The organism is Acinetobacter sp. 25-47-122, assembly GCF_056779695.1.
In genome coordinates, this window is sequence record NZ_JBWYIJ010000002.1 from 115,343 (window position 1) to 173,013 (window position 57,671).

General features: G+C 38.6%; 54 protein-coding genes and 1 pseudogene (2 of these 55 running past the window's edge). 27 read left to right on the forward strand and 28 right to left on the reverse strand.

Going from position 1 to position 57,671, the window contains the following annotated elements:
• Positions 1–662 carry the 5' portion of an SDR family oxidoreductase gene (locus AC1M9P_RS02070; RefSeq protein WP_035266478.1) on the reverse strand. It extends 109 nt beyond the left edge of the window, so 662 of the gene's 771 nt are visible here — the first part of the coding sequence; its start codon is at positions 660–662; its stop codon lies beyond the left edge, outside the window.
• 160 nt (positions 663–822) lie between these two features.
• Between AC1M9P_RS02070 and AC1M9P_RS02075 the strand changes: the two genes are divergently transcribed.
• The 9 genes from AC1M9P_RS02075 to AC1M9P_RS02115 all read left to right on the forward strand — a co-directional run bounded on the left by AC1M9P_RS02075 (position 823) and on the right by AC1M9P_RS02115 (position 9,973).
• On the forward strand, positions 823–2,058 hold the full coding sequence (locus AC1M9P_RS02075) for an isochorismate synthase (RefSeq protein ID WP_035266481.1): 1,236 nt from the start codon (positions 823–825) through the stop codon (positions 2,056–2,058).
• Positions 2,055–3,719, forward strand: a complete 1,665-nt coding sequence (locus AC1M9P_RS02080) for a (2,3-dihydroxybenzoyl)adenylate synthase (protein ID WP_481586598.1) — start codon at positions 2,055–2,057, stop codon at positions 3,717–3,719. The genes AC1M9P_RS02075 and AC1M9P_RS02080 overlap by 4 nt, the downstream gene beginning before the upstream one ends.
• 15 nt (positions 3,720–3,734) lie before the next feature.
• The gene (locus AC1M9P_RS02085) at positions 3,735–4,379 is read left to right on the forward strand and encodes an isochorismatase family protein (RefSeq protein ID WP_035266486.1); all 645 of its coding nucleotides are present in this window, start codon (positions 3,735–3,737) and stop codon (positions 4,377–4,379) included.
• Positions 4,380–4,381: 2 nt separating this feature from the next.
• Positions 4,382–4,615, forward strand: a complete 234-nt coding sequence (locus AC1M9P_RS02090; protein ID WP_228133240.1) for a phosphopantetheine-binding protein — start codon at positions 4,382–4,384, stop codon at positions 4,613–4,615.
• A 119-nt stretch (positions 4,616–4,734) separates the two neighbouring features.
• Complete coding sequence (locus AC1M9P_RS02095) at positions 4,735–5,901, forward strand: type III PLP-dependent enzyme (protein ID WP_035266490.1); 1,167 nt, start codon at positions 4,735–4,737, stop codon at positions 5,899–5,901.
• Positions 5,902–6,011: 110 nt separating this feature from the next.
• Positions 6,012–7,079, forward strand: a complete 1,068-nt coding sequence (locus AC1M9P_RS02100) for a 4-phosphoerythronate dehydrogenase (RefSeq protein WP_035266492.1) — start codon at positions 6,012–6,014, stop codon at positions 7,077–7,079.
• Positions 7,076–8,056, forward strand: coding sequence for an EF-P lysine aminoacylase EpmA (gene epmA / locus AC1M9P_RS02105; protein WP_481586599.1), 981 nt, complete (start codon positions 7,076–7,078; stop codon positions 8,054–8,056). Before AC1M9P_RS02100 ends, epmA begins: the two co-directional genes overlap by 4 nt.
• An 84-nt stretch (positions 8,057–8,140) precedes the next feature.
• Entirely contained in the window at positions 8,141–9,325 is a 1,185-nt protein-coding gene (locus tag AC1M9P_RS02110; protein ID WP_481586600.1) for a winged helix-turn-helix domain-containing protein, read from the forward strand.
• A 21-nt stretch (positions 9,326–9,346) separates the two neighbouring features.
• Positions 9,347–9,973 (forward strand): LysE family translocator, encoded by a 627-nt coding sequence (locus AC1M9P_RS02115; RefSeq protein WP_481586601.1) that lies wholly within the window; start codon positions 9,347–9,349, stop codon positions 9,971–9,973.
• A 35-nt stretch (positions 9,974–10,008) separates the two neighbouring features.
• Here the strand turns inward: AC1M9P_RS02115 and AC1M9P_RS02120 are convergent, their stop codons facing one another.
• The 8 genes and pseudogenes from AC1M9P_RS02120 to AC1M9P_RS02155 all read right to left on the reverse strand — a co-directional run bounded on the left by AC1M9P_RS02120 (position 10,009) and on the right by AC1M9P_RS02155 (position 20,881).
• Positions 10,009–11,247 (reverse strand): multifunctional CCA addition/repair protein, encoded by a 1,239-nt coding sequence (locus tag AC1M9P_RS02120; RefSeq protein ID WP_035266499.1) that lies wholly within the window; start codon positions 11,245–11,247, stop codon positions 10,009–10,011.
• Positions 11,248–11,326: 79 nt separating this feature from the next.
• A complete protein-coding gene (locus AC1M9P_RS02125; protein ID WP_035266506.1) occupies positions 11,327–13,606 on the reverse strand; it encodes an NADP-dependent malic enzyme in 2,280 nt (759 codons plus the stop codon).
• A gap of 133 nt (positions 13,607–13,739) precedes the next feature.
• Positions 13,740–16,604, reverse strand: a complete 2,865-nt coding sequence (locus AC1M9P_RS02130; protein WP_035266508.1) for an EAL domain-containing protein — start codon at positions 16,602–16,604, stop codon at positions 13,740–13,742.
• Between the two features lie 168 nt (positions 16,605–16,772).
• Positions 16,773–17,483 (reverse strand): 16S rRNA (uracil(1498)-N(3))-methyltransferase, encoded by a 711-nt coding sequence (locus tag AC1M9P_RS02135; RefSeq protein WP_035266510.1) that lies wholly within the window; start codon positions 17,481–17,483, stop codon positions 16,773–16,775.
• A 100-nt stretch (positions 17,484–17,583) separates the two neighbouring features.
• A complete protein-coding gene (metF, locus tag AC1M9P_RS02140; RefSeq protein ID WP_481586602.1) occupies positions 17,584–18,420 on the reverse strand; it encodes a methylenetetrahydrofolate reductase [NAD(P)H] in 837 nt (278 codons plus the stop codon).
• Between the two features lie 76 nt (positions 18,421–18,496).
• Positions 18,497–19,879, reverse strand: coding sequence for an adenosylhomocysteinase (gene ahcY, locus AC1M9P_RS02145; RefSeq protein ID WP_004814998.1), 1,383 nt, complete (start codon positions 19,877–19,879; stop codon positions 18,497–18,499).
• Between the two features lie 214 nt (positions 19,880–20,093).
• Positions 20,094–20,326, reverse strand: a pseudogene (locus tag AC1M9P_RS02150) (DUF6500 family protein).
• Positions 20,327–20,386: 60 nt separating this feature from the next.
• A complete protein-coding gene (locus tag AC1M9P_RS02155; RefSeq protein ID WP_035266514.1) occupies positions 20,387–20,881 on the reverse strand; it encodes a DUF2938 family protein in 495 nt (164 codons plus the stop codon).
• Positions 20,882–20,952: 71 nt separating this feature from the next.
• Here AC1M9P_RS02155 and AC1M9P_RS02160 point away from each other — a divergent pair, with 71 nt between their 5' ends.
• Both AC1M9P_RS02160 and AC1M9P_RS02165 read left to right on the forward strand, forming a co-directional pair.
• Positions 20,953–21,330: a MerR family transcriptional regulator gene (locus AC1M9P_RS02160; protein ID WP_481586603.1), complete on the forward strand. Its 378-nt coding sequence runs from the start codon at positions 20,953–20,955 to the stop codon at positions 21,328–21,330.
• Positions 21,331–21,414: 84 nt separating this feature from the next.
• Positions 21,415–21,918 carry a cysteine peptidase family C39 domain-containing protein gene (locus AC1M9P_RS02165; RefSeq protein WP_035265646.1) on the forward strand — a complete coding sequence of 168 codons (504 nt, stop codon included), beginning with the start codon at positions 21,415–21,417 and terminating at the stop codon, positions 21,916–21,918.
• A 133-nt stretch (positions 21,919–22,051) separates the two neighbouring features.
• Here AC1M9P_RS02165 and AC1M9P_RS02170 read toward each other — a convergent pair whose 3' ends face one another.
• Positions 22,052–22,564 (reverse strand): tetratricopeptide repeat protein, encoded by a 513-nt coding sequence (locus tag AC1M9P_RS02170; RefSeq protein ID WP_035265647.1) that lies wholly within the window; start codon positions 22,562–22,564, stop codon positions 22,052–22,054.
• Positions 22,565–22,856: 292 nt separating this feature from the next.
• On the opposite strand from AC1M9P_RS02170, the gene AC1M9P_RS02175 reads away from it, so the two are divergent.
• Positions 22,857–24,455 (forward strand): bifunctional 3-(3-hydroxy-phenyl)propionate/3-hydroxycinnamic acid hydroxylase, encoded by a 1,599-nt coding sequence (locus tag AC1M9P_RS02175; protein ID WP_035265649.1) that lies wholly within the window; start codon positions 22,857–22,859, stop codon positions 24,453–24,455.
• 77 nt (positions 24,456–24,532) lie between these two features.
• Here AC1M9P_RS02175 and AC1M9P_RS02180 read toward each other — a convergent pair whose 3' ends face one another.
• From AC1M9P_RS02180 to AC1M9P_RS02195, 4 genes are all read right to left on the reverse strand, one after another.
• Positions 24,533–25,426, reverse strand: a complete 894-nt coding sequence (locus AC1M9P_RS02180; protein ID WP_481586604.1) for a LysR substrate-binding domain-containing protein — start codon at positions 25,424–25,426, stop codon at positions 24,533–24,535.
• 156 nt (positions 25,427–25,582) lie between these two features.
• Complete coding sequence (locus AC1M9P_RS02185) at positions 25,583–25,921, reverse strand: DUF3325 domain-containing protein (RefSeq protein ID WP_481586605.1); 339 nt, start codon at positions 25,919–25,921, stop codon at positions 25,583–25,585.
• Positions 25,922–25,926: 5 nt separating this feature from the next.
• Entirely contained in the window at positions 25,927–27,705 is a 1,779-nt protein-coding gene (locus AC1M9P_RS02190) for a PepSY-associated TM helix domain-containing protein (protein WP_481586606.1), read from the reverse strand.
• Between the two features lie 3 nt (positions 27,706–27,708).
• On the reverse strand, positions 27,709–28,062 hold the full coding sequence (locus AC1M9P_RS02195; RefSeq protein ID WP_035265656.1) for a hypothetical protein: 354 nt from the start codon (positions 28,060–28,062) through the stop codon (positions 27,709–27,711).
• Between the two features lie 163 nt (positions 28,063–28,225).
• Here AC1M9P_RS02195 and rutD point away from each other — a divergent pair, with 163 nt between their 5' ends.
• The 7 genes from rutD (at position 28,226) to AC1M9P_RS02230 (ending at position 34,483) form a co-directional block, all read left to right on the forward strand.
• Positions 28,226–29,020: a pyrimidine utilization protein D gene (gene rutD, locus AC1M9P_RS02200; protein WP_481586607.1), complete on the forward strand. Its 795-nt coding sequence runs from the start codon at positions 28,226–28,228 to the stop codon at positions 29,018–29,020.
• A gap of 301 nt (positions 29,021–29,321) precedes the next feature.
• Positions 29,322–30,434 carry a pyrimidine utilization protein A gene (gene rutA, locus AC1M9P_RS02205; RefSeq protein ID WP_035265660.1) on the forward strand — a complete coding sequence of 371 codons (1,113 nt, stop codon included), beginning with the start codon at positions 29,322–29,324 and terminating at the stop codon, positions 30,432–30,434.
• The gene (gene rutB, locus AC1M9P_RS02210; protein WP_481586608.1) at positions 30,431–31,180 is read left to right on the forward strand and encodes a pyrimidine utilization protein B; all 750 of its coding nucleotides are present in this window, start codon (positions 30,431–30,433) and stop codon (positions 31,178–31,180) included. Before rutA ends, rutB begins: the two co-directional genes overlap by 4 nt.
• A 33-nt stretch (positions 31,181–31,213) precedes the next feature.
• Complete coding sequence (gene rutC / locus AC1M9P_RS02215) at positions 31,214–31,594, forward strand: pyrimidine utilization protein C (protein ID WP_035265663.1); 381 nt, start codon at positions 31,214–31,216, stop codon at positions 31,592–31,594.
• A gap of 70 nt (positions 31,595–31,664) precedes the next feature.
• Positions 31,665–32,204: an NADH-dependent FMN reductase RutF gene (gene rutF, locus AC1M9P_RS02220; protein WP_481586609.1), complete on the forward strand. Its 540-nt coding sequence runs from the start codon at positions 31,665–31,667 to the stop codon at positions 32,202–32,204.
• A gap of 28 nt (positions 32,205–32,232) precedes the next feature.
• Positions 32,233–33,603 (forward strand): pyrimidine utilization transport protein G, encoded by a 1,371-nt coding sequence (rutG, locus tag AC1M9P_RS02225; protein ID WP_481586610.1) that lies wholly within the window; start codon positions 32,233–32,235, stop codon positions 33,601–33,603.
• Between the two features lie 13 nt (positions 33,604–33,616).
• Positions 33,617–34,483 carry an NAD(P)-dependent oxidoreductase gene (locus AC1M9P_RS02230; RefSeq protein WP_481586611.1) on the forward strand — a complete coding sequence of 289 codons (867 nt, stop codon included), beginning with the start codon at positions 33,617–33,619 and terminating at the stop codon, positions 34,481–34,483.
• Positions 34,484–34,555: 72 nt separating this feature from the next.
• Here the strand turns inward: AC1M9P_RS02230 and AC1M9P_RS02235 are convergent, their stop codons facing one another.
• From AC1M9P_RS02235 to lipA, 4 genes are all read right to left on the reverse strand, one after another.
• Entirely contained in the window at positions 34,556–34,939 is a 384-nt protein-coding gene (locus AC1M9P_RS02235; RefSeq protein ID WP_481586612.1) for a carboxymuconolactone decarboxylase family protein, read from the reverse strand.
• Between the two features lie 50 nt (positions 34,940–34,989).
• Complete coding sequence (locus tag AC1M9P_RS02240) at positions 34,990–36,171, reverse strand: thiolase family protein (protein ID WP_481586613.1); 1,182 nt, start codon at positions 36,169–36,171, stop codon at positions 34,990–34,992.
• Between the two features lie 257 nt (positions 36,172–36,428).
• Entirely contained in the window at positions 36,429–38,903 is a 2,475-nt protein-coding gene (locus tag AC1M9P_RS02245) for an acyl-CoA dehydrogenase (protein WP_481586614.1), read from the reverse strand.
• Between the two features lie 282 nt (positions 38,904–39,185).
• Positions 39,186–40,199 carry a lipoyl synthase gene (lipA, locus tag AC1M9P_RS02250; RefSeq protein WP_035265671.1) on the reverse strand — a complete coding sequence of 338 codons (1,014 nt, stop codon included), beginning with the start codon at positions 40,197–40,199 and terminating at the stop codon, positions 39,186–39,188.
• A gap of 210 nt (positions 40,200–40,409) precedes the next feature.
• Here lipA and sthA point away from each other — a divergent pair, with 210 nt between their 5' ends.
• The gene (sthA, locus tag AC1M9P_RS02255; protein ID WP_035265673.1) at positions 40,410–41,825 is read left to right on the forward strand and encodes a Si-specific NAD(P)(+) transhydrogenase; all 1,416 of its coding nucleotides are present in this window, start codon (positions 40,410–40,412) and stop codon (positions 41,823–41,825) included.
• Between the two features lie 74 nt (positions 41,826–41,899).
• Here sthA and chrA read toward each other — a convergent pair whose 3' ends face one another.
• Positions 41,900–43,105, reverse strand: coding sequence for a chromate efflux transporter (chrA, locus tag AC1M9P_RS02260; RefSeq protein WP_481586615.1), 1,206 nt, complete (start codon positions 43,103–43,105; stop codon positions 41,900–41,902).
• Positions 43,106–43,229: 124 nt separating this feature from the next.
• The gene (locus AC1M9P_RS02265; RefSeq protein WP_481586616.1) at positions 43,230–44,093 is read right to left on the reverse strand and encodes a pirin family protein; all 864 of its coding nucleotides are present in this window, start codon (positions 44,091–44,093) and stop codon (positions 43,230–43,232) included.
• A 99-nt stretch (positions 44,094–44,192) separates the two neighbouring features.
• Between AC1M9P_RS02265 and AC1M9P_RS02270 the strand changes: the two genes are divergently transcribed.
• Positions 44,193–45,119: a LysR substrate-binding domain-containing protein gene (locus tag AC1M9P_RS02270; protein ID WP_481586617.1), complete on the forward strand. Its 927-nt coding sequence runs from the start codon at positions 44,193–44,195 to the stop codon at positions 45,117–45,119.
• A 128-nt stretch (positions 45,120–45,247) separates the two neighbouring features.
• On the opposite strand, the gene AC1M9P_RS02275 is transcribed toward AC1M9P_RS02270, so the two are convergent.
• The 5 genes from AC1M9P_RS02275 to map form a co-directional block, all read right to left on the reverse strand.
• A complete protein-coding gene (locus tag AC1M9P_RS02275; protein WP_481586618.1) occupies positions 45,248–46,462 on the reverse strand; it encodes an MFS transporter in 1,215 nt (404 codons plus the stop codon).
• A gap of 140 nt (positions 46,463–46,602) precedes the next feature.
• A complete protein-coding gene (locus AC1M9P_RS02280) occupies positions 46,603–47,754 on the reverse strand; it encodes an OmpW/AlkL family protein (RefSeq protein ID WP_481586619.1) in 1,152 nt (383 codons plus the stop codon).
• A gap of 163 nt (positions 47,755–47,917) precedes the next feature.
• Entirely contained in the window at positions 47,918–48,988 is a 1,071-nt protein-coding gene (locus tag AC1M9P_RS02285) for an OmpW/AlkL family protein (RefSeq protein WP_035265681.1), read from the reverse strand.
• Between the two features lie 233 nt (positions 48,989–49,221).
• Positions 49,222–50,310, reverse strand: coding sequence for an OmpW/AlkL family protein (locus tag AC1M9P_RS02290; protein WP_081403241.1), 1,089 nt, complete (start codon positions 50,308–50,310; stop codon positions 49,222–49,224).
• Positions 50,311–50,574: 264 nt separating this feature from the next.
• Entirely contained in the window at positions 50,575–51,399 is an 825-nt protein-coding gene (gene map / locus AC1M9P_RS02295) for a type I methionyl aminopeptidase (protein ID WP_035265682.1), read from the reverse strand.
• Between the two features lie 209 nt (positions 51,400–51,608).
• Between map and rpsB the strand changes: the two genes are divergently transcribed.
• The 6 genes from rpsB to AC1M9P_RS02325 all read left to right on the forward strand — a co-directional run bounded on the left by rpsB (position 51,609) and on the right by AC1M9P_RS02325 (position 56,035).
• Entirely contained in the window at positions 51,609–52,361 is a 753-nt protein-coding gene (gene rpsB, locus AC1M9P_RS02300; RefSeq protein ID WP_035265684.1) for a 30S ribosomal protein S2, read from the forward strand.
• Positions 52,362–52,501: 140 nt separating this feature from the next.
• On the forward strand, positions 52,502–53,377 hold the full coding sequence (tsf, locus tag AC1M9P_RS02305; RefSeq protein WP_035265686.1) for a translation elongation factor Ts: 876 nt from the start codon (positions 52,502–52,504) through the stop codon (positions 53,375–53,377).
• A 113-nt stretch (positions 53,378–53,490) separates the two neighbouring features.
• Positions 53,491–54,003 carry a DUF3465 domain-containing protein gene (locus AC1M9P_RS02310; protein ID WP_481586620.1) on the forward strand — a complete coding sequence of 171 codons (513 nt, stop codon included), beginning with the start codon at positions 53,491–53,493 and terminating at the stop codon, positions 54,001–54,003.
• 104 nt (positions 54,004–54,107) lie between these two features.
• Positions 54,108–54,923, forward strand: a complete 816-nt coding sequence (locus AC1M9P_RS02315) for an AraC family transcriptional regulator (RefSeq protein ID WP_481586621.1) — start codon at positions 54,108–54,110, stop codon at positions 54,921–54,923.
• 102 nt (positions 54,924–55,025) lie between these two features.
• Complete coding sequence (locus tag AC1M9P_RS02320; protein ID WP_481586622.1) at positions 55,026–55,715, forward strand: AzlC family ABC transporter permease; 690 nt, start codon at positions 55,026–55,028, stop codon at positions 55,713–55,715.
• A gap of 2 nt (positions 55,716–55,717) precedes the next feature.
• Positions 55,718–56,035, forward strand: coding sequence for an AzlD domain-containing protein (locus AC1M9P_RS02325; RefSeq protein WP_481586623.1), 318 nt, complete (start codon positions 55,718–55,720; stop codon positions 56,033–56,035).
• Between the two features lie 49 nt (positions 56,036–56,084).
• On the opposite strand, the gene AC1M9P_RS02330 is transcribed toward AC1M9P_RS02325, so the two are convergent.
• The 3 genes from AC1M9P_RS02330 to mltB form a co-directional block, all read right to left on the reverse strand.
• Positions 56,085–56,528, reverse strand: coding sequence for an Mpo1 family 2-hydroxy fatty acid dioxygenase (locus tag AC1M9P_RS02330; RefSeq protein WP_481586624.1), 444 nt, complete (start codon positions 56,526–56,528; stop codon positions 56,085–56,087).
• 171 nt (positions 56,529–56,699) lie between these two features.
• Entirely contained in the window at positions 56,700–57,311 is a 612-nt protein-coding gene (locus AC1M9P_RS02335; protein WP_035265690.1) for a septal ring lytic transglycosylase RlpA family protein, read from the reverse strand.
• Between the two features lie 283 nt (positions 57,312–57,594).
• Positions 57,595–57,671: the final stretch of a lytic murein transglycosylase B gene (mltB, locus tag AC1M9P_RS02340; protein WP_416202006.1), read on the reverse strand. Its footprint extends 865 nt past the window's final position; the window shows 77 of its 942 coding nt (coding positions 866–942); the start codon falls outside the window, past its right edge — the gene reads right to left on this strand; the stop codon is at positions 57,595–57,597.

Consider the following 57,671-nt stretch of genomic DNA (forward strand, 5'->3'; position numbering starts at 1 on the left):
GCAATCTTTTGCAATGGAATACCATTTCGGAATTGTTCTAGATTTCCGTTGACAATGTTTGCAGGGGGGCGATCCTCAGTCCATAGTTGTTTTTGCATTTGTGTAAGGGTTGAGCCAGGTAAAACTAAGTTACAGCGAATATTGTGAGGCGCGAGTTCCAACGCAAGATTTTTAAAATAGTGACTCACTGTAGCTTTAGTCGTTGCATACAAACCCATATTCATTCTTGGAATGAGGGCTGCATTTGAACTGATGCTCACAATCGCACCTTCTCTTTGAGGAATCATTTGGTGAGCGACCCAACGACTAAGTTCGGCAGGGCCAATGAAATTTATCGACAAATTTTCATGCCATTGTTCAACTGATGTATTTAATAAAGATCCCATTTCTAAGACTCCTACAGCATTCACTAACCCCGTGATCGTGCCTTTAAAAAGTATAGAATTTTCAATGTGCTGAATGATCTCATTGGTCTTACGAATGTCACAGCTGATGTGGTCTAGATGGTTGAGTGATGCTTCAGGAATTAATTTAAAAAGTTCCCATTGATTGATGTCATCAATCCGATCAATTGCGATGACTTGATGATCCTTCTGCAATAGCTGACGACAAATTTCAGCACCAATTCCTCTGGCTGCACCCGTCACGATATATAAACCCATTTAAGTATCCTTTAATTTTATTAACAAATTGAAACGATAATCATTTTCAATTGGGAATAATAATTATTATATTGGTTGCGTTCAACTCCTAGAGGTTGTCCTTTTGTGAATGTTGAAAGTTTGATGCACGCAGTGCGAACAGATAATCGTGAGAACAAATATGTTGCCAATAGAACCGTCAGTTTTTCAAAATATGATAGGCATAAAAAAGGAAGAGTTAATTGAGGAAGATCAACCTGGCTTCGTGTTCGCAACGCCAACGGGGACCATTTCAAGTAAAAAGTTAGTTGAACATATCGAATTTGATCGAGCTTCTCATCTAAATTTTAATCAGCAGCAAGCTCTGTGGCTCGAACAAGCAAAATCTACACTACAAAAAAAAATCGAATTAACAGCGAATAAAGATCTTATTTTGGTCGGGAGCTTGCCTTTTGATCATCGAGATTTACCAGAAATCTCGATTGCGGAAGCAAAAAACACATTTGTAAATGAGCGCATTGATCAATCGGCTCAGTCTTCTCTTAATGATCAAGTGCAAGCGACTCTCATCCCAGCACAAGAGGAATACATTGCTGGTGTCGTTAAATTGGTTGAATTGATGAAGTCATCACCGCTTGAAAAAGCAGTATTGGCTCGGGCAATTGATCTTAAAACCCAACACAAAATTAATATTATTGATTTATTTTACCAGTTGTTGGCTTCTAATCCTGATGGCTACACATTTGCGTTGGCCCAAAACCCAAAACAATCTGGTTGGTTTATGGGGGCAAGTCCAGAGCTTCTCGTTGCGAAGCAAAATGAATATTTGTTTAGCCACCCAGTTGCAGGAACATTAGCACGCCATACAGATCCCACAATGGATCAACAACGAGCTGAAAAATTGCTTGCTTCACAAAAAGATCAGCATGAACACGCCGTGGTCATCGAAGCCATTGCAGATCAACTCTCTCCCTTGTGCAAAACGCTGAATATCCCAAAATCACCTTCACTGATTAAAACCGAGGCGGTTTGGCACTTGGCGACCAAAATTCAGGGAACGTTGAAAGATCCAGAGCAACACATTTTTGATGTGGTCTCAATTCTGCATCCAACACCAGCAGTCTGTGGACAACCAGCACCCATGGCTCGTCAGTTGATTTCGGAACTAGAGCCATTTAACCGTAACCTTTTTGCTGGAACCATGGGGTGGTGTGATGCCAGAGGGAATGGTGCTTGGGCAGTGAATGTACGTTGTGGGCGAATCTTTGAGCATTATGCGCGTCTTTATGCGGGTGCAGGAATTGTTGAAGCTTCACAGCCGACAAGTGAACTGTCTGAAACCATCGTGAAATTTAAAACGATGTTAAATGCATTGGGTTTAGATTCTCAGCACTTAAATCATGGGGGAATAAAATGAATGCAAATGTAAATGACGAGTCTTTACGATGGGATGGCATCGTGCCATATCCAGAAGAATTCGTAGAGCGATACATTCAAAAGGGATATTGGAAAGGACAAACCATTTCTGAGTTTTTTCAAGAATCAGCCCAGAAATTCGTCAATCAAATGGCATTGATTTGTGGTGATCGCCAGTATTCTTATCAAGAGCTGAATCAAAATATTGAACAATTTGCAGTCTTCTTGACTAAACAAGGCTATGGGCTGGCAGATGCTGTTGTGATTCAAATGCCAAATATAGCAGAGTTTTTTATTGCTTATTTTGCAGCTTTGCGGATAGGGATGCGACCAGTCATGAGTTTACCAGCACACCGTCATGCCGAAGTAAGTCATTTTATTCAGCAAACAGATGCCAAATTGTATATCTGTGCAGATAAGCATCTAGGCTTTGATTACAGATCCTTAGCGCAAGAGTGCCAGCGCAGATGTCCGACTTTACAGCAAGTGATTGTCGTTGGTGATGCAGGCGATTTTGATCCTTGGCCGAATCTTCCATCGTTTAAAAATCATATGGTTTCAAAGCCTAAAATAACGGCTCGCCATGTGGCTTTTTTTCAACTTTCAGGGGGCAGTACTGGCACACCGAAACTTATACCAAGAACACATGATGACTATTTGTATAGTGTTCGTGCCAGTGCAGATATTTGTAAACTTCATACAGAAAGCCGTATGCTTATGGTGCTTCCAGTAGCACATAATTTCAGTATGAGTTCGGCTGGTTCATTGGGTCTGTTTTATGCAGGTGGAACACTTGTTTTATCGAAAGATCCTTCTCCCCAAACTGCATTTCCACTCATTGAATCGCACAATATCACGCATGTTGCTCTTGTCCCTGCATTAGCAGCAACATGGGCTGAAGCTGTTCAAAATGGCGCAACAAATATTTTTAAAAAATTAACGGCTTTACAGGTCGGTGGAGCAAGGTTGCCAGATGCTTTAGCTGAAAAATTGATTGATCAATACCAATGCCGATTACAACAAGTATTTGGTATGGCAGAAGGCTTGGTGAATTACACGCGTTACGATGATCCTAAAGAAGTCATTATAGGTACCCAAGGTTCCCGTATAAGTCCAGATGATGAAATTAAAATCGTCGATGAAGATGATCACGAGCTGCCGTTGGGTGAGGTGGGGCATCTTTTAACTCGCGGCCCTTATACCATTAGAGGTTATTATCGGGCTTCAGAACATAACCGAAATGCTTTTACCTTAGATGGATTTTATCGCACTGGTGATTTAGTACGATTAACGCCAGAAGGCAATATTATTGTTGAAGGACGAAGTAAGGAACAAATTAATCGTGGCGGAGAAAAAATCGCGACGGAAGAAGTCGAACAGGTTTTAAATCAACACCAACAAATCATCTTGTCCGCCTTGGTTGCACAACCAGATCCAATATTAGGAGAAAAAAGTTGTGCATTTATTCAATGGCGACCTAACAACCAAGATGCATCAGAAACAAGGCTCAAACTGCAAATTAGACAATTCGTTCAAGCATACGGTCTGGCGACCTATAAGATCCCAGATCGCATCGAATTTATTGAAGAAATGCCTTATACGGCATTGGGCAAAATCGACAAGAAACAACTCAGAAAACGCCTCACCGAAGACACGATTTAACGAAGGAAATAAGATATGGCAATCCCACGTATTGCAAGTTACCCCATGCCATCTGCTCAAGATTTTCCAGTTAACAAAGTTGATTGGACTTTAGATGCATCACGGTCGGTTTTATTGGTACATGATGTTCAGCAGTATTTTTTAGATTTTTATGATCAGACCCAAGCGCCCATTCCCACATTAATCCGAAATTGTAAAGCCATTATTGATCAGGCACATGCACTAGGAATTCCAGTGTATTACACCGCACAACCTGGTGATCAGACGCCAGAACATCGTCAACTATTAACGGATTTTTGGGGTAAAGGTTTGTCAGCTGATCCAGCATTGACCAAAATTATTGATCCACTGCAACCAAAAAATGAAGACACCGTGCTGACAAAATGGCGCTATAGCGCATTTAAAAAAAGTGATTTTGAGCAGCAAATCAAACAAGCCAATCGCGATCAATTAGTGATTTGTGGAGTATATGCCCATATTGGTTGCTTATTAACAGCAGCAGAAGCATTTATGCTGGATATTCAAGCATTTATGGTTGGTGATGCCTTGGCGGATTTTAGCCGAGAAGAACATGATCTTGCACTAAAATATGCGACTGGGCGCTGTGCAAAAGTCATGGATACTCAGACTGTGATTAATGACTTAGGTCAGGGGCAATGATCATGAATGAATTAAGCATGCTTGAGCTAAAAAATATGGTCGCTCATCAATTGAATTTACCTGTAGATGAAATTCAGCAGGAAGATAATTTATTTATGTTAGGACTTGATTCAGTCAGTCTTATGACGCTGGTTGGATTGCTACGTGAAAAAGGCTTTCAAATTGAATTTCAAGATTTGGTGGAGGAGCCAACGTTGAATGAATGGAGTGATCGTCTTAAATTGAATAGAGATTAATGTAAGACTAATGTGCATACCTTGAAAATCAACACATGCACAATCAACGGCCCTAGCCAAAATACTTATAGCCAAAGGCCATTTTCGTTAAATTATTCGCTAACGTGAGTGGATCTTACATGCAATTAAAAAAATACTATTCTGATCAACAATGGAAAAAAATCCAAAATTTTGCCGAAACAAAGCAAAGCCCTTTTTTAGTTGTTGATTTAGATCAAGTGCAAACTCAATTTATTGAGTTGCAAAATAGCTTTCCAAAAGCCCATATTTATTATGCAGTGAAAGCAAATCCAGGTCGTGAAATTATTCATAAACTTGATCAACTTGGCTCATGTTTTGATGTTGCATCAATTTATGAGTTAGACAAAGCGCTTGAATGTGGAATTCATCCAGATCGTATTTCATACGGTAATACTATTAAAAAAGCTTCAGACGTTGAATACGCTTACCGAAAAGGAATCCGTTTATTTGTTACCGATGCGGAAGCAGATCTCGCCCAAATAGCCGAATTCGCACCGAACTCTAAAGTCTTTGTCAGGGCAATGGTAGAGTCGGGAGGTACAGCAGATTGGCCACTATCACGTAAATTTGGATGCCATCCAGATATGGCGGTTGATTTAATGGTGAAAGCTAGACAATTGGGTTTAATACCCTTTGGCGTGTCATTCCATGTCGGTAGTCAGCAACGTGATGTCACTGTATGGCGTTCAGCTTTAACGGTAGTGAAGCAAATATTTGATACTTTGAAAGAACAATACGGTATCAGCTTACAATTAATCAATTTGGGTGGTGGTTTCCCAGCACATTACTTAGCTGATGTTGACAGTATTCAAAGTTATGCGCACGAGATTCAACGCTATCTTGATGAACACTTTGATGATCAGGTGATATTATTTTTGGAGCCAGGCAGATCGCTGGTGGGTAATGCTGGTGTGATTGTTTCAGAGATTGTTCTTATCGCCAATAAATCAGCACATGATGATAAACGATGGGTGTACACGGATGTGGGCGTCTTTAATGGACTAATTGAAACTTTAGGTGAAATGATCAAATACCCTATATATACACCTAAAATGCATTCAGCACATGAACATTCAAGTGTTGTGCTTGCAGGACCGACCTGTGATTCAACAGATATCATGTATGAAAAAGTGCCTTATCAGTTACCAAAAAACTTGAGCATTGGAGATCGACTCTATTGGTTAAGTACTGGAGCTTATACAACCTCTTATGCTTCGGTCGAATTCAATGGTTATCCACCTTTAAAAACGTTCTATTTAGATTGATTTTAGGAATGGTGCTATGTGGTTGGTAGTCAGTCGCTCAAGCTGCGAGCCACATAGCCTAACCTTCACAGAAGCGTTATCATAATGCTAAAATCTTGATGGGTAGGCTCATGAAAATCGTTGCAGATGAAAATCTCGCATTCACAGATTATTTCTTTTCAGAATTTGGCGATATTTATAATAAAGCTGGTCGTACCTTAAAGCATGACGATGTGGTCGATGCTGAAGCCTTATTAGTACGTTCTGTGACGAAAGTGAATTCTGCGCTCATTCAAAATACTGCATTAACCTTTGTGGGTAGTGCAACGATCGGCACAGATCACTTGGACATTCCAGCAATTGAACAGCAAAATATCCAATGGACAAATGCTGCAGGATGTAATGCCCAAGCTGTTTCTGAATATGTTATTACTGCGTTATTAGCTCTAAATCCTCATTTGCTAGATGCAGAACAAGATTTCACTTTAGCCATTATTGGACTGGGTAATGTCGGTTCTCGACTCGCACATATGGCGAAACTATTGGGATGGAACGTCATCGGGGTTGATCCTTTTGTACAAAGAGAAAATATTCAGCAAGTCACTTTAGATGAAGTTTTTTCAAAAGCAGATGCAATTTCTATCCATGTGCCATTAACCACTTCAGGGATGCATGCAACCCGACATATGTTTAATGCTGAGACCTTAAAAAAGCTTAAACCATCTACAATTTTAATTAATTCTGCCCGTGGGCCCGTCATTGAAGAACAAGCTTTGATTGCAGATATTCGAGCAACGGGTCGTAAAGTTGTACTAGATGTCTTTGAGCATGAACCAGTCATTACGGAAGATTTACTGGATCTTGTGCAATTGGTGACACCTCATATTGCGGGTTATAGTCTTGAGGGTAAAGCGCGTGGTACCCAGATGATTTATGATGGTTTCTGTCAGCATTTCGGCCATCAGCCTTCAAAACAGTTCGAAACCCAATTGCCTACATGTGAACAATATTTTAACAATAGTGATCTCAAGCACACGCTGAAAACTCAATTAAACCATATCTACGATATCTTTAGAGATGATCAGAACTTAAGAGCATGCCTCATAGATGGGAAAGTAGATCAAGCCTCATTTGATCAATTACGTAAAACCTATCCATTACGCCGTGAATGGGCTGCTCATGGAGGGCCGCAAGCATGACTGACTCTCTGAGCTATCTACCAACTTGCGATCTTACAGCCATGAAGGCCAGAGCGAAGATGTATCAACAGATTCGCCAATTTTTTTTAGAACGTGATGTTTTGGAAGTGGAAACTCCAATTTTATCTCATGCTGGAGTAACCGATGTCCACTTGGCATCAGTTGAGGCAAGCCGTCATGTGCATGGTCATTTGAAAAAGCACTATCTTCAAACTTCACCAGAATTTGCCATGAAACGACTGTTGGCAGCAGGAGTAGGGCCAATTTATCAAATCTGTAAAGTTTTTCGCGATGATGAACATGGACGTAAACATAACAGTGAATTTACCATGCTTGAATGGTATAGACCTGATTTAAGTCTCAAAGAGTTAATGTTTGAAGTTACAGATTTACTCAATGTCACTTTGGCACATCGTTTTGGCGAAGTGCGACCTACGATTTTAAGTTATAAACATGCATTTATAGATCGCTTAGATCTCAACCCACTTAAATCCACATTAAAGGAATTAAAGGATTGTTGTAATCGTGTTGGGTTAAATCTAGATCTGGGTGATGATCGTCTAGGTTATATCGACTTGTTATTTTCGCATATGGTGGAACCGAGCTTAGGTTTTGATACGCCTGTATTTTTAACAGATTTTCCACCAGAACTTGCATCTCTTGCAAAAACTCGAGTTGATGAAGATGGGGAATTGGTTGCAGCACGTTTTGAGCTTTACATTGAGGGCTTAGAGTTAGCAAATGCTTATGATGAGTTGATTGATGCAGATGTATTGCGTTCCCGTTTTGAAGCTGATAATGCTGAACGCGAAAAATTAGGCTTAGATGTTATGCCAATAGATGAAAATCTCTTAGCAGCATTGCCTAAAATGCCAGAATGCTCAGGTATCGCATTGGGGATCGATCGTTTACTGATGGTGGCAACAGAGAAAATGAAACTAGAGCAAGTGATTACATTTCCTGCTGAAAAATCATAAATTGACTTTTAAGACAACCTGAATACATCATTAATGTTGTATTCAGGATATGATAATCTAAGAATAATAATAAAAAGGTAGCGTATGGATGTTCAAATTAGGAGGTTGGCAATTTACCGTTCATTGTATTGTGGGCGGAGGGGAAATTGCTTTAGTCAATCTTTAAAATATGAAACTCTCCAACAAAAGGCACGAGAAATTTTAGATGTTATTCATCATTTAGGTTATGTTCAGATTGATACTATTTCAGTGGTTGAGCGTGCACATCATCATGTACTTTGGAATCGTGTTGAAGGTTACCAAAAAGATAATTTAAATGTGTTGCTCGAAAATCATCATATTTTCGAATACTGGTTTCATGCAGCTTCATATATACCCATGCGCGACTACCGCTATGCGTTAAGACAAATGAATATGGTGAAACGAGGAGATAGTAAGTATTTTAATGGTGGTGATCAAAAACTCATGCGTGAGATTTTAGCGAGAGCAAAATCAGAGGGGGAAATTAGATCGCGCGATTTTATTGTAAAAAATCAAAAGACTAGTCATTCATGGTGGCACTCAGGAATTGTAAGAAAATCGATCGAGCAACTCTACATGCAAGGTGACTTAATGGTGCATCAGCGTTCAGGTGCTGAAAAAATTTACGTGCTGAAGGAGAATTGTTTAAGTTCGAGCATTGATTTGACAGAGCCTTCAATAGATGAATATGCACGCTACTTATACGAGACGGTTAAAAGATCACAGGGTGTATTTACATGGAAACAATTGATCCATTTGAAAACTGGCGCCGAACTTAAAAAAGCAATGCAAAGAATAATTCATGAACAAATAGATGCAAAATTAATTGAGTTAAAAAGCTTAGGTTCAGGTGAGTTCATTTATGTGGATGTGAAAGGGATCGAAGAAATTCCTAATATTGAAAGCACGGTGAAAATTCTTTCTCCCTTTGATAATCTAGTGATCCATCGTGATCGATTAATGAAATTATTTCAGTTCGACTATAGTTTAGAATGCTACGTTAAACCAGAAAAACGTCAATATGGTTATTTTAGTTTACCTATTCTCTATGGAACAGATTTTGTTGCAACAATAGATTGTAAAGCGTATCGTTCAGAAGGTATTTTAGAAATTCTAAATTTTCATTTACATGAAGGTATTAAACAAAAAGAAGAATTTTTAAATTTGTTGATGGTTGAGCTGAAGCGGTTTGCAGAGTTTAATCATTGCCAGTTAGAAGTTAATTTTTATCAAAAATTAAAAATATAAAATTTAAGTGAAAACCTTATTATGACTTTTAGTGTATTTATATCCTTTGTTCTATATTCATTTGTGACATCCATAACACCTGGACCTAACAATTTGATGGTCGCAACCTCAGGAGTGAACTTTGGACTCCGTGCGACTTATGGACACATTTTAGGTGTAGCGATCGGTTTTGGGGTCATGGTGATTTTGGTTGGTTTAGGGATAGGTACATTACTGAGTCAAAATCAATTGGTTTACGAAATTCTAAAGTTGATCGGTATTGCTTATTTAATCTACTTAGCCATTAAGATTGCTAAATCAGGCTCAGTTGAATTAGATAAAACTCAAGCGAAACCCATTACTTTTTTGCAAGCTGCATTATTTCAATGGGTCAATCCAAAAGCTTGGATTATGGCAATGGGCGCGGTGACGACTTATTTAGCTGCAGGCAGTGAATTTTATTGGTATATCATTTTGGGTGTTGTGTTTGGGTTAGTCTGTATTCCATGCACGGGAGCTTGGGGAATACTCGGAGAAAAATTACAAACTTTGGTGCGTACGCCACAGCATCTAAAGATCTTCAATTACAGTATGGCGCTATTATTAGTGGCTTCGATCATTAAACCAATGATTGATTCTTTTAAATATTTTCAACAATCATTCTTTTAAAATACGATTACCTCCTGAGCTTCAGGAGGTAAATATTATGTATTTACAATGGATTGATATTTTTCTCGGTGCATTGACAAAGCTTCAATTCTTTTTTGGATCAGCATTTCACCAATATCAGGGCCTTTGATCTCAGGCGGTAAATCAGATGCTTTAATTGAACGAACAATCTGTACTGCATCTAATACATATTTTGCTTGAGGATATTCACGGTCTTCGAGACCTAAGCGACCTTTGGCATCACATTCACATGCTTGTACAAAAGCCTCAACACGTTCAGGACGGCGTAATACATCTAAACGTTGTAATAGACGCCAAAGTGTTCCTGGTTTTAATGTAAACGCCTGATGGCATTTAAGATGTTCTTTGCACACCGCAATAGCCAATTGTTTGGTTTGGGTCGGAACTTTAAGACGTTCACATAAATCAGTCACGGGCTGAACACCACGTTCCTCATGCATGATATGGCGAGGTAACTCATCTTTAGGCGTGAGTGCTTTACCCAGATCATGCACTAATACTGCGAAGCGTACATCCATCGAGTAGTCTGCTTTACAAGCTTGTTGTAATGACATCAAGGTATGAATACCACAGTCAATTTCAGGATGGTATTCAGGACGTTGTGGTACACCAAATAATGCTTCGATTTCTGGAAAGAGGATTTTGAGAGCATCACACTGACGAAGGACTTCGAAGTAAATATCAGCATCACGTTCCATTAAAGCACGAGAAGTTTCTTTCCAAACACGTTCAGGCGTAAGTGCTTGCAATTCACCAGAATCAGCCAAATTTTTCATTAAGGCTATGGTTTCTTCAGCTACTTTAAAACCATACTGATGATAGCGAGCTGCAAAACGGGCAACACGCAATACTCGTAGTGGATCCTCTGCAAAGGCATCAGAAACGTGACGTAAAATGCGTTGATTCAAATCTTGATGACCATGATAAGGGTCGAACAACTCACCATCTTCATTCATGGCCATTGCATTGATTGTCAAATCACGACGAATTAAATCATCTTCAAGGGTTACCGAGGGATCGGTAAAAAATTCAAAGCCATGATAACCATGCCCAGATTTACGCTCAGTACGAGCGAGGGCGTATTCATCTTTAGTTTCGGGATGTAGAAATACAGGAAAATCTTTACCAACAGGTTGGAAACCTTGGTTTAAAAGTTGTTCTGGTGTTGCACCGACAACGACATAATCTTTTTCGTGATAGGGGTGTCCGAGCAACTGATCTCGCACTGCGCCGCCTACTAAATAAACTTGCATAAAAAACCTCTATTCTTAGCACCATCATGCATCAGAATAAAGGTTTTCTCAAGTCACAAAACGTGCCCTAAATAAAGGATTAGAGCGCGTTTTTTTCCTCTTCTTGAATTTCTGCAACAGTTAATGCAGTCATATTTACAACACGGCGCGTAGTAGCTGTTGGTGTTAAGATATGAACTGGCTTAGCCGCACCTAATAAGATTGGACCGATTGTTACATTATTTCCTGAAGTTGACTTCAACAGGTTGAATGAAATATTTGCAGCATCTAAATTCGGCATAATCAATAGATTCGCAGAACCTTTGAAGCGCGAGTTCGGGAATGCAAAGCTACGGATATTTTCATCAAGTGCTGCATCTGCATGCATTTCACCTTCAACTTCAAGTTCAGGTGCGATTTCAGAAAGGATTTCATACACTTTACGCATTTTTTGAGCGCTAGGGTCAGTCTGATCAGAACCAAAACTTGAGTGCGACAACAATGCGACACGTGGAGTAATACCGAAACGACGGACTTCATCTGCTGCTAATATAGTCATTTCAGCAAGCTGTTCAGCCGTAGGGTTACGATTGATGTATGTATCTGCAATGAACAAGTTGCGATCTTCGAGCATCAACGCATTTAAGGTAAAGAAAGTGTTATGACCTTCTTTTAAACCGATGACATTACTCACGAAATCTAAATGAATATCGTAGCTAGAATACGTACCGCATAGCATACCATCTGCTAAGCCGTGGCGTACTAACATCGCTGCAATCAGGGTCGAACGACGACGTGATTCACGTTGTGCATACTCAGGTGTTACCCCTTTACGCATCATCAGATTATAGTAATCATCAGCAAACTTTTCGTAATCAGGATTTGTTTCTTGATCAACGATAGTGATATTCACACCATTTTCTAAACGTAAACCTAATTTCTTAATATTCGCTTCGATCACAGCAGTACGACCCACCAAGATCGGTTTTGCCAGGCCTTCGTCTACTGCAATTTGAACAGCACGAAGAACACGAAGATCTTCACCTTCCGCATAAGCAATACGTTTAGGATCAGTTTTCGCTTGAGCAAAAATTGGTTTCATCATAAATGCTGAGTTGTAAACGAACTCAGAAAGACGCTGATGATACACGGAGAAATCTTGGATTGGACGAGTCGCTACACCAGAATCCATCGCAGCTTTTGCGACAGCAGGCGCAATTTCAAGAATCAAGCGTTGATCTAGTGGGCGTGGAATTAGGTAATCACGTCCAAATGATGCAGATTTTTCACCATAAGATGCAGCATCAGCTTCTACATGTGCCATACGAGCAATTGCGTGTACACATGCAATCTTCATTTCTTCGTTAATGGTTGTTGCACCTACATCAAGTGCACCACGGAAGATATATGGGAAGCAAAGCGCATTATTGACTTGGTTCGGATAGTCTGAACGACCCGTCGCCATGATGACATCATCACGAACTTCATGTGCATGTTCAGGCAGAATTTCAGGATCTGGGTTAGCAAGCGCGAAGATAATTGGATCCTTCGCCATGACCTTGACCATTTCTTTAGTCAAAATACCCGCAGCTGATAGACCAAGGAACATATCTGCACCAGCAATTACGTCGCCAAGCTGAGAACCTTCGATATCTTGAACATAGCGTTTTTTAGACTCGTCTAAACCTTCACGTTTTTTTGTTAAGAGTCCACGAGAGTCAGCAACAATGATATTTTCTTTTTTAGCACCAAGCGCACAAAGAAGATCTAGACATGACAGTGCAGCAGCACCTGCTCCAGAAGCGACGATCTTGATATCTTCAATTTTTTTGCCGTTCAATTGCAAAGCATTTAAAAGCGCTGAACCTACAATAATTGATGTTCCATGCTGATCATCATGAAAAACTGGAATATTCATACGCTCGCGAAGTTTCTGTTCAATATAGAAACATTCTGGAGCTTTAATGTCCTCGAGGTTAATACCGCCGAAAGTCGGTTCAAGAGCAGCAACAATATCTACGATTTTATCTGGATCATTTTCTGCAATTTCGATATCGAAAACATCAACGCCTGCAAACTTTTTAAACAGGACGCCTTTACCTTCCATCACTGGTTTAGAGGCGAGGGGACCAATATTACCCAAACCGAGTACTGCAGTACCATTACTGACGACTGCGACTAAGTTACCACGTGCAGTATAAAGCGCTGCTTTAGAAGGGTCTTTTTCAATTTCCAAACATGGCACTGCAACACCTGGGGAATATGCTAATGCTAGATCATGTTGGTTGACGAGTTGCTTACTCGGAGTAACGCTGATTTTTCCTGGCGTTGGAAATTCGTGGTAATAGAGTGCTTGCTGTTTTAAAGATTGATCGTCCATCTGAATCCCAGTTATTACAATGTTCCAGCCTTGCTGGTTTTTTGGTTATATCGGTTCGAATATACCACTAGTTGCACATTGATCACAGTTAAAAGTCGAAATTTCATACATATTTAGGACTTTGGTCTAGCCTTTATTTAATTTTTGAGAATTGATATTCATTTTGCAGAAATTGAGTGCTATCAGCGCTATTTAATGGTCTCGAAAAATAATAACCTTGGAAATAATCACAACCTTGTTTTTTTAAATATTCAATTTGCTCGATATCCTCAACACCTTCAGCAACTAATTTCATCCCCATCGTTTTACCCATTGAAATAATTGCATCGACAATAGCATTATTTTTACGAGTGCCAATCTTTGAAATAAAGGCGCGATCAATCTTGAGTGTATCAATAGGATAATCTGCAAGATATGCAAGTGATGAATAGCCTGTCCCAAAGTCATCTAAGGCGATTGAGAAATTTTTATCCTTAATTTGGTCTAGCAAATCAAAAACATGAGATGATTTATCTAACAATGATGACTCGGTAAGTTCAAACTCTATAAACTCCGGTTTGAGTGAGTATTTGAGCACGGCTTGATCAATAAAATTGAGAAATTCCCCACGATGGATCTGTTGCGCCACGACATTAATAGAAATTTGTAACTTATCAAATCCTAATTCATGCCATATTTTAAGTTGCTTACATGTCTGGAAAATAACAAATTTTCCGATATCTGAGATCAGACTAGTCATTTCAGCAATGGGTATAAAACGATCTGGCATGATGATGCCGTACTTTGGATGATTCCAGCGGATTAACGCTTCAAAGCCGCTCACTTGCATCGTTTTACTTTCTATCTTAGGTTGATAGTAAATTTCTAAGTCCTGATTCTTTATAGCAAGTCGTAAATCTCTTTCGAGCTCAATGTCACTGCCAAAAATGGATTCAGGCTTATTGTCATAATAATAGGCTGTGCTGCCCCCTAGTTTTTTTGCTTCTGTTAAAGCGCTTTCCGCGTGACTATTTAAGCTACCAATTTGTCTACCATGATTGGGGTAAATTGCGATACCCAGTGAGACATGAATCATGTGTTCTTGCCCATCGATGATAAAGGGTATTTCAAAGGCCTCAAGGATCTGATCGACGACTTGTTGGATCGTGTAATGACTATGATTTAAGTTGTAAATCATAGCAAAGTCATCATTATTTAAATATGAAATCAGAACGGCTTTAGAACAGGTATATTTCAGTCTTCGGGAAACTTCTTTGAGAACTTCATCTCCAGTTTGATGATTGATAAACTCATTAAAATGTCTAAATCGATCAATGTTGAGACGAATAATAGAAAAATGGCTCAGAATTTTAGATTTACTAATTAGATACTGGTGTAACTGTAAATTAAAATAAACACGGTTAGGTAAGTCTGTAAGTAGATCGTAATTCTCTAAGTAGGCCATTCTTTCAAGATTTTGTTTCCGTTCAGTCAAATCTGAAATGATGCCTACATAATTTAAAATTCTATTTTTATCATCACGAACTGCATTGATATGCAGCCATAAGGTTAATATTTTTCCTGAAATAAATTCTTCTGTGACCTCAGCATCATATTGTCCAGTGTGTAACACAGTCTGAGTTATATCGGCGTGATGTTGGCTGAGTTGGGATGTGGAAGATTTGGTAATATCAAAGATGTGTTTTGAGATAATATCTTGCGGTGGGATGTTGACCAATTCACTAAAATAAGGATTAACTTCTAAAAAACACAAGTTATTGTCTAAAACGAAAACTCCTTGGGCCACTTGATTAAATACATTCGAAGCTAATTTCAATTTTTCTTGTGCTTTTTTTTCACTCTCAATGTCTTGGAAAATACCCACCATTTTAAGAGGTTTATTATTTTCAGGATCACGTGTAATAACTCGACCAATATCTTTAATCCAAAACCACTGATCTTTTACTTTAGTTCTATAATGTGCTTCAAAACGTTCAGTATTTCCTCTTAAATGTTTACGGAGCTCTTTACGATAATTTTCTTGATCTTCTGGGTGAATAAACTCGTTAATTTGATCAGTTGCACTTTGGTAATGTAAAACCTGATTACCATATTTAATGCCTGAAATTTCAATAGTTCTTTTCTCAATATTCCATAGCCAAGATGAAATTCCAGCAGTTTCATGCGCAAAATCGAGGTTAGCTTGATGGTGCTGCAGTCGATCGTTGATCTTATTAATATCGTAGGTTCGTTCAATTACTTTTTGTTCGAGTAATTGATTATGCATTTGTAATTGGCTTTCAATTTCTTTGGATTTTTCAATCTCATTTTTTAGCTTTTCTTGGAGAAGTGATGACTCCATAAGATGTTTTCTAGATTCAGATAAATAGAATTTATTGTGACTATTTAATATTCCAAGACGGCGGTACATCTTATGGGTAAGGAGTGCGCAAATAAGTAATACGCCAAACCAAATATTAAAGATTAAACTAAAAACATCAGGAGTATTATCTAAAAAAAGGAAATTGGAAAGGACTATGGCCGAAGCTGAAGGCAAAAAAACATAAAGAAAGTATCGTAAACGCTGTGATAGAAATACAATAGCAAAAGTATAAACAATAGATAACATTAACCCAGCTAAAGTCAACATATGTATATCTTTGACTTCTGGATTATGTTCGGGGATAAGCTGTAATACGGTATAAATACCGATAGCTAGACCAGCTCCAGTAATTAAGCAAACCAATTGTGCCCACATGTCTAAGTTAAAAATACTAATTTGATTAGATTTTTTAAAAAAGAGGGTAAAGCAAAAACAGATTAAAAGAATGGCGCTGAATATAATGAGCCAAATGGTATAAGGGATCGAAAAGCTTTTGAAGTAAAAAAAGTAAATAAGTTGATTATAGATACAGGCAAAGAGCACCCACGCTAAAAAAAAATGCAAATTAGAAGTCGCACTTTTGATCTGGCTATCGAGTACAGAGTTGGAAACATGCTCTCCCTGAACTTCACTCATAACTGGCAATACCTTAATTTTCTTTCTACTTTATTTGAATTATTTTTGAGTACGAACTTAAAAAATATAAATTTAGCGCGACAACTCTTTTTTCATTAAAGTACTGTCTAATTGGATGAAAATCAATTCTATTGTGAGTTAAATCACGGAATTTTGAGAAAATATTTATTAAAATTTGTAATTTAAGATCGATAAAGCAACCACTGGTGCAGTTTCTGTACGTAAAACACGTTCACCAATACACCAATTGATAAATCCATGCTGATTTGCAGATTGGATTTCAGCTTCACTCAATCCACCTTCTGGACCAATGAGTAGTGCTATATTTGAGGAAGCATCTTTTAACACATCGACCTCATCTTTATTGGGTGCCAAGACTAATTTCGTTTCAGGGAGTTCGCTATTTAACCATTGTGCTAAAGGGAGTGGGGCTAATATTTTAGGAACAATATTCAATCCACACTGCTCGCAAGCAGCAATTGCTACACCTTGCCAATGATCTAATTTTTTTTGATCGCGGTCGTACTTTAAACGCATTTCGCAACGTTCAGAGGTGAGAAGTTGAATTTCAGATACGCCTAACTCAACCGCTTTTTGAATAGCATAATCCATGCGGTCACCTTTACTCATTACTTGACCAAGTAAGGCATTAAAGTTTGGGGAGCGATTGGTTGGGTTAAATTCTTGAACTAGAACCGAGGCTGTTTTTTTATTGGCTTCAGTTAACTCAACTTGATATTCGCCACCTTGACCATTAAACAAGGTCGCTTTTTCACCGACTTGTGCACGTAAAACTTTGACCCAATGATGAAATACAGTTTCAGTTAGCTCAACTGTTGTATTTACATTTAAGTCTGCTTCAATAAAAAAACGAGGCATGTGCATTACTCTAAAGTCGGTAAAATAAAAACTTCTTTTATCTTCAGTCCTTACATCAAATAAATTGAACCTAAGCTGTCGATAAAAGAAGTCAGGAGACTTATGCCAGACCGAGGTCTTTTACAAGTTGACGAGTTGGATCAGTGGTGTTCATCGTATAAAAGTGTAAGCTTGGTGCACCACCAGCAATTAAGCGCTCGCAGAGCTTCACAATCACTTCATGACCAAAGGCTTTGATTGATGCAGTATCATCACCATAGGCTGCCAGTTGCTTACGAATCCAACGAGGGATTTCAGCACCTGTACCATCTGCAAAGCGAATTAAGTTGCTTGCATTGGTAATTGGCATAATGCCAGGTGCCACAGGAATATTCACACCTTCTTTTTGAATGCGCTCTACAAAGTAAAAATACGCATCTGGATTAAAGAAGAATTGAGTTAAGGCTGCATTTGCACCTGCATTGGCTTTCTCACAAAAGCGTTTAATGTCTAAATCAAAGCTATCTGCTTGTGGGTGCATTTCAGGGTAAGCTGCAACTTCAATCTGGAAGTGGTCACCCGAATGTTCACGGATAAAGCGTACTAAATCCTGAGCATACGGTAATTCACCTAAGCCAACTTGACCGGAAGGTAAGTCACCACGTAGTGCAACAATACGGTCAATCCCTTGAAATTTGTATAAATCTAAAAGTTCAGCGATCCGTTCTTTGCTATCACCAATACAAGATAGGTGAGGAGCGACAGGCGTGCCTTTGCCATTAAAATCAGCTAAAGTCGAAAGTGTACGTTCACGTGTAGAACCACCTGCACCATAAGTCACAGAGAAAAACTCTGGATTCAGCAACTGTAGTTCTTGGTGAACAACTTTAAGTTTTTCCGCACCTGCATCAGTTTTGGTTGGGAAAAACTCAAAAGAAATTGGAATCTGTTTAGACATGTTCAAATCCTTTGTACTTATTTCAGCAAAATAGAATTCAAAGAAAAGCAGGCTGTTCAGCCTGCTTGTTCAAAGATTAGTATTTATAAGCGTCAGATTTGAATGGACCTTCAACAGCAACCCCAAGGTAGTCCGCTTGTTCTTGAGTTAATTGAGTCAGAACACCACCGAAACCTGCAACCATTGCTGCAGCAACTTCTTCATCTAATTTCTTAGGAAGAAGTTCAACACGGATCGCAGCTTGTTTTTGGTCTTCAGGAAGATCAGCAAATTTCTCTGCGAACAAGTGCATTTGACCTAAAACTTGGTTCGCAAAAGAACCGTCCATCACGCGTGATGGGTGACCAGTTGCATTACCAAGATTTACTAAGCGACCTTCAGAAAGAAGAATGAGGTAATCATTTTCATTTTCTGAACGATATACTTGGTGAACTTGTGGTTTAACTTCAACCCATTTATAACCACGTAAGTAGTTGGTATCGATTTCAGTGTCAAAGTGACCGATATTACAAACTACTGCACCTGCTTTTAATGTATCAAGCATTGCAGCGTCACAAACGTGGTAGTTACCAGTCGTTGTTACGATTAAGTCTGTATTTAAAAGAAGGTCAGCGTTAACGTCTTCTTTTTTACCTGTTTGTACGCCGTTTTTGTATGGAGAAACCACTTCGTAACCGTCCATACATGCTTGCATTGCACAGATAGGATCGATTTCAGAAACACGTACGATCATGCCTTCTTGACGAAGCGATTGCGCAGAACCTTTACCTACATCACCGTAACCAATTACAAGTGCACGACGACCAGATAACAGCATGTCAGTTGCACGTTTGATGGCATCGTTTAGAGAGTGACGGCAACCGTATTTGTTGTCATTTTTAGATTTAGTTACTGAGTCATTTACGTTGATCGCAGGTACTTTCAATGAACCGTCTTTCCACATTTCGAGAAGACGTTGAACACCTGTTGTTGTTTCTTCAGTAATACCGTGGATTTTTGCGAGTACTTCTGGGTATTTTTCATGAACAAGTGCAGTTAAATCACCGCCGTCGTCCAGAATCATGTTGGCATCCCAAGGCGTACCATTTACATTAATTTGTTGTTCAAGACACCACATATATTCTTCTTCTGTTTCGCCTTTCCAAGCAAATACTGGAACACCAGAAGCTGCAATAGCTGCAGCAGCGTGGTCTTGAGTTGAGAAAATGTTGCAAGATGTCCAACGAACTTCAGCACCAAGCTCTACCAAAGTTTCGATAAGAACAGCTGTTTGGATTGTCATGTGGATACAACCCAAAATTTTAGCACCAGCAAGTGGTTTAGCCGCAGAGTAACGCTTACGCAGACCCATAAGGGCTGGCATTTCAGCTTCTGCAAGTTTGATTTCTTTACGGCCGTAGTCAGCAAGTGAAATATCGGCAACTTTATAATCTGTAAATGAAGCATTAACCGCGTTCATCACGATCTCCTTATAAAAAACAAAAATTGATCATTATGTTCGCGGATGCCGTTGTTGGTCTACCTAGAATAAGAGGGACCGATCGTCGAGCCTGGCGCTTTTACATTTTGTACTTGTAAAACGTCGCAGCATCCCTCGACTAGGGCAGTATTGTACTTCTAAACTTGCGAATTTCCAATGTTAAGTTGGTTATTGGTGATTCAAAGTATTTCAATTAAATCGCGTCAACTTCAGATTCCGATGATATTAGAGATTTTATTTTCTGTGCTTTTTCAAAGTGGTCAAGTTTATGTTTCATGATCCACCAATGAGCTACTTCCATGAGTGCATCGGGGTCATTATTTTATTTGAAAAGAAAGCATAAAATGACAAACCTACAGACTCTCCCTTCCGATCGATTTTTTCATCACAAATTCGAATAATTTTGTCTTTGATTGATTTATTCATTTTGGCAACGTATTAGAAATTTAATTTAAAATTTTTATCATTCAATCTATCAAGCTTTCATTAGTGTAATGTTGAGAAAATGTAGGATTGAATAATTTGGGCTATAAATAAACCGATTCCGAAATTTAAGTGTGCCACTAAGCTATTTTTTATGCTGATCCATTGATTGGGCGTTTTACTCGCAAAGAAACCAAATCCAAGAATAGGTTGCATCACCAAAAATGGGATAATAGCAGTTGAAAGTCCAAATAAAATAGAAGATATAAAAGCTTCCAAAGTAGTATGTGAATTATCGATATAAGTATAAATTAAAGCGAAAAAAATACCGGTTATATAATGAAATACCCAACCCGTAATGTATTCAAATTTGTGTACAGGGGCTTCGGTAATATTTCTGTATACGTATTTTTTATTTTTAACTAAAAAGAAAAACCTACCCAAATAAGCATAGTTAAATGAGGGGATTTTAAAAATCATCGCTCTTACCCAACCTAAAAAATCCATAATTAAAGTAGCGCTTAGGCCTAAGGCTAAAATGTAAATTAAAATATTCATGAAAGGATGACTCTCTAATTTAAGTCATGCTAGTGTGCAACTTAAAGCTAACTTGAAGTCAAGGTGCATTAATGGAAATAGATATAGGTGATCTAGCTGATCGAACAAATACTTCAACTGCCACGATTAGGTTTTATGAATCAAAAGGACTTATTCGATCTATTGGAAGGAAAGGGCTTAGAAGACAGTATTCATCCCGAGCAATACAGAATATCTCATTAATCAAGATCTTCCAAAATGGTGGTATGACGCTGAGCCAAATTAAAAATATGTCAATTGATCATGAAAAAATTAAAATTAAACGCGATCAAGTTAGGGAAGCAAAAAACGAAATCAAAGATAAAATTGAGACTTTAAATAAATTACTCTTAATTTTGTCACACGTTGAAAAATGTCCATACGATGACCATTTACAATGTCCAAACTTTTTGAAACTTTTAGATGAGTGAGCTTGAATTTTGTATTTAATTTCTTAAATTTTGAAGAAGATTATTTGTTATAATTGATAGCTCAATAAATAATATATATTTTTGATGGAAATTCCCGAAGAACTAGCTAACCTCGAAGCCAATGCTGGCATTTACGCCGTATGGATGCTCTTTCAACATCTTGGGTTAGACCCAGATATTGAACAACTAAAAGAAGTCTGTGGTTATGTAGAAGGTGATGGAACGACCACGATCGGTCTAGCGGTGGGACTTAAAAAATTTGGCTTAGATGTGGAATTTACCACAGATGAAGACAATGCACTTCAAGAGCAAGAAAAGCAAAGCTATTTAGAAGCTGAAAAACTTGCGCTAAAAATATCCCCCGCAATCAGCTATCAAGATATTCAAATCGCATTTGATGCCAATAAGTTCGTGATCGTGTATTACGATACTTTAGAAGGCATTGGTAATCATTCATTGGTATATGACATTAATGAAGAAGAAATCTGCTTTTTTGATAGCTTTGAAGCAATGCCGAAAAAAATATTTGAACAGCAAAGGGCAGTAGATGGGATTTGTAGACAAGCCATCATCGCTGAAGTTAATTAATATCTAAAAGTATGTCACTATCTTAAAGTGGGTTGCTATTTTAAGGTATGTTAAAGTTTTAACAAGATCTAAAGTAGTTCAATAAAAAGCCTTCAATCATGAAGGCTTTTGAGGCAAAAAAACGAGATTTATCTTAAGTGCTTGATTGAGCTTTTTCCTGCCAATAATCAGCTTTTTCCTCGTTTACATCTACACCTAAACCATGTGCATAGATGGCAGATAAATCACGCATTGCTTGAGTATCACCAAGTTCAGCGGCTTGAGTCACCAATTCAACAGATTTTTGTACATCTTTTTCGACCACATTACCACGACGGTAATAACCTGCGAGCTCTAAAATCGCAGCAGCATGTTGATGTTTACTTGCTTGCGTGAGCCAGTTAAAACCGTACTCAAAGTTTAGTTTTGCATCTTCAGGATCTTCTTCTAAAACTTCTTTCGCATAATGTGTATAACCTTCCCCTAACCAGTACATCGCTTCGACATGACCCAATTGACCAGCACGTAAAGCCCATTCTTCTGCAAGCGCAATGTCTTCATCGTGTTCACTCGTCATATAAAGTTCAGCAAGTTCAAATTGAGCAGCGGCATTACCTGCATGAGCACGATTTTCGAGAGCAATCGGGACGGTAACACGTTTAGTCATAGTGGGATTCCATGGCTTCAAAGCGAAGCAAAAAATATTAAAGTTGTTCCCTTATTATACTGCAAAACTGATTCAAAGCTTGAGTAGTATGGTTCGAGCCTATTTACTAAGATATTTTGTAGATGAATTACAAATTCAACTATAGGTAAAAGCTATAGATGAGCGACATAAATTAAGGTTTTTTGATGGAATTGAAGTAAAAGTGACAATTTCTTAAATTTCATAAGACCTTAGCATAACTTTTTCCTATGCTGAAAATCCTCTCTAATGCGAATATTAGAGGAGATTGACCATGTCACAGACCAACACTTATTCAGCAGATGTGATCGTACTTGGTGCAGGCCCAGTCGGTTTAACGATGGCGAACGGCCTTGGCCTTGCGGGCTTAAAAGTAAAAGTGATTGAACAGCTTGATCAATTGATTGATTATCCTCGTGCAATTGGTATTGATGATGAATCTCTAAGAACAATGCAATCGATTGGCTTGATCAACAAAGTATTGCCGCATACCACTCCCGATCATGCGATGCGTTTTCTTACGCCTTCAGGCCGTTGTTTTGCAGATATCCAACCTAAAACACGTGAGTTTGGTTTCCCTCGTCGTAACGCATTCGTACAACCTTATGTTGATGCAGAATTATTGGAAGGTTTAGAACGTTTTGATGATGTGGAAGTACTTTTTTCTCGTCAACTTCAAAGTTTTAAGCAGACTGAAGATCAAGTTGAAGTTCAAATCCAAAATAAAGATAAAACAATTGAATATATAACTGCAAAGTATCTTGTGGCATGTGATGGCGGTAATAGCTACGTTCGCCGTATGTTGAATATTCCTTTTGAAGGTAAAACTGCACCAAACCAATGGATTGTTGTCGATATTGCAAACGATCCATTGGCGACACCACATATTTACTTATGTTGCGATCCAGTACGTCCATATGTGTCAGCGGCTTTACCACATGGTATCCGTCGTTTTGAATTTATGGTGATGCCAGGGGAGACGCAAGAGCAACTGAGTCAACCTGAAAACATGGCTAAACTTTTATCCAAAGTATTACCAAACACTGAAAATATCGATGTGATCCGAAATCGTGTTTATACCCATAATGCACGTATTGCCAGTAGATTTAAAGAAGGGCGTATCTTACTTGCGGGAGATGCAGCGCACATTATGCCAGTATGGCAGGGGCAGGGTTATAACAGTGGAATGCGTGATGCGTTCAATTTATCTTGGAAACTGGCTATGGTCGTACAAGGTAAAGTAGATGCTAAAGTTCTAGATTCTTATCAAGAAGAGCGTCATGATCATGCCAAAGCGATGATTGATTTATCTGTTACAGCAGGCCATGTGCTGGCTCCGCCTAAAAAATGGCAAGGTACTGCGCGTGATGCTATTTCATATGTTCTAAATTACATTAAACCAGTTAAACAATATTTGTTGGAAATGCGCTTTAAGCCAATGCCACAATATAAATCTGGTATTTTGGTTGGACAGGTCAATAAGACATCACCAATCGGTAAAATGTTTATTCAACCTAAAATGCAAGACAGCACAGGTCAGGTGAAATTACTGGATGATTTTATTGGTCAAGGCTTTGCTATTATTGCTTGGGGAGTAGATCCGACTTGGGGACTCACACCAACAAGTATTCAAAAATGGAAAGCATTGGGTGTGAAATTCATTAAAGTCGTTCCACCTGAACAATTGAATACTGATGCTCATGATGATGAAATATTGACACTTGGGGATACGGAGCATGCGATTCGAGCATGGTTTGGTCGTACTCAATACTCGATGGCATTTTTAAGACCAGATAAATTTGTCGCTGGCTTAAGTATTCCTCAGACGAGCGAAGAGCTCAGTCAAAAACTGTTTGATAAACTTGGCGTTTAATCAAAAAGTTTAAGACTAATCTAAAAGAAAACCTGCAAATTTGCAGGTTTTTTATTTTTAAAATAGCTTTCAAAGTTTTAAAAAATATGACAATGAAAGTGTTGGCTTAGAATATTTTTCACAGTTTGCAAATGCTTACTTTGATCTTGTTTTCTGAAACTCAAATATAAGCTGATATTCGGTAAATCGATTTTAGTTGACTTAATTAAGACATTTTCACTGAGCAAGCTTTCAACATATTTTGGAACAATGGTCCAACCGACTTGCATCGCTACAAGATTAATATTCATTAAAATGTTACTCGAGTATTGAGCAACTTGAATAGATGTATTCAGGGTTTCAAAAATGTTCTGAATTTTTTGGAATAAGATCGGTGAGGCAGTTTCCTCGCTCATGATAAATTTTTGGGCAATTAAATCCTGTTTTGAAATACAGTCTAAATGCGCATGGGCTGAATGACGAGGAATCAGCAAGATCAGAGGCTCACTGAACAATTCGATAGAGGCAATATGCTCATCATCGATACATTGGCGAGTGAATGCGACATCAATTTTTTGATCACGAAGTGCTTGGATTTGATGTACACAGCTCAAACTATGAAATTGAATATCTAAATCAGGCTGTTGTGCACGAATAATAGGCATGACATAGGGAAAAATTTTCATTTCTGCCACAGGTAAAAAGCCAATATTTAATTTGTTTTTCTTGGTATTCGCCATAATTTGAATCTTGTGTTTGGCGTCTTGAGCAAGTTTCAATATATGTCGAGCATCTTTTAAAAAAGTTTCTCCTTCCTCTGTGAGCGATAAGCTTCTGCTTTTACGAATCAGCAGGGATGTACCTAATTCCGCTTCAAGATCTTTAATTTGCTGACTTAAAGAGGGCTGCGCTATAAAAAGTTTTTCTGCAGCACGCGTAAAATTAAGTTCTTCGGCAACTGAGACGAAATATTTCAAATGTCGAAGTTCCATGCGTACCGATCCTTAACCGCCATAATAAATGAGGCTCATTATACGTTTGATTTGCTAGAACTTCAGCGTGATTCACGTTTAAAGCTAATCTAAGAAGAATAAAACCGACCCATATTGAAATGAAATATTGGTCGGTTTTTTTATCAAGTAGAGTATTTAAATGATGAGGAAGATCAAGCTGATGAATCCAATAAAGGATACGCCCAAAATGATTTTTTTCATTTTTGACTCAAAATAGGTCAGACAAAGTGCAACAAAAAGCGCAGCGAATGTCAGTACACCAATCCAATAACTTATCATATTACTGACTTGTCCTTTGCTCATGCAGAGGATAAGCCCTAACGACAGGAATCCCCATCCAACCATTGAGGCTATTTTCTGGTGTTTAGTACTTAGCGTTTGACCAAAAATTTGTTTTTGATGCTTTTGCATTGCACTGGCTAAAACTATAAAACCTAAAGTACAAACTGCCCAAATGAGGAGAAAAAAGCTCATGGTGATTACCCCTCTACCTTAGGTAAAACTTGACTCTTTTTTAATGGAGTTCCTTGATGATTTTGAACTTTGTAAAGTGCAGAATAAAAAACCATTGCTAAAACTAGCATTGCCAGATCGAACGAAGCGATAACCCATTGACCGTGAGCTATAGTACGCCATAAAGGTTGACCACCTGTGATAAAGTTTACAAGCGGAAGTAAAGCAAAAAGCAGGGTAGCGAGACTCAGTAATTCAAGCCAAGCTTGGCGATGGGTGCGAAAAACAGCATAAACCAGTGTGAAGAGCCACACGATAAAGAATGTACGGATTTCCCAGTTTAAACGCATTTCCATATCGGCAGGGATAAAACGGTTTGCATAAAAATAAGCTGCACAAGCAATTGGTAAGCCGATAATCGCAGCGATATTGGTAATCTCAACCGTGCGATAGCCAAAGGATTTATAACCTTGTTTCGCTTGTTGAGGTGCACGTTTAACGCACCATAAAATTAATCCTGTTGCGACCATTAGCGTGCCAACGATACCAGAAAAAAAGAGTATCCAACGTAAGGCTAAATCAACTCCTCGTGCTTCATGTAGAACAGTGACAACATTGTAAATGCCATTGGGAATAGAAGGATTTTTGAGTTGAGCGGAATCATCTGTAATGTTTTGACCTGTCACACCATTGAAGTCTAAAGTTTCATATACGCCACGATGAGCGATACTTGCGCCGTGTAAAGCACGTAACTCTATGGTCGCCTTAGATGTATTTGGTGCTTTAATCGTGATCGAACCAATCGGATTGTTTTTCCACTTCGCTTCAGCTTGAGTGAGGATTGGGGCAATATCTGTAAGTGGTGCAGGTTCAGCTTTACGATCTTGGTTTCGAGTACGTCGACCTTCACCTCGATTCTTTCTCTCACCATCCATTTTGTTAGCATGTTCATTTGATGCTGACTGCGTACCACGAGCCTCAATTTCTGTACGAGCATTCATCATTGAACGCTGATTTCCTTGCGGTTGATCAGTACGAGTCTGCCCTTGTGGTTCTGCTGGATTTTGAATTAAGGATTTTCGTTGGTCTTGTAGAAAGGCGCCACGATTGTCATAAATTTGCTGTACCCCCCACGGCATGATGGTAAACAATAATAAAAGTAAACCACTAAAAGTGATCATGATATGAAAGGGAAGTGCGAATACAGCTGTTGCATTATGTGCGTCTAACCAAGAACGCTGTCCTTTACCTGTTCTAAAGGTAAAGAAATCTTTAAAGATTTTCTTATGGGTGATGATGCCACTAATAATTGCAACAAGCATAAACATAGTTGCTATGCCCACAATCCAACGTGACCATATACGTGGCATTCCGTATAATTCAAAATGGAAACGATACAGAAAACTACCACCACGGGTTTCACGGGCTTCTAATACTTCACCTGTGGCACTGTCAATCGTCACACGTTCACCACCGCGACGAGCATTGGGATCTTCTCCGACATTCCGGATATTCAGTGTGGTGTAATTTTGACGAGCATTGGGCAATTGAATTCCCCAGCTCCCCGCATCAGTATGATTATTCTGCAAATATTGCAGAGCTACTTGCGTCTGCTCAAGTTGAGATTGGCTAGGAATCGATTGGTGATACTCGGGTTTCATCCATGTACTGATTTCTGCTTGGAAAAAACTCAAAGTACCGGTTACAAAGATGGCATACAGCAACCATCCTAGTATCAAACTAGCCCAAGTATGTAACCATGACATCGATTGGCGTGGGCCTTCAGCTTTGGCATCACTTCTCATGAATTAGTTCCCCATGATTTTATAGATGAGAAATAAAGCAAGGCTAGGTAAGACGATGCCCAATGTGGCTTTCCTGGTTTTGTGAACCATAAAAACCCAAATAAACGCTGCACACTGTAAACAGAAAGCAATGAGCGTTGCTGACATCGCTGCGCTAGATTGATATGTGCTAAATGTTTGTGCAATTACGATGGCAGAGAGGGATGCAAGCAAATAACCTCCAATACCCGCCAATAAAAAACGATAGAGCACCATCAGGCGATAACTGATAGAAACTGATTTAGTAGTCTTACGAGTTTTTTTTACTTGATTCCCAAGTGTTAACTCGCCTGGTAGTTCGAATTCTGTACTGTTCATAAAAGTAAGAAAGTGTGAGTGTATGTAATTATTGTAAATGATAACAATTATTGTTTATCTTTAGAATTATAAATTTAGCATTTTAGAAATAAATTTTTAATTGAATTAGCTTGGGCATGTTAATTGCAGCGTTGTAGATATTTTTTATCGATAGGTAAAATTTATGACGTATCAAGTTTTTTACTGTAAATCTAATCCTGATGCTCAGTTTGTGTTGTTATCTTCAGGGCTAGGAGGACATGGACATTTTTGGCATCCTCAATTAGATATATTGTCTCGTTTTTTTCATGTTATTACATATGATCAAGAAGGTTGTCATGCAGATGCTGCATTACTAGCACCAACTTATTCAATGACCGATATGGCAGTACAAGTGATACAGATTTTAGAGGATCTAAAGATCGATGAATTCCATTTTATCGGTCATGCTTTAGGTGGGCATATTGGAGCGGAGTTAGCAGTTTTAATTAAAAATACAAAATTGGAAATGTTGAGTTTGACCAGTATTAATGCGTGGGACTCACTAGATCCACATACGCTCAAATGTTTTGAAGCTCGAGAATCGTTATTACAAAATGCTGGTGCAGAGGCATATGTTAGAGCTCAAGCATTATTTCTTTATCCACCTGTATGGATCTCTGTTAATATCGATCAAATACAACAAGCAGAAAATAATCAACTCCGAAACTTTCCACCAAAAGAGAATGTACTGAGACGTCTGAAGGCTTTAAAGGAATTTAAAATAACGAATGAACATATCACCGCACTTCAACGAACTCCAATTCACTTGATTGCAAATCGTGATGATTTCTTGGTTCCAGTACATAAGACTCTTGATCTTCAGAAAAATTTTGTACATGCACAATGCTCAATTTTTTATGTAGGTGCACATGCTTCTACTGTGACTGAGCCAAATATCACTAATCAAGCACTTATTCAATTTCTTCGATCACTCTAGCATTTGAAACTTTTCAATTGCATATAAAAAACCACGATTGAGATCGTGGTTTTTTTAATTATTTTACCAAATGGTATTTTTTTGGAACATCTTGTGCACTTTTTTATGACGTTCTTTAGGAGTGATGAGTAATGGGATTATGTGATTAATTTATCATAAGGTAAAATATAAAATTATTAAGTTGTTGTAATATATAATAAAATAATAATTGGCACACCATTTGCTAAATATCTAATACAAGCTCGAAAGCTTAATCCTACTAAATCAAATTTAACTGATCGTTAAATTAGGAGTGTTAGATATGAAAATTGGTGTCTTTTGTCCGATCGGAAATAATGGCTGGTTACTCTCAGAAAATGCTCCTCAATACAAACCAAGTTTTGAGTTAAATAAAAAAATTGTCCAACGCGCAGAGCATTACGGTTTTGACTTTGCATTGTCTATGATCAAGCTGCGTGGTTTCGGGGGTAAGACTGAGTTTTGGGATCACAACTTAGAAACTTTTACGCTTATGGCGGGTCTTGCTGCAGTCACCAGCAAAATAAAAATTTATGCAACAGCTGCGACGCTAGTGATGCCACCTGCCATAGTTGCACGCATGGCATCTACGATTGATTCAATTTCGAATGGTCGTTTCGGCCTAAATGTCGTCACAGGTTGGCAAGCGCCAGAATATACCCAAATGGGCATGTGGCCCGGTGATGAATATTTCGGAAAGCGTTACGAATACTTATCTGAATACGTACAAATTCTGCGTGAATTATGGGCAACAGGTAAATCTGATTTTAAAGGTGACCATTTCCAAATGGATGATTGCCGAGTTAGCCCACGCCCGCAAGCAGAGATGAAAATTATCTGCGCTGGTCAATCGGATACAGGTTTGGAATTTTCTGCTCAACACGCTGATTACAATTTTGTTTTTGGTAAAGGGCTTAATACACCAACAGCCTATGCAGAAATCAACGATCGTTTAAAAGCAAAAACAGATATTACGGGTCGTGATGTTCAAACCTACGTTTTGTTCATGATTATCGCTGCTGAAACAGACGAAGAAGCGATGGCGAAGTGGCAACATTACAACGATGGCGCTGATATTGAAGCGATCAACTGGTTAATGAATCAAGGCGGAAAAGATACTAAATCTGGTGCAGATACTAATATTCGTCAAATGGCTTCATCAGTATCACCAGTCAACATCAATATGGGAACGTTGGTGGGTTCTTACGAAACTATCGCAAAAATGCTAGATGAGATTAGTGAGGTGAAAGGAACTGAAGGCATTTTACTGACATTTGATGATTTTGTTGAAGGTGTTGAAAGTTTTGGACAGCGGATTCAGCCGCTTATGAAATGTCGTGAACATGTTGTGGTTGAAGGAATGAGTTCAGAACCTGTGTTGGAGAAAATCGCATGAGTCATTTAGAAAATACCGTTGAAGCTGGATTTACTGCACAAGCGGGTACGGGTGTAAAACTCAAAGCCGAACCGGAAAATATTGTGCTTGCACCAGAGCAAACAGCATTAATCGTGATTGATATGCAAAATGCGTATACGTCAAAAGGTGGTTATTTAGATCTTGCTGGGTTTGATGTGTCGACGACAAAACCTGTGGTTGAAAATATTAAAAAGGCAGTTTCTGCAGCACATGATGCTGGTATTCAAGTGATCTATTTCAAAAACGGTTGGGATAATCAATATCGTGAAGCAGGTGGTATTGATTCACCAAACTTTCATAAATCAAATGCACTGAAGACCATGCGTAAGCGTCCTGAGCTACAAGGCAAATTGTTAGCAAAAGGGGATTGGGATTTTGAGTTGATTGATGAGTTGGTGCCAGCTCCTCAAGATATTGTGATTGAAAAGCCTCGTTATAGTGGATTCTTTAACACGGCGCTAGACAGCATGCTCAGAGTGCGTGGAATTCGTAATTTGGTTTTTGTTGGTATCGCGACCAATGTATGCGTTGAATCGACGCTCAGAGATGGCTTCTTTCTAGAATATTTTGGCGTGGCTTTAGACGATGCCTGTCATCAAGCAGGGCCAAAAGAAGCCCATGTCGCAAGTATGTACAACATAAAAACCTTCTTTGGATGGGTGTCGGATACAGAAAGTTTTGTCAGTAGTTTTGCAGATCAACCAACACTCTCTGAAAGCGCATAGATATTTATAAATTTTAAAATTAGGAAATAAGTCATGTCAAAAGAAGTCATTATTCCAGTGGGTTCAGGTAAGCCACTCGCACCGTATTCGCCAGCAACTAAAGCAGACAACATTGTCTATGTTTCAGGCACTTTGCCTTTTGATGAAAACAACAATGTAGTTCATGTTGGAGACGTAGCAGCACAGACACGCCATGTCCTTGAAACAATAAAGAAGGTCATCGAAACTGCTGGCGGAACAATGTCTGACATTACTTTCAACCATATTTTTCTGACAGATTGGGCAAACTACGCTGCAATGAATGAAGTATATGCCGAATATTTTCCGAATGCAGAACCAGCTCGTTACTGTGTTCAAACAGGATTAGTCAAACCTGATGCACTCATCGAAATTGCTTCGATTGCTCATGTTTAATTTGAAAGCTTTCATCACCCTATTATGAGTCCCTCACTGACTGCTTAGGCGATGAGGGATGGAGAACACTATGAATGCAAATGTGAAATCAATCAATTTACCCGAGGCAGTGAGTGCCACATTCAACATTGACCAACAGGTTTTTAGGCAAGGAATGTCGAATTTAGGTGCAGCTGTCAATGTCATTACTACAGCTGGTCAAGCAGGAAAAGCTGGCTTCACAGCTTCAGCTGTATGTAGTGTGACAGATACACCACCAACATTGCTGGTATGTCTAAATCGATCAGCATCAGTATTTGAAACATTTAAAAGTAATCAGGTTTTGTGTGTCAATACTTTAAGTAGTAGTCAAAAGCATTTATCAAATGTGTTTGGGGGTAAAACTCCAATGGCAGAACGTTTTGAAAAGGGGGACTGGTCAACATTAGTCACAGGTGCACCTATTTTAGAAGGTGCGCTAGTGAGTTTTGATTGTGAAGTCGTACAAAGTTTATCGGTAGGCAGTCATGATGTTTTGTTCTGCCATGTAAAGGGGATGAAACAGCAAGCGGGTGAAAAAGCCCTCATGTATTTTAACCGCGCATATTGCGAGCCAGTTCCAATGGTCTAAAACAGCATGCTTGATCAGGAGAAGGTCGATGAGCACAAAAGAAACATGGTTTCCAAAATTTAAACCTTTCCAAGGAAATCTAGACACGACCGCAGTTCAAGTAGATGAGTACTTGCCGCCAGGTAAAAGTATGGTATTGGGGCTGCAGCATGCATTTGCAATGTTTGGAGCAACAGTACTTGCCCCTTTACTGATGGGTTTCGATCCGAATCTTACAATGTTTATTACGGGTATTGGGACAATATTATTTTTCCTAATGACTGGGGGGCGTATGCCGAGCTATTTAGGCTCGAGCTTCGCTTTCATTGGAGCAGTCATTGCAGTCACTGGTTATACCGGTGTTGGCTTAAATCCAAACCTAGGCTTAGCACTTGGCGGTACCATTGCATGCGGTATTTTGTACGCCTTGATCGGTTTGATCGTGATGAAAACTGGCACAGCATGGATTGAAAAATTGATGCCACCAATTGTGACTGGAGCAATTGTGATGATCATTGGTTTGCATTTAGCACCAGTGGCGATCAAAAGTGTCTCTGCTAATCAGTTTGATTCATGGATGGCTCTAATTACGATTATTTGTATTAGTGTGATCGCCGTATTTACTAAGGGCATGATCCGTAGATTATTATTGCTCATTGGCTTAGTGGCTTCTTACTTTATTTATTTTTTACTCACCAATGTTTTGGGTTTTGGTACAGCGATCGATTTTACTAAAGTCAGTGAGGCAGCTTGGTTCGGTTTACCTACTTTTCATGCGCCAGTGTTTGAATTTAATGCCATGCTCCTTATTGCTCCCGTAGCGATCATCTTAGTTGCAGAGAATCTAGGACATTTCAAAGCGGTGTCTGCAATGACTGGACGTAATCTTTCACCATATATGGGACGAGGTTTCTTTGCAGATGGTGTGTGTACGACCTTGTCTGCATCAGTCGGTGGAACAGGAATGACAACATATGCTGAGAACATTGGTGTGATGGCGGTAACCAAAATTTATGCGACCACCATATTTTTATTTGCTGGCGTATTTGCAATTTTGCTAGGTCTATCACCAAAATTTGGCGCGGTTATTAGTACGATTCCTGTCGCATTATTAGGGGGAGCTTCGATTGTTGTTTTCGGTCTGATTACAGTGGCTGGTGCTAAAATTTGGGTGGACAACCGCGTAGATTTTACCAAAAACAGTACTCTGTTGATTGCTGCTGTCACCTTAATTATGGGGACAGGCAATTATAGTTTACAAATTGGGAATTTTGATTTGGGTGGAATAGGGACTGCAACATTAGCGGCTATTTTATTGAATCTTTTCTTAAATCGTGAAGATAAAAATGCGCAAACAGTAGAGCTCGAAAACAAACCGCATTCAGCAGAAGCAACGGCACTCCCTAACACTCAAATTTAAGGTGAAATTAAAAATGAAAATTGCATTTATCGGTTTAGGTGCTATGGGATGGCACATGGCGAGCCATTTACCAAAACTAGGATTTGAAGTTTTGGTTTGGAACCGTAATTTTGAAAAAGCAGAAGCACATGCACAAACATTTGGTACTAAAGCGACTTCTGTCGATCAAGCAGTGAAAGCAGATTTTATTTTCAGTTGCTTACCCACCAGTGCAGATATCGAACAGCTTATTGCTCAAAATCCTCCGGTCAAGGGGAGCGTATGGATCGACTGTACCAGTGGTGTACCTGTAAGTGCTTTAAAACTTGCAAATCAGTTGAAATTTAATGGTGTTGAATATTTAGATGCCCCCGTTTCTGGGCAAACTATAGGTGCTGAAAAAGGGACACTGACGGTAATGGTTGGAGGTGATTTCGATGCTTATAAGCGTGCAAAACCGATTATTCAGGCATTTGCAGGATTAATTGAATATGTCGGGGAGAGTGGTTCTGGATTTGCTGTTAAAGCGGTGAATAATACGTTGATGGCAACCCATCTATGGGCACTTGCAGAAGGATTGACGGTATTAAAGTCAAAAGGAGTAGATTTGAATAGTGCATTGAATTGTATTAATCATTCTAGTGGTAAAAGTTCAATGTCTGAAAATATTATGGCGCAACGTGTCTTGAGTCGTGCGTTTCCAAAAACCTTCGCCTTAAATCTTTTACAAAAGGATATTGGAATTGCGACTGATCTAATTCAAGAGCAAGCGTTGAATTTGCCAGCGATGCAACTTATACAAAATCAGTATATGCAAATTGAAAAAGTGAAAGCTCAAGATTCTGATTTTTCAGCTGTGGTTCAAGTGCTTGAACATCAATCTAAAATTGAATTAAGTTAAATCTAGCGTCGAAATACCTTATAAAACCGCTTAATGTAGATTAAGCGGTTTATCTATGAATGCTCAATGAGATTAGCTTTGTTGATATTCATTAATGACTTCTAACGCGGCTCTAAATGCTTCTTGGGTAGCTGGAGCACCACAGTACGGCAAGCTGTGCAAAAGAACCTCTTGGATTTCTTCAATAGTTGCGCCGTTGTTTAAAGCGCCACGTACATGACCTTTAAGTTCTGTTGGGCTTTTTTGGGCTGTTAAAAATGCAATCGTGATTAAGGAACGATACTTGCGCGGTAAAACACCTTCACGTTGCCAAGTTGAACCCCATGCATGCTCATTAATCCAATCTTGAAGTGGTTGAGTAAATGGAACTGTATTGTCTTGTGCACGTTTGACAAAATTTTCTCCCATCACTTCGGTTCGAACTTTTAAACCATTTTCATAATCTTGTTTTGACATTTTTTTCCTCATAAAAAAAGCGCACCTTAAGATGCGCTATAGCATAAATATTAAGCTGGGATTTCAATCGCAATCGCAGTTGCTTCTCCACCACCAATGCAAAGCGCGGCAACACCTTTTGTTTTACCTAAGCGTTTTAATGCATGGATGAGAGTCAAAATAATACGTGAACCTGATGACCCCAATGGATGCCCGAGTGCACAAGCTCCACCGTGGATATTCACTTTTTCAGGATCTAAATGAAAAGCATCAATCGCTGCCATGGTTACCATCGCGAACGCTTCATTAATTTCCCACAAATCCACGTCTTCAACAGTCCAGCCCGCTTTGTTTAATACTTTTTCAATTGCACCAACAGGTGCGATGGTAAATTCTGATGGGTGTTGAGAGTGAGATGCGTAAGCTTTAATCGTTGCTAAAGTTGAAAGCCCCTTTGCTGTTGCGTGTTCAGCAGAAGTCACTAAAAATGCTGATGCACCATCACTAATTGAACTGGCATTCGCTGCAGTAATTGTACCGTCTTTAGCAAATGCTGGGCGTAGCGTAGGAATTTTATCAATTTTTGCTGTAAATGGATTTTCATCTTGGGCAACGATGACATCGCCTTTACGTGAACTTACTGTAACGGGGGTGATTTCATCTTTGAAATAATTATTTTGAATCGCATTCTGAGCACGAGTTAAGGAGCGAATCGCGAAATCGTCTTGTTGTTCACGTGTGTAGTTTTTCTTATCTGCCATTTCTTGAGCAAGAATACCCATTGAATAGCCAGTTTCAGCATCTTCCAAACCTTCTTGGAACATGTGATCAATCACTTTGCCATGTCCCATACGGTAACCTGCGCGTGCTTTGTCCATGAGATAAGGTGCATTCGACATGGATTCCATTCCGCCAGCGACGATAATATTTACCGAGCCAGCTTTAATGGCATCTGCAGCTTGCATCACGGCTTTCATGCCAGACCCACAGATTTTATTGATCGTTGTTGCACCTACATGATCTGGTACACCTGCAATTCGCATCGCTTGACGAGCAGGACCTTGTTTTAATCCCGCAGGTAAAACACACCCCATAATCACTTCATCTAATTGATCCGCAGCAAGCTTAGATTGGTCAAGTACGGCTTTAATGACTTCAGCACCAAGTTGCGGGGCTGTTAAGCTTGAAAGTCCTCCCTGAAAGCTACCCATAGCGGTACGGCTACCTGCAACTAATACGATTTCTTGACTCATAGCGTTGATCCTTGTCCTGTAGTTTATATGATTCAAATGCGTGTCAATTTCATATGTTCAAAATTTAATGACAGCTATTTATTAGTTGTAATCACATTATCATAAAAAATGAATAAAGATTCATTATTTTGTTTTCATTTAATTTCGCTTATTTTGATGTTGTTTTCTATAACACCATAGTGGAATGAAATATAAAAAGTGGAATGAAAAATAAAAAACGACCCTTTAGGATCGTTTTTTCAGAAGCAATTGGGTGACTAGTATTGTGTAGAATTTGACAAAGCCTGAGCGTGAGGGTTCTCAAGTTCTAAACTCTGGTTAAGTTCAGTATCGAAAACATCAGTCAACATACTGTCAAAACGTTTAGCGTTATACGTAAGCAACTGATCTGCTTCAGCTTGAGTGATGAAATTCTCCTTAAGAGCAGATTCAATATGCTCTTCGAAAGTCAGACCTGTAAATTGGCCTTTGGATTCAGCCTTTTTAAACTTATTCCATAAATCCTCAATTTGAAGCAACATTTGGAATGTAGACTCCATGCGTCCATTGACATCATCGGGATCAGTGCTATAGAAGACATGTTTTTTTAATTCATCGCGGAAAGCATTTTCCTGAAGAATTAGTTCACCTAATTTAAGTTTCAAGGTATCCGATGGTTGAGTAATAGGACGACCAAAAGGGAAACAAATAAGTTTGACTAAACTTGCGGCAATTTTTACAGGGAAGTTATCAAACAGACCATAGAACGCTGCTTGAGATGCATATAATGCTTTCTCAAGTGCGAGTTTAGCATGCAGTTGTTCAGCTTCAGTACGTTGACCATTTTCATAAAATTTAAGAATTGCAGTCGCAATAAATAAGTGTGAATGCATATCTGCCAATCGTCCAGACAGCATTTCTTTGCGTTTGATATCACCTGCAAGGAGGCCTAAGCACATATCTGCGACTAAGGCAAAATTAGCACTCAAACGATTAATGGTTTTGTAGTAAGGGCGACTGAAATCATCAGCCTTTACTGAGCCTTCTGTTGATCCGCCTATAAAACCATAAGCAAATGATTTAGCGGTTCGATTAAATGTATAACCCAAATGCTTATAAAGAATGTCATTAAACTCTTTTAATGCTGCATCTTTATTTTCGGCTTGTAAAAGTTGTAATTCTTCAAATAAATAGGGATGACAACGCATCGAACCTTGACCAAAAATCATCAGTGAACGACTCAGAATATTGGCACCCTCAACAGTAATCGAAACAGGGATCGCTTGGTACATGAGCGCCAAGAAGTTACGAGGACCCATTTGGATAGCACGCCCGCCCACAATATCCATACTATGATTAACAATCTCACGCATGGTCTCAGTTGCGTAGTATTTTGCCATTGCGGTCATAACTGCGGGCTTACCCCCTTGGTTTAGGCCACAAGTGACGAGGTAACGGAATGCTTCAAGCATATAGGTATCGCTAGCGATATCACTTGAAACCTCTTGAACACCTTCGAATTTACCGACTGAAATTTTGAATTGTTGACGGACACGAGCAAAGGCGCCGACATTTAAATAACACATTTCACCTGCAGCTGTTGATAGTGCTGGAAGAGAAATACCGCGGCCAACTGCCAGACATTCCATCAGCATACGCCAGCCTTTACCTGCATTTTCTACACCACCAATAATCCAATCCAGCGGAATGAAGACATCTTTACCATCCACGGTACCATTCATAAATGGTGAACCTGGATTATGGCGTGCTCCTACAATCACACCTTCATGATCAGCTGGTAATAGGGCACATGTGATTCCGTATTCAGTTTTGTTTTTATCACCTAGTAAGCCTTCAGGGTCATATAATTTGAAAGCTAAACCGACCACCGTAGCAACAGGGGCAAGTGTAATCCAACGTTTGGAAAAATTCATTTTTAGGCCAAGAACTTCTTGTCCTTCAAATTGACCATAACAGACCACACCTGTATCAGGAATTGCACCTGCATCTGAACCTGCTTCAGGGCTTGTTAAACCAAAACATGGAATTTCTTCACCTTTTGCTAAACCTGGTAAATAACGATTCTTTTGATCTTCAGTACCGTAGTGTAAGAGTAATTCTCCTGGACCTAAAGAGTTAGGCACCATACAACTGACAGCAGTGGTAAGTGAGCGCGAGGCAATCTTACTCATGATACGGCTTTGCGCAAATGAGCTGAATTGTTTACCGCCGTATTCTTTAGGGATAATTAAACCCAGAAAACCTTTGGATTTAATAAATGACCAGACTTCTTCAGGGAGGTCTTTACGATGATGGTGAATATCCCATTCATCCAGCATCTGGCAGAGCTGTTCGACTTCATGATCGATAAATGATTGTTCTTCTTCAGACAGCGTGGGGTACGGATACTGATCAAATTTCTTCCAGTCTGGTGCCCCCATAAATAATTCTTTTTCCCACCAACTGGTTCCTGCATCCAATGCTTCACGCTCGGTACTACTCATTGTTGGCATTGCATTGGCTAGAGCTTTATAGGCAGGTTGTGTAATAAATTTCATCCTTAACGTATCAATACTGACAATCAATGAAATTAGGATAAAAGGAATACCGAGTATCAGCGACCAAGGGCTGATCAACGCGACTAAAATAGATACGACTGTGAGTATGATAGCCCCAGAAGTTCTTGAGAATTCGAAATAAAAAATAGCCCAGAGTGTTATAAATAGAATAATTAAACTGAGTATAAAAAACATTATGAACTGCTCCATTTATGATTTGGTCATGGAGCCAATACCCACAGTAAATTTAATCAAAGCACAAACATCAGATCTACAGAGATATTGGATCATGAAATGTGAAACGAAAGCGTTGAGTTCTAAAACGGACGCATATTAATACTTATATTGGATAAGATTGTTTGAAAAATATTCAAAATTCAAGCTGAAGAGAGATAAGAAATGTGTCAATAAGTAATTGAGAATTATAAAAACCACAAACAAAAAAGCCCTCATACGAGGGCTTTAAAGTAAGAAGAATTATGCTTCGATTGTTTGAACAGTAATTTTCTTTGCAGGATCAGCTTTACGACGAACTGCTGGTACTGGTTCGCCATAGTATTGACGATCAGCAAAATAACTTGAACGTACCATTGGTGCAGCCCAAATATTTTTAAAGCCTAATTTTTGCCCATGTGCTGTATAGCGTTCGAACTCTTCAGGTGTGACGAAGCGATCAATTGGTGCATGTTCTTTTGATGGTTGTAAATATTGACCAATCGTTACGTAGTCAACATCGTGTGCTTTAAGGTCATCAAGAAGTGCGAGAACTTCTTCTTCAGTTTCGCCAATACCTACCATCAAGCCACATTTAGTTGGAATATCTGGGCAGTATTCTTTAAACATTTTAAGAAGGTTTAAGGAATGTTGATAGTCTGAACCTGGACGCATTGCTTTGTATAAACGTGGTACGGTTTCAATGTTGTGGTTAAACACATCTGGAGGACATTCCGTCATGATGCGTAATGCAACATCCATACGACCACGGAAATCAGGTACTAAAATTTCCAATAATGTATTAGGACTTAAAGCACGCGCTTCTTTAATACAATCAACAAAGTGTTGCGCTCCACCATCGAGTAGATCATCACGGTCTACAGATGTTATAACAGCGTATTTCAAACCTAAGTTTGCAATTGTCTCAGCCATGTGGCGTGGTTCATCTGGGTCTAATGCATTCGGACGACCATGTGCCACATCACAAAATGGGCAACGACGTGTACAAATGTCACCCATAATCATGAAAGTTGCTGTACCACCACCAAAACATTCAGGAAGGTTTGGACATGCAGCTTCTTCACACACTGTATGTAATTTTTGTTCACGTAAAGTTGATTTAATGCGTTGAACCTCTTCTGGTGCAGCCATTTTGACGCGAATCCAGTCTGGTTTACGAGGTGCTTCAACCGTAGGAATCACTTTTACAGGAATACGTGCAACTTTCTCAGCGCCACGAAGTTTTTCACCCTGTACTGGTTTACGGTTTTCTGACATATTCAACGATTCCACTAATGTGTGACGGGAGGAAATATTAAAAATAGGTCTCTTATTATAGCGAATTTATGCATAAATTGGGCAAAAACGATATTCATAAAATAAATGTGGCTATCAAGTAATATATGGTATTGAAATACAGCAAATGTATGCATTTTCAGTCATAATATAAGTTAGATAAATGAAGAGATAATTGTATAGGAGCATTGAATGCCGCGTAAGAAAGAGGTCGTGAGTGGAACCTTTGTCAAATATGATGCAGTCGTTTTAGGTTCAGGCCCTGCTGGTGAAGGTGCGGCAATGAAACTTGCCAAATCAGGCAAGCGCGTTGCAGTAGTTGATATGCGTGAACAACTTGGTGGTAACTGTACGCATGTAGGAACCATTCCAAGTAAAGCTTTACGTCAAACGGTTTCTAGCATTATCCGTTATCAACGTGATCCAATGTTCCAAAAAGTGGGTGATTGGAAACAATTCACCATGAAGCAAGTGCTTCGTAATGCGCATAAAGTGATCCAACAGCAAGTGGATACACACTCGCGTTTTTACGACCGTAACCGCATTGATATTTTCCACGGTCGTGCTTATATCCAAGATCAAAATACGGTGGTGATTTTCACGCCTGAAGGTGTGAAAGAAACGATTATTTTTAAACAGTTGGTGATTGCGACAGGTAGTCGTCCATATCGTCCTTCAATTTTAGATTTCAATCACCCACGTGTGTTTGATTCTGACAAAATCTTAGACCTAGATTTTTCAATTCAAAAAATCATTATTTATGGCGCTGGTGTCATTGGCTGTGAATATGCATCTATCTTTATTGGCTTAGATCACAAAGTTGATTTGATTAATACTCAGCATAAATTACTGAGCTATTTAGATGACGAAATTGCTGATGCATTGTCATATCACTTACGTGAACAAGGTGTATTGATTCGCCACAATGAGCAGATTGATCACTTAGAAACATTTGATGATCATGTGGTGTTGCATCTTGAAAGTGGCAAGAAAATTAAAGCTGATGCAATTCTATGGTGTAATGGTCGATCTGGTAATACAGATGGTCTTGGCTTGGAAAATGTTGGCATCAAACCAAACAGCCGCGGACAACTATCAGTGAACGAGCAGTATCAAACTGAGGTTGAAAATATTTATGCTGCGGGTGACGTAATTGGTTGGCCGTCTCTAGCTTCAGCTGCATATGACCAAGGTCGCTGTGCTGGCGCGATTATGAGTGGTGAACAAGGTATCCAACCCGTAGTTGATATTCCTACTGGTATTTATACCATTCCAGAGATTTCATCAATTGGTAAAACTGAGCAGGAATTAACTGAAGAAAAAATTCCTTATGAAGTTGGTCAGGCGTCTTTCCGTCACCTTGCTCGTGCACAAATCACGGGTGATACAGTGGGTGAGTTAAAGATTTTGTTCCATCGCGAAACCTTAGAAATTTTAGGTGTGCATTGCTTCGGTAATAATGCTTCTGAAATTATTCATATTGGTCAAGCCGTGATGAATAGTCCGAACAATACCATCAAGTATTTTGTTGAGACAACGTTTAACTACCCAACGATGGCTGAAGCTTATCGCGTAGCAACGTTAAACGGGATGAATCGCTTGTTCTAAGGCGACTTGATGACAAAAAAAACTCGCAAGTCCAGGCTTGCGAGTTTTTTTATTTTTGCATTTAAGTTTGATCTTTAAATTACAAAATACAATAAAGCTCCATAGCTAACAAAGCTCGCTAATAAAGAGATGATGACAGGGATTTTTGATCTCAGTAAAAGAATGACAATGCCGATAAAAATAAAATCATAAATTGAGTGTAGATGTTTTTCAGCCATTTGAGCAATTAAACAGAGTAATAACCCGATGACCGCTGCATTAATTGCAGCTACGGCTGCTGCAATCTTTTTGTTTTTGACCCATTTTGACCAATAAGGGAGCGTGCCGAAAATAAGCAGAAATGAGGGCAGGAAAATTATACTGGTTGCAATCGCAGCGTTAAGTAAAGGCGATGCGGTAAATCCTAAATATGTGCCAACGTATCCTGCAAAACTAAATAAAGGGCCTGGAATAAGTTGAGCAAATGCATAGCCTAAGTCAAATTGTTCCGCAGTGATGTGTTGAGTAAGCACAAAATCTTCATACATGAGTGGCAGGATGATATGACCGCCCCCAAAAACCATTGAAGCAGTGTGATAAAAGCTTTCTAGATTTCTAAGCAAGCTTGATGAATAGATAAATTGCAGCGCAGGAAAAATAATAAATAAAGTGACAAACAGGATGAGCCAGAGATAATGATACTTTTGATATGCCTGAGTGGTTTTGATGTGCGGTGATGGCTGAGATTTTCCTTTTTTTGTAAATGCTAAGCCAATGAATCCAGCCACTAAAATTAAGAAAATTTGACTATAGCTCCACTGTGCAAAATAAATAAAAAAAGCAGAACTCAGCATCAGGACATACTGCCAAATTTCAGTACAGAAGCTTTTGAACATTTGTAAAAAAGCCCAAATGACGACGGCTATTACAATCAAATGGATGACGTGAAAGAGTTCAAGAGGTATATCGGAAAAAAAATATTGACCAAAAATAGCAAATGAAGTCATTAGAATGAAGGCAGGTAATGTAAATCCTAACCAAGCAATAAAGCCCCCCCAATATCCTTTGGATAAATATCCTATCGATAACCCCACTTGACTACTGGTCGGACCTGGCAACAATTGTGCTAATGCGATCAATTGTCCATATTCATGAGAGCTTAGCCATTTGAGCCGATCAACAAAAGTGCGATGAAATAACACCAAATGCGCTGCAGGACCACCAAATGAAATACATCCTAATTTAAGAAAAATAAAAAATAGTGCTGATAAGCTAACTTTAGGAAAATTATCTGATTTCATTTTGTAATCGTACGTTGTTTTTGAACTAAGTCTAATAGGGGATTATGACAGGTATTTGAAATGAATGAAGGAGTGATGAGCAGTAAGCCTTATCTTGAAAATGATAAGGCTTGTGGGTGTTAAATTAAGCAAAATTTCCATTTCTGAAATCATCAAATGCTTGCATGATTTCTTCCTGAGTATTCATGACGAAAGGACCGTGGGCAACAATGGGTTCATTCAATGGTTCACCACTTAAGCAAAGAATTTTCGCCGTACGATGAGCAAATATTTCGACCTGTGTTGATTTTGGGTCAAGATAAAGCGTTTGCATGGCTGTATAGATCTGACCATCAATCTCAACTTCTCCATCAAGGATGAAAATCAGATGATTCCAGTTTGGCATAAGATTTAATGGAAGGCGTGCTCCATGATTAAGTCTAATGTCATAAACATTCATGTTGCTAAATGTTTGAGCTGGTCCTTGATAAACAGTTGAGCCGATTTGATATTGACCAGCAATAACACGAATCTTGGTTTGCTCATCGTGAGTTAAAACTTCAGGAATATTTTGCTCAGTCAATTCCTGATATCTCGGCTCAGTCATCTTGGCATGCTCTGGTAGATTTACCCAAAGTTGAACCATATCCAAAACTCCGCCAGTTTTTGCAAAAGCTTCCGAATGGTGTTCTTCATGCAGAATACCTTTACCTGCGGTCATCCATTGCACTTCGTTTGGACCAATTTTTCCATGATTGCCTTTTGAGTCACGATGCTCTAATTCGCCGTCATAGACAATCGTCACCGTTTCAAAACCACGGTGGGGGTGTAAATCAACACCGCGTTGGTGGTGACTTGGAGAAAATCGATATTGACCTGTATAACCCATTACCAAGAATGGGCTGGTATGATTTCCTATTTCATGCATGGGTAACATGGAGTTTGTTGGAAAACCATCACCCACCCATGTGCTTCGATCGCTGGTATAGACTTTCTGAACTTGTGTCATTTGTATTCCTCTATATATCGTTCTAATCATGATATTGAGGTATATTGATGAGATTACAGGGCGATTCTCTCAACAGATAATTCCAAAAATGAAACAATTATGCAAAATTTAAATGATTACTACTATTTTGTGCAAGTCGTTAAATATCAAGGTTTTACTAAGGCAAGTGAAGCTTTAGGTATTACAAAATCTAAGTTGTCTCGTCATATTTCAGATTTGGAAAACCGTTTACACGTAAGATTATTGCAACGAAATACACGAAAGTTTGCCGTAACCGCAGTTGGTCAAGAATTTTTTGAATATTGTATTAAGATTTTGGATCAAGTGGAGGCGGCAGAAAATTTTGTAGAGCAAAGTTTGTCGAGCGAGCCTTCAGGTTTAATTCGAATCTCGTGCCCAATTGGTTTGGTTGAGTTTCCGTTGGGGAATATGATTGCTAAATTCATGCAACATTACCCACGTGTTCAAGTTCATCTGGTCGCAACAAATCGTAAAATTGATCTCATAGAAGAGGGGATTGATTTGGCTGTTAGGGTGAGAAATTTACCACTTGAAGATAGCGACTTGATTGTACGAGAGCTTGATGCTTGGCAACATGTGTTAGTGGCAACGCCTGAATTAATTCAACAGATTCATGAGCCTATCCATTTGGATAACCTTGCACAACTTCCGAGTATAGGTTTTCATGTCCCAAAATCGATTTGGAGATTTCAATCCAAATTTGACACAGTTAATCAGTTTCAAGAAGTAGAATTCTTTCCAAGACTCAAAACTGATAATTTTGCTGCCATGAAATCTGCAGTGTTGAATAGTGTTGGAATAGCATCATTACCTAGAGTGTTTGTTTATGAAGAGCTTAATCAAGGCACTCTTGTAGAATTAGTCCCTGAATGGGAGTTACCACGTGGCGTTATTCATGTTGCCTATACATCACGACAAGGCATGATGCCTGCCGTGAGATGTTTATTAGATTATTTAATTGAGGAGTTTAAAAAACTGAGTTGTCAAAACTATGAAGTTATATAAATTAATGTGCGCAAAAAGCTTGGTTAAAATATGTAAATAAATCAGGAGTGTTCATCCATAAAGCAATTGATACACCAAGCAGAAGGATGACTCCGATGAATATGCTGATGTTGAGCAGATTGAAGCGATTAGTCATTGACGACATTCTCCTCATTAACAAATAAATGAATCAATACACCGAAGATACTGAGCGCAATACACATCATCCAAATAATATTGTAATTGCCTGTCATATCATGATTTAAGCCACCCAACCATCCTCCAAAAAATGAACCGACTTGGTGAGTAAAAAATACAATTCCACTTAGCATGGTGAGATACTTAACCCCAAACATATTAGCAACAATACCATTGGTAAGGGGAACGGTTGATAACCATAACAACCCCATAATGATGGCAAAACTATAAATCGTAAAGATCGAGAGTGGCAATGCGAGGAATAAAATGATGGCGATGCCACGTAGTCCATATAACCACATGAGCAATTTAGGTTTGGAATATTTATCACCCAGCCAACCAGCAGTGTAAGTTCCAATAATATTAAATAGCCCAACCAAGGCTAAAAACATAGTACCAGTGGTGGTGCTAAAACCATGGTCAGTTAAATAACCCGGCAAATGAATGCCCAAAAACACGACTTGAAATCCACAAACTAAAAATCCTAATGCTAACCAGATAAAAGGTTTGTGGTTTTTAGCAACAATGAGTATTTGTTTAAAACTTAAAGAAGGTTTAGCAATCGCATCAACTGCTTGAGGCGCTTGATACATTGGAGCTTTTAGCATCCAAGCCAAGGGTACAATTAATGCAATTAAAATCGCTGTGATGAGTAGCGCCGATGACCAACCAAAATTTTGTAAGAGTAAAAGTGTGGTTGGCAACATAATAAATTGCCCAAAAGAGCCTGCTGCGCTAGCAATACCCATAGCCATACTACGTCGACTTGGGTGCGCTGCACGTCCGACAGCAGAGAGCAAAACAGAAAATGAAGTAGCTGATAAAGCCAAACCAATGATTAAACCTAGACTAAGATTGATGAGAAGCCCTGTTGAGCTAAATGCCATCATCACAAGTCCAATCGCATATAAAGCGCCGCCAACGGCAACGACTTTTTTACTCCCATATTTATCTGCTAGCGCTCCCGTAAAGGGTTGAACAGCACCCCATAATAAATTTTGAAAGGCAATTGCTAAACTGAAAACTTGATGATTCCAATTAAACTCATGACTCATTGGAACTAAATACAAGCCAAATCCATGTCTGACACCTAAGGAGAGTGCCAAAATAAAAGCACTCCCAATGAGCATAAAGATGAGGGGTTTTGAAAATTTGGTTTCTGACATGGTCAATCCGCTTAGCATTTTTTGTAATTTTAAAAGATCAGTAGCATCATGACGACAGAATAAAAATTTATCAATCAATAAAATTTAGTTATTAGAATGAATAAAGCGGCACTTGGCCGCTTTATGAAGACTGATGGAAATTAGAATCGATAACCAATACCGGCATATCCCAGAATCGGATTAATTTCGATATCTGATTTTGCATTGATTAATTCACCAAGTTTAGCATCGTTTACTGTAATTGTTGTTTCACCTTTAAGATGCGCATAGGAAATTGACCCGACTGCAAACCAACGATCGTTGAAATCATAAGTAAAACCGGCAGTAGCTACAGGGGCGAAAGCATCTTTAGCTTCGAGTTTAACTTTAGGATTCGCAGTACTTTCAATTCCATCAAGTGCTTTCCCAGCTTCACCTAATTTGATGTTCGCAATTTTATGACCTGCAGCGACTAGATCAGCTTCAAGGTTGGAGTTCATTTCCAATTCATTGAAGTATGCATACATCAAACCAAGCCCTACATAAGGTCTAAATTTATTTACGCCTGTTTTACCAAAATGGTATTGGAATTCGAATGCTGGCGTCCATGCACGAGCTTCTGCGACTTTACCATGGGCTCCAAGATTTGTTACTTGGATATCTTGTTTGAGTGGAATATTGCCGCCAATAATACTCCCAGCATCTATATCTGCAATAATGATATTGACGTTTCCAGGATCTACTGAGCCTGTGAGAGGTGCTGATATATTCCCTTTACCTTTAATATCAACCTTAGGTGGAATTCCTGCTTTGACTTCTAAAGAAATATTATCTGTAAAGAAGTAATTAGTCATGATTCCGAGGGTAGTGACATCATCAGCTTCTAATCCTGTCCCTTGAGCAGTCCATGATGATAATCCATCAATTTCGGCAGTGCCACCAACTGATGGCTTAAGATATTTTACGCCATCGATTTCATCAAGGATTAATGGGCTAACAAGACCTGAGTTTATAAGTGTCTCTAATTTACGTTTTTTATCAACACCATCTGCTGTCGAAGTATCAATAGCACCTAGTACAGAAGATGTTGAAATTCGTCCAACTTCAGACTTGGTACCCTCTGGTACAGCGGTGTTAATATTAATCGGTTGAGCTTTACCCTGAGGCATTACATGTAATGCACCCACTGATACAGAAAAACGTTTAAAGCCATCTCCATCTTTCAAACTAAAATAAGGTGAATCTGCATAACTGAAGACTGGAAAACTTAACGCACTAATGGATGCAACTAAGTAAGCTAGTTTTTTTTTCATTATGGAACTCCATGTCCAAAACTGTAAATAAAGAGTGATTATTTTTGTATTTTTATTATCAAATTTATTTTTAGACACATTGTAGTAATAATTTGCCAATTATGTTTGGTTTTTGTTTGATTACAAAAAAAAGAGGCAATTGCCTCTTTTCTTACTCTATGCGTTAGAAACGCATGCCAACCCCAGCATAGCCTAATATCGGGTTAATCTCGATATCAGCTTTTGAGTTGATTAACTCTTGTCCAGTATTTTCATTGACGACTGTGATCTTCGTTTCATTCTGCAAGTGAGCGTAACTAATAGATGCTACTGCATACCATGTATCATTAAAGTCGTAGGTGAATCCAACTGTAGCTATAGGTGCAAAAACATCAGTTGCTTCTAAATTAACTTTCATTTTTCCATTGGTATCTTTCTTATCGAGTGCTGCACCAGCATTTTGATTAATAATATTTTGGATCATATGCCCAGCGGCGACTAAATCTTTTTCAATACCTGGATCCATTTTTAGCTCATTAAAATAAGCGTACATTAATCCAACGCCAACGTAAGGGCGGAATTTATTAATCCCGGTCTCACCAAAACGATATTGTAATTCAAAAGCAGGGGTCCATGCTCTAGCTTCAGCAGCTTTTGAAGATTGTTCTAGATTAGTAATATGAATATTATTTTTGAGGTCTAAGTTCCCCGCAATTCCACCTAACGGTGCTGCAGTAGCTGAGAAGGGGGCTTTAATATTTCCAATACCTTTGATATCCACTTTAGGTGGAATTCCACCTTTTATTTCCACAGACAAATTATCTGTAAAGTGATAACTGCTCATGATGCCAACTGTTGTAACTTTATCAGCCTCCAAGCCAGTATTCGGATTATCCCATTCAGCTAATCCATTAATATAGGATTTTCCACTAATAGCCCCTGAGACATTGCCTTGAAAAGCAGAAATTAATTTAACAATACCTTCTACTAAATAATTTGGTTTACGATCTGGGTCAAGGTTATCGATTACCGTGGAAGCATTAATGTCCCCAACTTTAGATTCATAATTGTCATTTATGACTGTTTTTACATTAAAAGGTTGGGCCTTACCTTGCGGCATTACGTGTAATGCACCCACTGAAATTGAAAAGCGCTTAAACCCCTCATCGGAAAGGCTAAAATATCCTGACTCCGCATAACTCAGAGTAGATAAGAATGAACTTGCGAATAATGTAGGAACTAAAAACTTCTTCATTGTTTGAAGGACTCCATGTCCAATTTTTAGTTCATTTTATATTCATTAAATCATCTAAATGCAAAGCAGTTTGTTCACTTGAAATCAAATTTATTATCCTAATTTACAATTGTTAAATTATTGAAAAATATGATATAAGTTGGATTTTAAAATGTATATTAATTGTCTTATTGTTTCTTTATTTGTGATGGGTTGGGCATATTGGGGTGTGGCTTCAATATGCCTCAAGTGTTTTAGAAGCGATAGCCTACACCAGCATAACCAATGATAGGATTTACTTCTAAATCAACTTCCGATGAAAATAATGTTCCGAGTTTATCATCGTTGACTTCAATTGTGGTTTTACCTGTTAGATGTGCATAACTAATAGATGCAACTGCAAACCAGTTCTGATTGAAGTCGTAAGTAAACCCAAGCGTGGCTATTGGCGCAAAACTCAATTCGGACTCAAGTTTAACCTTGGGATTTGCTGTACTTTTTTTACCTTTAATTAATGCATCGCCACCGCGTCCATTTTTCATATTGGCAATCATGTGACCTGAATCAATTAAGTCTTTTTCAAGGCTTGGATTCAATTCTAATTCATTGAAGTATGCGACCATAAGTCCAAGCCCAACATAGGGTCTAAATTTATTGATCCCAGTCTGTCCAAAATGGTACTGCAATTCCCACATTGGAGTCCATGCACGTGCTGTCGCAATAGAATTTCCATGACTTTCAAGATCTGTAATTGGCAGATCATTCTTAAGATAGATTGTTGGTAAAGGTATACCTAAAAGTGTTGAATTTGCTTCGGCTGTAAATGGTGCTGTAATCTTACCTTTACCTTGAATATCTACTTTTGGGGGGAACCCAGCTTTACTCTCGAATGAGATCTTATCGTTGAAATGGTAATTGATCATGATGCCAAGTGTTGTGACATCATCTGCAGTCATTCCAGAACCATCCATACTCCAACTTTCAATGCCGCTTACAGTTGAAGTTCCACTTTGACTGGCTGGATAAGTATCACTAAAAGCATCAACGATCTTCAAAAGCGCTTGCATACTTTGATTTTCTTTTTCTTTATCAGGATCTAAGTTCTCAAAAACTGTAGAAAGTGTAATATCACCATTTTTTGCAACTTCACCATTTTTTACTGCTGTACGAATTTTAGGTGCCTTGGCTTTACCTTGAGGCATAACATGTAATGGTCCGACTGAAATTGAATATCGTTTAAACCCTTCAGTTTCATCCAGATTAAAAAATGATGATTCTGCATAAATAGTTGTAGATGCAAAAACAATAGGTACGACCATGCACCAGAATGCTTTTTTCGTCATTTTGGACTCCCTGTCCGATTTTGTTGCTAGTTGTTGTTTTACATTCTTTAAGCGTTATATAAACATAAAATGAATCAGTTTGAAAAGCGTTTTTACGCATTTTTGTGATAAAAAAATTTTAAAAATCATGAATTTAAATCTTAAAAATCCAACATTTGTTAGGTTTGTTTGTGAATTTATTTCTGATTGAGTGACTTAGCAAAATAAAAAGTCAGATCAATTTAAATTGGTCTGACTTTTTTTAACTTTATTAATTAACTAAAATTATTGAAATCGGGATAAATCCTCTTCAGGGCGAGCAGTTAATACCTCGACACCTGTTTTAGTGACTAAAACAGTATGTTCATATTGCGCAGATAATTTATGATCTTTCGTTACAACTGTCCATTTATCACCAAGAAGTTTAGTTTGCCATACACCAGCATTGACCATTGGTTCAATTGTAAATGTCATACCTTCTTCTAAAACCATGCCTGAATTTGGTTGACCGTAATGAAGCACTTGAGGTTCATCATGGAAAACAGTTCCAATACCATGACCACAATATTCACGAACGACACTGAAACGCTCTGACTCAACGTATTTTTGAATCGCATGACCAATATCACCGATCGTCGAACCAGGTTTTACCGTAGCAATACCACGATACATTGCTTCTTGTGCAACTTTGCATAAGCGATCTGCAAGAATAGAAGTCTCACCACCCACGATGTACATCATGTTGGTATCACCATGAAATCCATCTTTAATCACAGTGACATCAATATTCAAGATGTCACCTTTCTTTAAGATTTTGTTTTCAGAGGGAATACCGTGGCAAACCACATGGTTTACTGATGTGCAAATCGTATGCTGGAATGCAGGACGACCAGGCGCAGCACCATAGCCTAGGCAAGCAGGAATGGCATCTTGTTTATTCACAATATAATCATGACAAATCGTATCCAATTCTAGTGTACTCACACCAGGCTTGATATGCGGTTTGATCATATCCAAAACTTCTGCCGCTAGTCGTCCCGCCACACGCATCTTTTCGATATCTTCAGCAGATTTAATTAAACGACGTGGTGCTTCATAAGTACTGTTCATGATCTTTAAAAACTTTTGGAAATTTGTGTGTGACTATGGTATAAATAGCCGCCCAATTTATCAAATGCTTTTCGTGAATAGATTCACTTAATCGGATGATATGTTGGTTAATAAAATCCGCACATATGTCGACACATTACTCTGGGTGCCCGTAAGGGTGGAGAATGCGGACATATGGAGGCCTAACCCAAACTTTTAAGGTAAAGAAAATGGCAGATTACAACGTAAGCATGCGCGACCTTCTTCAAGCTGGTGCGCACTTCGGTCACCAAACTCGCTTCTGGAACCCAAAAATGCGTCAATACATTTTTGGTGCGCGTAACAAAATTCACATCATCAACCTTGAGCACACTGTTCCTGCGTTAAATGATGCATTGAACTTTGTTAACAATCTAGCAAGCAAAAAGAACAAAGTATTGTTCGTTGGTACTAAACGTGCTGCTTCTAACATCATCCGTGAACAAGCTCAACGTGCTGGTCAACCCTATGTAGATCACCGTTGGTTAGGTGGTATGTTGACGAACTGGAAAACTCTTCGTCAATCAATCAACCGTCTTAAAGATCTTCAAACTCAGTCTACTGACGGTACTTTCGCTAAGCTTACTAAACGTGAAGCTTTAGAGCGTACTCGTGAAATGGAAAAACTTGAACGTGCTCTTGGCGGTGTTAAGAACATGGGTGGTTTACCTGACGCATTGTTCATCATCGACGTTGACCACGAAGCGATTGCAATCAAAGAAGCTAAGAACCTTGGTATTCCAGTAATCGGTATCGTTGATACTAACTCTAACCCAGATAACGTTGATTTCGTTATTCCTGGTAACGATGATGCGATCCGCGCTGTAACTCTTTACGCTACTGCGATGGCTGATGCGATTATTGCTGGTAAAGAATACGCTCAAACTCAAGCTAATGCGCAAGCTAAAGGCGAAGAAGCTGCTAAAGAAGCTCCTGAGGCTTAATGCGATTTGATGCGGATTTGTCATTTTTGCGACACGTAATCGTGGCATCTTAAGCATCAATCAAGCAAAACGGCCCAGATGATTAATTTGGGCCGTTTTTGTTAACAGATACATATCTCGACCGAATTTAGGAGAATAACATGACTGCTATTACTGCAAGCATGGTTAAAGAGTTGCGTGATCGTACTGGTCTAGCAATGATGGAATGTAAAAAAGCGTTGACAGAAGCTGGTGGCGATATCGAGTTAGCGATCGACAACCTTCGTAAATCTGGTCAAGCAAAAGCTGCTAAAAAAGCAGGTAACATTGCTGCTGATGGCGCGATTACAATTGCTCAAGAAGGCAATAAAGCAATTCTTTTAGAAGTAAACTGTCAAACTGACTTCGTTGCTAAAGACGAAAACTTTGCTGGTTTCTCTGCGAAAGTTGCTGCTGCTGCGCTTGCTGCGAATGTAACTGATGCTGCTCAAATTGCTGAATTGAAACTTGAAGATGGTGCAACTGTAGAAGAAGCTCGTATTGCGCTTGTTCAAAAAATCGGTGAAAACATTCAAGTTCGTCGTGCTCAAATCGTTGAAGGTGAAAACCTTGCAGTTTACAAACACGGTTTAAAAATCGGTGTTGTAGTTTCATTTGCTGGTGATGCTGCTACTGGTAAAGGTATCGCAATGCACGTTGCTGCGTTCAACCCAGTTGCTGTAAATGCTGAAGGTGTTTCTGCTGAGTTAATCGCTAAAGAGAAAGAAATTGCTGAAGCAAAAGCAATTGAATCTGGTAAACCAGCGAATATCGTTGAAAAAATGGTAACTGGTTCAGTTGAAAAATACTTAAATGAAGTTGTTCTTGAGCGTCAAATGTACGTTATCGACAACGACAAGAAAGTTGCTGATGTTCTTAAATCTACAGGTACAACTGTTGCTCAATTCGTACGTTTCGAAGTGGGTGAAGGTATTGAGAAAAAAGCTGAACTTTCTTTCGCTGAAGAAGTTGCTGCTGCTCAAGCTGCTGCAAAATAATTGATTCAATTATTTTGAAAAAGAAAAAGCCCTTTAAGGGCTTTTTCTTTTTTTTGATGAGTCTAAATGATATAAACTTTAGGATGAAATAAAAATATAACTTAGAGATCAATATGTCTCAGAAATCAAAAATAAGTATTGTTGCGTTAATTGCAGTGTTGGTCGCAGCATATTTCGGTGTCGATTTAAAACAGGATTTAAAACAGAGTAATGAGCACGCACTAAATCCTACAGATGCAAGTACTCAATATAATGATGCTAACCAACGAGAACTATCCTCTGCGGATAATGATGATGTCGCAAAAATAGCGACACTTTTTCAAAAAAAGATGAGTGATGTGCAAGTTAGGGCTTCTGGAGAAGTTGTTGCAATATTAAATGATGATAATGAAGGATCTAGACATCAGAAATTTATTTTAAAACTTAATCATGGTCAGACAGTTTTGGTAGCTCATAATATAGACTTGGCACCACGTGTTGAGAATATTCAAAAAGGGGATATCGTCGAGTTCTATGGTGAATATGAATATACCGACAAGGGTGGTGTAATTCATTGGACTCACCATGATCCTCAAAAACTGCATATTGATGGTTGGTTAAAGCATCAGGGTCGAAGTTATCAATAATTTTTATAAAAATAAATATATGAGATGAGCAATTTCATTCTAGATTTAAAATGCAGGCGTGATAGTTTTTATGCAATTTTATAGGCGTAATATCCAGAAAAAAGATGCAAGAGTCTGCTAATTATCTTCATTTCAAAGAATTGGGCGGATTGGAATTATTAAAAGCTCAATTTCAACGTAAGCAATTTTCAAAACATGCTCATGAGGGCTATTGTATTGGTGTCATTGAAGATGGGGCACAAAGTTTTTACCGCTCTGGAAAGCTTCATATCGCACCTAAAGGCGATATTATTCTGGTGAATGCTGATGAAATACATACTGGTTCATCCGCTGTGGAAACTGGTTGGAAATATCGAGCAATTTACCCAACACCTGAAATGATATTAGATCTGAGTCGAGATTTTTTTACAACCAAGAATGCAGTTCCATGGTTCTCTGATGCAGTGATTCATGATTTGGGTTTGGCGAGGCAACTAGTATTTTTATTCGATTTATTTGAGCAGGGCGAGGATACTTTGCTTAAAGAAAGCCTCTATTTGACGACATTGGCCAGATTGATCTATTGCTATGGGCGGGCGAAATTGAGTCCAATCAACACACCAGAAATGAGAAAAAAAGTTGAACTAATAAAAGAACTTATGAGTAGTTTTCCTGAGCATGACCATTCTCTACACGAGTTGTCTGCATATGTAGATACAAGCCCATGGCATTTATTACGTGAATTTAAAAAACATACGGGATTGCCTCCACATAGTTGGCTTGTTCAAAGAAGAATTCAAAAAGCCAAACAATTGCTTAAGCAGGGGGTGCGAATAACTGAGGTTGCACAACTCACTGGATTTTCTGATCAGAGTCATTTAAATCGACATTTTAAAAGTGCAATAGGTGTAACGCCTGGACAATATCTTTTGAACTATTAATTTTCCTTAAATTCGCGCCGCAATATTATTCAAGATCAATCATTACTCATCAGATGATAATAATCGATAAGTGAATCAGATTCAGATGTATTGATGAAAAAGATGAGTGATACAAAAAAGAATTTTATACATGGTGTGCTGGGTATTATGCCGTTGGCAATTGCAGTCATGCCATGGGGGGTATTGGCTGGCTCTTTGGCGATACAGACTGGATTGAATGCGATACAAGCTTTTGCAATGTCATTGTTTATGTTTGCTGGTGCTGCACAATTAGTGAGTTTAGGATTGGTTTCGGGTCAGGCTTCGCTGATGACAATCTATCTGACGATATTTTTTCTGACGAGTCAGCATTTAATTTACGCGCTTAATTTTCGAAATGATGTTAGTAAATTTCCACTATTTAAACGTATTATATTTGGCTTTCTGCTGACGGATGAATTATTTGCGGTTGGAGTAAAAAATAAATCACAACGCTCATTCGCATATTTATTTGGAGCAGGACTTTGTTTTTATATTTTTTGGCTGATATTTAGTTTATTTGGGATTGTGCTTGCTCACTTCATTCATAATTTATCAAATTTGCATCTTGATTTCTCAGTCGTTGCACTGCTTATATTAATTATAGTGCCAATGATAAAAAATCTCCCGATACTTGTTGGTGTTGTGATTACCATAATTTTTTCTTTAATTTTAGAAGCTTACAAAGTAAATGCAGCGTTAATTATTTCTGGTCTATGTGGAATGTTTGCCAGTGTGATAGTTGAAAAATGGCAAACAACAGAAGGGGATTAAAAATGAGCTGGATGCTTTTGCTGGGGTTGTCGATCATGATCTTTATTAATCGATATTTATTCTTGGAGCCAAGGGTAAATGTGCCACTTCCTAGAATTTTGAAAAATATGTTGAAATATTCTGCGCCATGTTTGTTGACTGCAATATGTGTACCGATTGTGTTTTATGAAGCAGCAGAATTAAGGGTTATGTCGAGTAATCACTATTTATGGGCAGCAATATTTTGTGTACTGCTTGCGCTAATAAGTCAAAAAGTTATCAGTAATTTAGTTTTTACTTTACTGTTTTTCTATCTCATAAATTACTTAATTAGAGCATGAACATCGGGCTAAATTAAATTCTAATTTAACCCGTGCTGTATTTGCTAATTTAAGCGCTGATTTGGCGTGATTTCCAATTGGGTAGTATCTTATCTAGGTAAGCGTCCATACACCATAGAGGACCAATTAGAAGGAATTGGAGGTCTTTAAAGAAAGATGGCTTTTTCCCTTCAATTTTGTGCCCGTAAAATTGACCTATCCAAGCTAAAACGAACAGAGCAATATAGAATCCTTTCCCGAATGGAAGAATAATAATAAGCCAAGACATGACCAATAATAACGCTGCCATTGCAACCGCGAGTACAAGATCTAATCTTGCATAAAAGATGAGTGTTAACACCAGTAAAAGGGTAGTCAGTAATGCGCTGAAATGAGCGAGTATGCCAATGATTGAGAATAGAATCGTGGGTACGCAAATCCAGTGTAATGTTTTATTGGTTGGGTTTTGATGGCTATCACTATATTCATCTAACCATTCTGTAATTGTCTTCATCCTATTTCCTTCACTGATTATTTGAATTTTATTTATTCTATAAACTACAGTATGGCATAAGATGATAAATCAAGATTCTTTTTTGTATATTGGTCACATCAAAAAAATTAAAAATAATAAAGCCACTCAATGAGTGGCTTGTCGTTAAATGCTTCGCTGAATCATGAGAACCTAAGAATTTGGACCATCCACACGTTCGATGCTTACACGCGCAGTACCAGCATTGGTAATACCAAGAGATTTCGCAGCACCGTAAGATAAATCTACAACACGATTACCATGAAATGGGCCGCGATCATTTACTTTAACAACGACGCTTTTACCATTTGATTTATTCGTTACACGAATATAGCAATTAAGAGGTAGGCTACGATGCGCTGCAGTAAGTGCATTCATATCAAATGTTTCGCCACTTGCAGTTTTACGACCGTGAAATTGACGACCGTACCAAGAAGCAACACCTGTTTGACTAAAACGACGAACAGTGTTTGAAGCAACATTATTAAGTTTATCAATCACTGAAGGCTCTTCAACAGGTACTTGAATTTTCGCTGCGATTGTTTCGCGACGAATTTTATCACCTGAACTTTCAGTAATTGCTAAACTGTTTAAATTCGAGAAGTGCGAATTGAAACTTGTAGAGTCTTTGCTAATCACGCGTGAAGCAAGACTTGATTGGTCAACATCATTATTCAGGTAAGATGATTGAACCAGCTCGGCATGAGTTTGAGACAAAGCCAAACTAATACCTAATATTGATAACATTTTCAGCGAAGCATGCATCGTTTAACTCCTTGGAACCCTAAGTTAATTATCTAAGTTGCTGATAATTAACCTAAATGGTCTGTAAATTTACTTGTGCAACTGCATTTAACGGTAGTGGATGATATTCATCCTGATACAAAAGTGTCTAGCTTTATTTTCACTTTAGTTACAAAAACGACAAATTATCACAAAATTTGGTTAATAATTAATCAATAATGTAACAAAATATGTAAAATGTGCAAATAGTGAACTTAATCACAAAAATATTTATTGACTTTTGTGAAAACAAGTAGATTTATATTTATCTACTCGCGATTTCAGTCCCTAAAAGCCACAGTGCAGTTGCATACATTCGACTACGGTTATAGGTCGTAATGA

Excerpts from the sequence above, each read along its gene's own strand:
- AC1M9P_RS02075 (WP_035266481.1), top strand. The coding sequence starts at position 823 with ATGTTGCCAATAGAACCGTCAGTTTTTCAAAATATGATAGGCATAAAA.
- AC1M9P_RS02080 (WP_481586598.1), top strand. The coding sequence starts at position 2,055 with ATGAATGCAAATGTAAATGACGAGTCTTTACGATGGGATGGCATCGTG.
- AC1M9P_RS02085 (WP_035266486.1), top strand. The coding sequence starts at position 3,735 with ATGGCAATCCCACGTATTGCAAGTTACCCCATGCCATCTGCTCAAGAT.
- AC1M9P_RS02090 (WP_228133240.1), top strand. The coding sequence starts at position 4,382 with ATGAATGAATTAAGCATGCTTGAGCTAAAAAATATGGTCGCTCATCAA.
- AC1M9P_RS02095 (WP_035266490.1), top strand. The coding sequence starts at position 4,735 with ATGCAATTAAAAAAATACTATTCTGATCAACAATGGAAAAAAATCCAA.
- AC1M9P_RS02100 (WP_035266492.1), top strand. The coding sequence starts at position 6,012 with ATGAAAATCGTTGCAGATGAAAATCTCGCATTCACAGATTATTTCTTT.
- epmA (WP_481586599.1), top strand. The coding sequence starts at position 7,076 with ATGACTGACTCTCTGAGCTATCTACCAACTTGCGATCTTACAGCCATG.
- AC1M9P_RS02110 (WP_481586600.1), top strand. The coding sequence starts at position 8,141 with ATGGATGTTCAAATTAGGAGGTTGGCAATTTACCGTTCATTGTATTGT.
- AC1M9P_RS02115 (WP_481586601.1), top strand. The coding sequence starts at position 9,347 with ATGACTTTTAGTGTATTTATATCCTTTGTTCTATATTCATTTGTGACA.
- AC1M9P_RS02120 (WP_035266499.1), bottom strand. The coding sequence starts at position 11,247 with ATGCAAGTTTATTTAGTAGGCGGCGCAGTGCGAGATCAGTTGCTCGGA.
- AC1M9P_RS02125 (WP_035266506.1), bottom strand. The coding sequence starts at position 13,606 with ATGGACGATCAATCTTTAAAACAGCAAGCACTCTATTACCACGAATTT.
- AC1M9P_RS02130 (WP_035266508.1), bottom strand. The coding sequence starts at position 16,604 with ATGAGTGAAGTTCAGGGAGAGCATGTTTCCAACTCTGTACTCGATAGC.
- AC1M9P_RS02135 (WP_035266510.1), bottom strand. The coding sequence starts at position 17,483 with ATGCCTCGTTTTTTTATTGAAGCAGACTTAAATGTAAATACAACAGTT.
- metF (WP_481586602.1), bottom strand. The coding sequence starts at position 18,420 with ATGTCTAAACAGATTCCAATTTCTTTTGAGTTTTTCCCAACCAAAACT.
- ahcY (WP_004814998.1), bottom strand. The coding sequence starts at position 19,879 with ATGAACGCGGTTAATGCTTCATTTACAGATTATAAAGTTGCCGATATT.
- AC1M9P_RS02155 (WP_035266514.1), bottom strand. The coding sequence starts at position 20,881 with ATGAATATTTTAATTTACATTTTAGCCTTAGGCCTAAGCGCTACTTTA.
- AC1M9P_RS02160 (WP_481586603.1), top strand. The coding sequence starts at position 20,953 with ATGGAAATAGATATAGGTGATCTAGCTGATCGAACAAATACTTCAACT.
- AC1M9P_RS02165 (WP_035265646.1), top strand. The coding sequence starts at position 21,415 with ATGGAAATTCCCGAAGAACTAGCTAACCTCGAAGCCAATGCTGGCATT.
- AC1M9P_RS02170 (WP_035265647.1), bottom strand. The coding sequence starts at position 22,564 with ATGACTAAACGTGTTACCGTCCCGATTGCTCTCGAAAATCGTGCTCAT.
- AC1M9P_RS02175 (WP_035265649.1), top strand. The coding sequence starts at position 22,857 with ATGTCACAGACCAACACTTATTCAGCAGATGTGATCGTACTTGGTGCA.
- AC1M9P_RS02180 (WP_481586604.1), bottom strand. The coding sequence starts at position 25,426 with ATGGAACTTCGACATTTGAAATATTTCGTCTCAGTTGCCGAAGAACTT.
- AC1M9P_RS02185 (WP_481586605.1), bottom strand. The coding sequence starts at position 25,921 with ATGAGCTTTTTTCTCCTCATTTGGGCAGTTTGTACTTTAGGTTTTATA.
- AC1M9P_RS02190 (WP_481586606.1), bottom strand. The coding sequence starts at position 27,705 with ATGAGAAGTGATGCCAAAGCTGAAGGCCCACGCCAATCGATGTCATGG.
- AC1M9P_RS02195 (WP_035265656.1), bottom strand. The coding sequence starts at position 28,062 with ATGAACAGTACAGAATTCGAACTACCAGGCGAGTTAACACTTGGGAAT.
- rutD (WP_481586607.1), top strand. The coding sequence starts at position 28,226 with ATGACGTATCAAGTTTTTTACTGTAAATCTAATCCTGATGCTCAGTTT.
- rutA (WP_035265660.1), top strand. The coding sequence starts at position 29,322 with ATGAAAATTGGTGTCTTTTGTCCGATCGGAAATAATGGCTGGTTACTC.
- rutB (WP_481586608.1), top strand. The coding sequence starts at position 30,431 with ATGAGTCATTTAGAAAATACCGTTGAAGCTGGATTTACTGCACAAGCG.
- rutC (WP_035265663.1), top strand. The coding sequence starts at position 31,214 with ATGTCAAAAGAAGTCATTATTCCAGTGGGTTCAGGTAAGCCACTCGCA.
- rutF (WP_481586609.1), top strand. The coding sequence starts at position 31,665 with ATGAATGCAAATGTGAAATCAATCAATTTACCCGAGGCAGTGAGTGCC.
- rutG (WP_481586610.1), top strand. The coding sequence starts at position 32,233 with ATGAGCACAAAAGAAACATGGTTTCCAAAATTTAAACCTTTCCAAGGA.
- AC1M9P_RS02230 (WP_481586611.1), top strand. The coding sequence starts at position 33,617 with ATGAAAATTGCATTTATCGGTTTAGGTGCTATGGGATGGCACATGGCG.
- AC1M9P_RS02235 (WP_481586612.1), bottom strand. The coding sequence starts at position 34,939 with ATGTCAAAACAAGATTATGAAAATGGTTTAAAAGTTCGAACCGAAGTG.
- AC1M9P_RS02240 (WP_481586613.1), bottom strand. The coding sequence starts at position 36,171 with ATGAGTCAAGAAATCGTATTAGTTGCAGGTAGCCGTACCGCTATGGGT.
- AC1M9P_RS02245 (WP_481586614.1), bottom strand. The coding sequence starts at position 38,903 with ATGTTTTTTATACTCAGTTTAATTATTCTATTTATAACACTCTGGGCT.
- lipA (WP_035265671.1), bottom strand. The coding sequence starts at position 40,199 with ATGTCAGAAAACCGTAAACCAGTACAGGGTGAAAAACTTCGTGGCGCT.
- sthA (WP_035265673.1), top strand. The coding sequence starts at position 40,410 with ATGCCGCGTAAGAAAGAGGTCGTGAGTGGAACCTTTGTCAAATATGAT.
- chrA (WP_481586615.1), bottom strand. The coding sequence starts at position 43,105 with ATGAAATCAGATAATTTTCCTAAAGTTAGCTTATCAGCACTATTTTTT.
- AC1M9P_RS02265 (WP_481586616.1), bottom strand. The coding sequence starts at position 44,093 with ATGACACAAGTTCAGAAAGTCTATACCAGCGATCGAAGCACATGGGTG.
- AC1M9P_RS02270 (WP_481586617.1), top strand. The coding sequence starts at position 44,193 with ATGCAAAATTTAAATGATTACTACTATTTTGTGCAAGTCGTTAAATAT.
- AC1M9P_RS02275 (WP_481586618.1), bottom strand. The coding sequence starts at position 46,462 with ATGTCAGAAACCAAATTTTCAAAACCCCTCATCTTTATGCTCATTGGG.
- AC1M9P_RS02280 (WP_481586619.1), bottom strand. The coding sequence starts at position 47,754 with ATGAAAAAAAAACTAGCTTACTTAGTTGCATCCATTAGTGCGTTAAGT.
- AC1M9P_RS02285 (WP_035265681.1), bottom strand. The coding sequence starts at position 48,988 with ATGAAGAAGTTTTTAGTTCCTACATTATTCGCAAGTTCATTCTTATCT.
- AC1M9P_RS02290 (WP_081403241.1), bottom strand. The coding sequence starts at position 50,310 with ATGACGAAAAAAGCATTCTGGTGCATGGTCGTACCTATTGTTTTTGCA.
- map (WP_035265682.1), bottom strand. The coding sequence starts at position 51,399 with ATGAACAGTACTTATGAAGCACCACGTCGTTTAATTAAATCTGCTGAA.
- rpsB (WP_035265684.1), top strand. The coding sequence starts at position 51,609 with ATGGCAGATTACAACGTAAGCATGCGCGACCTTCTTCAAGCTGGTGCG.
- tsf (WP_035265686.1), top strand. The coding sequence starts at position 52,502 with ATGACTGCTATTACTGCAAGCATGGTTAAAGAGTTGCGTGATCGTACT.
- AC1M9P_RS02310 (WP_481586620.1), top strand. The coding sequence starts at position 53,491 with ATGTCTCAGAAATCAAAAATAAGTATTGTTGCGTTAATTGCAGTGTTG.
- AC1M9P_RS02315 (WP_481586621.1), top strand. The coding sequence starts at position 54,108 with ATGCAAGAGTCTGCTAATTATCTTCATTTCAAAGAATTGGGCGGATTG.
- AC1M9P_RS02320 (WP_481586622.1), top strand. The coding sequence starts at position 55,026 with ATGAGTGATACAAAAAAGAATTTTATACATGGTGTGCTGGGTATTATG.
- AC1M9P_RS02325 (WP_481586623.1), top strand. The coding sequence starts at position 55,718 with ATGAGCTGGATGCTTTTGCTGGGGTTGTCGATCATGATCTTTATTAAT.
- AC1M9P_RS02330 (WP_481586624.1), bottom strand. The coding sequence starts at position 56,528 with ATGAAGACAATTACAGAATGGTTAGATGAATATAGTGATAGCCATCAA.
- AC1M9P_RS02335 (WP_035265690.1), bottom strand. The coding sequence starts at position 57,311 with ATGCATGCTTCGCTGAAAATGTTATCAATATTAGGTATTAGTTTGGCT.